At 64.1% G+C, this 57671-nt stretch carries 44 protein-coding genes (2 of these 44 cut by a window edge); 12 read left to right on the top strand and 32 right to left on the bottom strand.

From position 1 onward, the window contains the following. Both D7S89_RS03040 and D7S89_RS03035 read left to right on the top strand, forming a co-directional pair. A protein-coding gene (locus tag D7S89_RS03040; RefSeq protein ID WP_121275452.1) for a hypothetical protein crosses the window boundary here: on the top strand, window positions 1–153 show its 3' portion. The gene continues 120 nt to the left of window position 1, outside the view; 153 of the gene's 273 nt are visible here — the last part of the coding sequence; its start codon lies beyond the left edge, outside the window; it ends in the stop codon at window positions 151–153. Window positions 154–453: 300 nt separating this feature from the next. Further along, window positions 454–1128, top strand: a complete 675-nt coding sequence (locus tag D7S89_RS03035) for a hypothetical protein (RefSeq protein WP_121275450.1) — start codon at window positions 454–456, stop codon at window positions 1126–1128. A 153-nt stretch (window positions 1129–1281) separates the two neighbouring features. Here the strand turns inward: D7S89_RS03035 and D7S89_RS03030 are convergent, their stop codons facing one another. From D7S89_RS03030 to D7S89_RS03015, 4 genes are all read right to left on the bottom strand, one after another. Further along, complete coding sequence (locus D7S89_RS03030; RefSeq protein WP_121276048.1) at window positions 1282–2100, bottom strand: ABC transporter permease subunit; 819 nt, start codon at window positions 2098–2100, stop codon at window positions 1282–1284. After that, complete coding sequence (locus tag D7S89_RS03025) at window positions 2100–3029, bottom strand: ABC transporter permease subunit (protein ID WP_121275448.1); 930 nt, start codon at window positions 3027–3029, stop codon at window positions 2100–2102. Before D7S89_RS03025 ends, D7S89_RS03030 begins: the two co-directional genes overlap by 1 nt. Further along, on the bottom strand, window positions 3026–4189 hold the full coding sequence (locus D7S89_RS03020; RefSeq protein ID WP_121275446.1) for an ABC transporter ATP-binding protein: 1164 nt from the start codon (window positions 4187–4189) through the stop codon (window positions 3026–3028). The genes D7S89_RS03025 and D7S89_RS03020 overlap by 4 nt, the downstream gene beginning before the upstream one ends. Window positions 4190–4290: 101 nt before the next feature. Next, window positions 4291–5391 (bottom strand): polyamine ABC transporter substrate-binding protein, encoded by a 1101-nt coding sequence (locus tag D7S89_RS03015; RefSeq protein ID WP_121275444.1) that lies wholly within the window; start codon window positions 5389–5391, stop codon window positions 4291–4293. A 447-nt stretch (window positions 5392–5838) separates the two neighbouring features. On the opposite strand from D7S89_RS03015, the gene D7S89_RS03010 reads away from it, so the two are divergent. After that, window positions 5839–6042, top strand: a complete 204-nt coding sequence (locus D7S89_RS03010) for a DUF1289 domain-containing protein (RefSeq protein ID WP_121275442.1) — start codon at window positions 5839–5841, stop codon at window positions 6040–6042. A gap of 132 nt (window positions 6043–6174) precedes the next feature. Here the strand turns inward: D7S89_RS03010 and D7S89_RS03005 are convergent, their stop codons facing one another. The 12 genes from D7S89_RS03005 to D7S89_RS02950 all read right to left on the bottom strand — a co-directional run bounded on the left by D7S89_RS03005 (window position 6175) and on the right by D7S89_RS02950 (window position 18609). Continuing rightward, window positions 6175–6852: an OmpW/AlkL family protein gene (locus D7S89_RS03005; RefSeq protein WP_121275440.1), complete on the bottom strand. Its 678-nt coding sequence runs from the start codon at window positions 6850–6852 to the stop codon at window positions 6175–6177. 70 nt (window positions 6853–6922) lie between these two features. Next, window positions 6923–8113 (bottom strand): NAD(P)H-dependent flavin oxidoreductase, encoded by a 1191-nt coding sequence (locus D7S89_RS03000; RefSeq protein ID WP_121275438.1) that lies wholly within the window; start codon window positions 8111–8113, stop codon window positions 6923–6925. 260 nt (window positions 8114–8373) lie between these two features. Continuing rightward, window positions 8374–9810, bottom strand: a complete 1437-nt coding sequence (locus D7S89_RS02995; RefSeq protein ID WP_121275436.1) for an aldehyde dehydrogenase family protein — start codon at window positions 9808–9810, stop codon at window positions 8374–8376. Between the two features lie 69 nt (window positions 9811–9879). Next, complete coding sequence (locus D7S89_RS02990) at window positions 9880–10380, bottom strand: YbaB/EbfC family DNA-binding protein (RefSeq protein WP_245982632.1); 501 nt, start codon at window positions 10378–10380, stop codon at window positions 9880–9882. Window positions 10381–10428: 48 nt separating this feature from the next. Beyond that, entirely contained in the window at window positions 10429–10797 is a 369-nt protein-coding gene (locus tag D7S89_RS02985; RefSeq protein ID WP_245982629.1) for a hypothetical protein, read from the bottom strand. Beyond that, window positions 10797–11303 (bottom strand): YbjN domain-containing protein, encoded by a 507-nt coding sequence (locus D7S89_RS02980; protein ID WP_121275434.1) that lies wholly within the window; start codon window positions 11301–11303, stop codon window positions 10797–10799. The genes D7S89_RS02985 and D7S89_RS02980 overlap by 1 nt, the downstream gene beginning before the upstream one ends. Window positions 11304–11349: 46 nt before the next feature. Continuing rightward, entirely contained in the window at window positions 11350–12042 is a 693-nt protein-coding gene (locus tag D7S89_RS02975) for an HlyD family secretion protein (RefSeq protein WP_121275432.1), read from the bottom strand. Window positions 12043–12054: 12 nt separating this feature from the next. Continuing rightward, on the bottom strand, window positions 12055–13869 hold the full coding sequence (locus D7S89_RS02970; protein ID WP_121276043.1) for a putative porin: 1815 nt from the start codon (window positions 13867–13869) through the stop codon (window positions 12055–12057). 91 nt (window positions 13870–13960) lie between these two features. Continuing rightward, a complete protein-coding gene (locus tag D7S89_RS02965) occupies window positions 13961–14659 on the bottom strand; it encodes an energy transducer TonB family protein (protein ID WP_121275430.1) in 699 nt (232 codons plus the stop codon). Window positions 14660–14668: 9 nt separating this feature from the next. Next, a complete protein-coding gene (locus D7S89_RS02960; RefSeq protein WP_121275428.1) occupies window positions 14669–15079 on the bottom strand; it encodes an ExbD/TolR family protein in 411 nt (136 codons plus the stop codon). Between the two features lie 25 nt (window positions 15080–15104). Next, on the bottom strand, window positions 15105–16901 hold the full coding sequence (locus D7S89_RS02955; protein ID WP_245982626.1) for a DUF2341 domain-containing protein: 1797 nt from the start codon (window positions 16899–16901) through the stop codon (window positions 15105–15107). A 61-nt stretch (window positions 16902–16962) separates the two neighbouring features. Then, the gene (locus D7S89_RS02950) at window positions 16963–18609 is read right to left on the bottom strand and encodes a ShlB/FhaC/HecB family hemolysin secretion/activation protein (protein WP_121275426.1); all 1647 of its coding nucleotides are present in this window, start codon (window positions 18607–18609) and stop codon (window positions 16963–16965) included. Window positions 18610–19127: 518 nt separating this feature from the next. On the opposite strand from D7S89_RS02950, the gene D7S89_RS02945 reads away from it, so the two are divergent. Together D7S89_RS02945 and gspK are read left to right on the top strand one after the other, a co-directional pair. Continuing rightward, a complete protein-coding gene (locus tag D7S89_RS02945) occupies window positions 19128–19697 on the top strand; it encodes a hypothetical protein (protein WP_121275425.1) in 570 nt (189 codons plus the stop codon). A 74-nt stretch (window positions 19698–19771) separates the two neighbouring features. Next, window positions 19772–20740: a type II secretion system minor pseudopilin GspK gene (gene gspK, locus D7S89_RS02940; protein WP_245982624.1), complete on the top strand. Its 969-nt coding sequence runs from the start codon at window positions 19772–19774 to the stop codon at window positions 20738–20740. A 24-nt stretch (window positions 20741–20764) separates the two neighbouring features. Here the strand turns inward: gspK and D7S89_RS02935 are convergent, their stop codons facing one another. Continuing rightward, the gene (locus D7S89_RS02935; RefSeq protein WP_121275421.1) at window positions 20765–22402 is read right to left on the bottom strand and encodes a type II toxin-antitoxin system Phd/YefM family antitoxin; all 1638 of its coding nucleotides are present in this window, start codon (window positions 22400–22402) and stop codon (window positions 20765–20767) included. Window positions 22403–22753: 351 nt separating this feature from the next. On the opposite strand from D7S89_RS02935, the gene D7S89_RS02930 reads away from it, so the two are divergent. After that, on the top strand, window positions 22754–23518 hold the full coding sequence (locus D7S89_RS02930) for a hypothetical protein (protein WP_245982623.1): 765 nt from the start codon (window positions 22754–22756) through the stop codon (window positions 23516–23518). A gap of 51 nt (window positions 23519–23569) precedes the next feature. On the opposite strand, the gene D7S89_RS02925 is transcribed toward D7S89_RS02930, so the two are convergent. The 8 genes from D7S89_RS02925 to gspG all read right to left on the bottom strand — a co-directional run bounded on the left by D7S89_RS02925 (window position 23570) and on the right by gspG (window position 29419). Next, on the bottom strand, window positions 23570–23953 hold the full coding sequence (locus D7S89_RS02925; protein WP_183085080.1) for a FecR/PupR family sigma factor regulator: 384 nt from the start codon (window positions 23951–23953) through the stop codon (window positions 23570–23572). A gap of 223 nt (window positions 23954–24176) precedes the next feature. Then, entirely contained in the window at window positions 24177–25175 is a 999-nt protein-coding gene (locus D7S89_RS02920; RefSeq protein WP_121276039.1) for a FecR family protein, read from the bottom strand. A gap of 11 nt (window positions 25176–25186) precedes the next feature. After that, complete coding sequence (locus tag D7S89_RS02915; RefSeq protein WP_121275416.1) at window positions 25187–25735, bottom strand: RNA polymerase sigma factor; 549 nt, start codon at window positions 25733–25735, stop codon at window positions 25187–25189. Between the two features lie 6 nt (window positions 25736–25741). Further along, on the bottom strand, window positions 25742–26488 hold the full coding sequence (locus D7S89_RS02910) for a TonB C-terminal domain-containing protein (RefSeq protein ID WP_121275414.1): 747 nt from the start codon (window positions 26486–26488) through the stop codon (window positions 25742–25744). Window positions 26489–26679: 191 nt separating this feature from the next. Further along, window positions 26680–27189: a type II secretion system protein GspM gene (gspM, locus tag D7S89_RS02905; RefSeq protein ID WP_121275412.1), complete on the bottom strand. Its 510-nt coding sequence runs from the start codon at window positions 27187–27189 to the stop codon at window positions 26680–26682. Continuing rightward, on the bottom strand, window positions 27153–28457 hold the full coding sequence (gene gspL / locus D7S89_RS02900; protein WP_121275410.1) for a type II secretion system protein GspL: 1305 nt from the start codon (window positions 28455–28457) through the stop codon (window positions 27153–27155). The genes gspM and gspL overlap by 37 nt, the downstream gene beginning before the upstream one ends. A 10-nt stretch (window positions 28458–28467) precedes the next feature. Then, the gene (locus D7S89_RS02895) at window positions 28468–29001 is read right to left on the bottom strand and encodes a GspH/FimT family pseudopilin (RefSeq protein ID WP_121275408.1); all 534 of its coding nucleotides are present in this window, start codon (window positions 28999–29001) and stop codon (window positions 28468–28470) included. Next, the gene (gene gspG, locus D7S89_RS02890; protein ID WP_121276038.1) at window positions 28976–29419 is read right to left on the bottom strand and encodes a type II secretion system major pseudopilin GspG; all 444 of its coding nucleotides are present in this window, start codon (window positions 29417–29419) and stop codon (window positions 28976–28978) included. Before gspG ends, D7S89_RS02895 begins: the two co-directional genes overlap by 26 nt. Before the next feature lie 140 nt (window positions 29420–29559). Between gspG and D7S89_RS02885 the strand changes: the two genes are divergently transcribed. Beyond that, on the top strand, window positions 29560–29994 hold the full coding sequence (locus D7S89_RS02885) for a type II secretion system protein N (protein ID WP_121275406.1): 435 nt from the start codon (window positions 29560–29562) through the stop codon (window positions 29992–29994). A gap of 8 nt (window positions 29995–30002) precedes the next feature. Here D7S89_RS02885 and gspF read toward each other — a convergent pair whose 3' ends face one another. Genes gspF through gspD form a run of 3 tightly spaced genes read right to left on the bottom strand, consistent with a single transcriptional unit; the run spans window position 30003 to window position 34988 of the window. Continuing rightward, on the bottom strand, window positions 30003–31220 hold the full coding sequence (gene gspF, locus D7S89_RS02880) for a type II secretion system inner membrane protein GspF (protein ID WP_121275404.1): 1218 nt from the start codon (window positions 31218–31220) through the stop codon (window positions 30003–30005). Between the two features lies 1 nt (window position 31221). After that, window positions 31222–32766: a type II secretion system ATPase GspE gene (gspE, locus tag D7S89_RS02875; protein WP_121275402.1), complete on the bottom strand. Its 1545-nt coding sequence runs from the start codon at window positions 32764–32766 to the stop codon at window positions 31222–31224. Beyond that, entirely contained in the window at window positions 32763–34988 is a 2226-nt protein-coding gene (gene gspD / locus D7S89_RS02870) for a type II secretion system secretin GspD (RefSeq protein WP_121275400.1), read from the bottom strand. The genes gspE and gspD overlap by 4 nt, the downstream gene beginning before the upstream one ends. On the opposite strand from gspD, the gene D7S89_RS27080 reads away from it, so the two are divergent. The 5 genes from D7S89_RS27080 to D7S89_RS02855 all read left to right on the top strand — a co-directional run bounded on the left by D7S89_RS27080 (window position 34987) and on the right by D7S89_RS02855 (window position 39929). Further along, window positions 34987–35235: a hypothetical protein gene (locus D7S89_RS27080; RefSeq protein ID WP_147426583.1), complete on the top strand. Its 249-nt coding sequence runs from the start codon at window positions 34987–34989 to the stop codon at window positions 35233–35235. The genes gspD and D7S89_RS27080 overlap by 2 nt on opposite strands. 86 nt (window positions 35236–35321) lie before the next feature. After that, window positions 35322–35573 carry a hypothetical protein gene (locus D7S89_RS27075; protein WP_147426582.1) on the top strand — a complete coding sequence of 84 codons (252 nt, stop codon included), beginning with the start codon at window positions 35322–35324 and terminating at the stop codon, window positions 35571–35573. A gap of 87 nt (window positions 35574–35660) precedes the next feature. Further along, on the top strand, window positions 35661–36968 hold the full coding sequence (locus D7S89_RS02865; protein ID WP_121275395.1) for a substrate-binding domain-containing protein: 1308 nt from the start codon (window positions 35661–35663) through the stop codon (window positions 36966–36968). 175 nt (window positions 36969–37143) lie between these two features. After that, complete coding sequence (locus D7S89_RS02860; RefSeq protein ID WP_121275393.1) at window positions 37144–38466, top strand: substrate-binding domain-containing protein; 1323 nt, start codon at window positions 37144–37146, stop codon at window positions 38464–38466. A 98-nt stretch (window positions 38467–38564) separates the two neighbouring features. Continuing rightward, window positions 38565–39929, top strand: coding sequence for a substrate-binding domain-containing protein (locus tag D7S89_RS02855; protein WP_121275392.1), 1365 nt, complete (start codon window positions 38565–38567; stop codon window positions 39927–39929). A 68-nt stretch (window positions 39930–39997) separates the two neighbouring features. Here D7S89_RS02855 and D7S89_RS02850 read toward each other — a convergent pair whose 3' ends face one another. The 4 genes from D7S89_RS02850 to D7S89_RS02835 all read right to left on the bottom strand — a co-directional run. After that, window positions 39998–52621 carry a filamentous haemagglutinin family protein gene (locus D7S89_RS02850; protein WP_245982618.1) on the bottom strand — a complete coding sequence of 4208 codons (12624 nt, stop codon included), beginning with the start codon at window positions 52619–52621 and terminating at the stop codon, window positions 39998–40000. A gap of 304 nt (window positions 52622–52925) precedes the next feature. Then, a complete protein-coding gene (locus D7S89_RS02845) occupies window positions 52926–55142 on the bottom strand; it encodes a tetratricopeptide repeat protein (RefSeq protein WP_121276036.1) in 2217 nt (738 codons plus the stop codon). A 44-nt stretch (window positions 55143–55186) separates the two neighbouring features. Beyond that, a complete protein-coding gene (locus tag D7S89_RS02840) occupies window positions 55187–57442 on the bottom strand; it encodes a tetratricopeptide repeat protein (protein ID WP_121275388.1) in 2256 nt (751 codons plus the stop codon). 44 nt (window positions 57443–57486) lie between these two features. After that, window positions 57487–57671 carry the 3' end of a tetratricopeptide repeat protein gene (locus D7S89_RS02835; protein WP_121275386.1) on the bottom strand. Its footprint extends 2041 nt past the window's final position, so the window shows 185 of its 2226 coding nt (coding positions 2042–2226); the start codon falls outside the window, past its right edge; it ends in the stop codon at window positions 57487–57489.

Below are 57671 nucleotides of genomic sequence, written 5' to 3'. Positions count from 1 at the left end.
AGCTTTCCGGTGTCATCGACACTCGCCTACGCGGGGATGATGACGTTACTTGCTGAGCATGTTCGCGTGCGTGGGACAACGGCGGCGAGCCCGCAACCACTGATGCCACTGGACGAATACGACGCGGTACTCGGCAGGTCCGGCTACGCCTGAGCTCACGTACCAATTTCCTGTGACGAGGGCCCACGCCGTGAGCGAATTCAAAGAATCGTCACTTGACCAATCAGAAATTTCGCTGCGACACGACCATCGTATAGCGACGACAATCTCTTTCGCTCGTGTGAAGCACGATTTCCGTGTTGCCTCAGGTCATGCCAAGCGCGAGCGGTGCTATCGATTGCCTTCACGGCGTTCGAGTGTTTACCGACCGAGAAACCCATGTCCCGCTTCATCCCAGCGGCACCGGGACACTCCACCACAGTTCCCCGTCGCACTGTCACACATTGATCCTGTATGAACATCACAAAGGAAGTCACCCCCGAAGAAAAGCGACTACTTGAGATCGGCGATGCCGTAATCAAACAGGTCAAACAAGACCTACACTTCGGTAGCTCAAACCAACAAGAGTCCTACAACGCGTATGGGCCGGAAGCGAAACTGCGTACGCGGTTTGCGCGACAGCATAATGCCCATCCCCAGAAAGAGGGCAGGCATCCCCGACGTATGGCCCTCGCCGCGGTTGTCGCCGGGGCCGGGAACTGCGGCGAGATGGCGGCCTGTGCGTACGTCCGGTGCCGCGAGAGCATCGGCCCGCAATACCAAGTGCTGTGGGTGAGCGCACGGAACGCCGACCACTCGTTTTGCCTGCTCGGTAAGCTCAGCTGGTTTCAAGGGCATTTCATCGTCGTCGACCCGTGGCCGACTCAGGCTCAGGCCGTGCTGTACGAAGACCATTTCATGTACACCCTCGGTAAGCTACCGGAGGTCCTTAAACGCAACAACGGCAAGGGCGCGAATATCTTCAACAAGTATGCGCAAGAGCAACTCGCTCTCGAACGACAGCTAGAGGAATTTCTTCAGTCTGCCAAGCGTACGCACATCCCGTTCAGAGGCTACAACCAGCAGTACGTAACCCGAGAACCTGGGACAATCACCTACCGTCAATCCGGAGTGCAGAGATGCTACTGATGTTCGCTCTGAGGAAGTGCTTCGGCGGTTGCACGTAGCGAGCCGATGGACTAGGCGCAGACCTTCCCAGCATGGAAAAGCCCGTCCTTCTGTCCTTCCGTCTTTCTGCACGGCAAGGACGGGCGATCTGCTGGCGCTCACACCCGTCGCGTGTTACGCCACACCCGCCATCCGTTTCTTCTCCGCCTTCAGCAAGAAATAGTTGATGCCGATCACGCCCACCGTCACGACACCGATAAACAGCGTCGCCAGCGCATTCATCTCGGGATTCAACCCCAGCCGCACCCGCGAGAACACGACAAGCGGCAATGTCGTCGACCCCGGCCCCGACAAGAACGCCGACAGCACGAGATCATCAATCGACAACGTGAACGACAACAGCCAGCCCGACATCAGCGCTTGCGAGATCAGCGGCAGCGTGATCGCGAAAAAAACCTTGAACGGCGTCGCCCCCAAATCGAGCGCCGCTTCCTCGAGCGACGGATTGAGCTCACGCACGCGCGACTGCACGATGATCGCGACATACGACATGCACAGCATGACGTGGCCGATCCAGATCGTCACGAGCCCCCGCCCGCCCGGCCAGCCGAGCCACTTGCCCATTTCGATGAACAGCAGCAGCAGCGAGATGCCCTGAATCACCTCGGGGATCACGAGCGGCGCGTTGATCATGCCCGTGAACAGCGTGAAGCCGCGAAAGCGACCCATGCGCGCGAGCACGAAGCCGGCCCACGTGCCGATGAAGACCGATGCGAAAGCCGTCAGCAACGCAATACGCAGCGACAGCCAGAACGCCGTGATGAGTTCGTCGTCGTTCGCGAGCGCCGCATACCAGCGCATCGAGAAATGCGTCCACACCGTCACGAGTTGCGACTCGTTGAACGAATAGACGATCAGGCTCAGGATCGGGATGTACAGGAATGCGAAGCCGATGCCGAGGGTCACCAGCTGCAAGGTGCGATTCGGTTTGATCATCGGCGCGTTTCCAGTTGTTTGGCTTGAAAGTACTGGAACAGCGCCATCGGCACGAGCAGCAGCAGCACCATCGCACACGTGACGGCCGAAGCCATCGGCCAGTCCGCGTTGTTGAAGAACTCGTTCCACATGACGCGACCGATCATCAGCGTGTTGGCACCGCCGAGCAGTTCGGGAATCACATACTCGCCCACGGCCGGAATGAACACGAGCAGACACCCGGCGATGATCCCGTTCTTCGACAACGGCAGCGTGATTTGCACGAATGCCTTCCACGGCTTCGCGCCGAGGTCGTAGGCGGCCTCGAGCAGCGTGAGGTCCATCTTCACGAGGTGCGCGTACAGCGGCATCACGAGAAACGGCAGAAACGAGTACACCATGCCGATATAGACGGCCGCATTCGTGCGATACAGCTCGATCGGCGTATGGATCAGGCCGATCGCCATCAGGAAGTTGTTGAGCAGCCCATTGTTCTTGAGGATGCCGACCCACGCGTAGACGCGAATCAGGAACGACGTCCAGAACGGCAGCATGACGGCCATCATCAGCAGATTGCGCGAATTCGGATTCGAGCGCGCGATGTAATACGCCATCGGATAGCCGATCACGAGGCACAGCAACGTCGTGACGGCAGCGACGAGCACCGAATTGACGTAGGTCGCGAAGTACAGGGTGTCGCTGAACAGAAACGCGTAGTGCTGGACGTTCAGCGCGATCTGCACGACGCCGTCCTTGATGGACGTGAGCTCGGTGTACGGCGGAATGCCGAGCTGCAGCTCGGCAAAGCTGATCTTGACGACGAGCAGGAACGGCACGAAGAAGAACAGCAGCAGCCAGAGGAACGGCCCCGCGACGACGGCCGTACTGCCCGTCAGCCTGAGGCGCCGGGCCGGCCACATGGCGATCGAAGTCAACAACGCTTTCATGACGTCAGCACCACCCCTGCGCTCGCGCTCCAGCGTACATAGACCTCGTCACCCCACGTCGGCGTTTCGATCTCGGAGAGTGCGAGGCTCGAGACGCTTGCGACCACCGTCTTGCCCGAGTCGAGCTTGACGTGATACAGCGAATGGCCGCCGAGATACGCGATGTTCGACACCGTGCCGCGGCCCCAGTTGTAGGCGCCTTCGGGCGGCTTGCGCGTGAGCGCGATGCGCTCGGGCCGCACCGAGATCGTCACCGGCATGCCGAGCGGGCCCGTGATGCCGTGGTTCACGTACAGCTGGGACGGCAGATCGGACGTTTCGACGAAAATGTGGTCGGGCTCGTCCTCGATGACATGCCCGTCGAACAGGTTCGTCGAGCCGATGAACTCGGCCGAGAAACGCGAATTCGGGTACTCGTAGACTTCATGCGGCGTGCCGAGCTGCACGATGCTGCCTTCGCTCATGACGGCCAGGCGCGAAGCCATCGTCATCGCCTCTTCCTGGTCATGCGTGACCATGATGCATGTGACGCCGACGCGATCGAGAATGTTCACGAGCTCGATCTGCGTGCGCTGACGGATCTGCTTGTCGAGCGCCGACATCGGCTCGTCGAGCAGCAGCAGCTTGGGGCGCTTCACGAGCGAACGCGCGAGCGCGACGCGCTGCTGCTGGCCGCCCGAGAGCTGATGCGGCTTGCGCTTGGCAAAGCGGCCCATCTGCACGAGCTCCAGCGCGTCGTGCACGCGATCCTTGAGCTCGGCCTTGGGCACGCCCTCCTGCTTGAGCCCGAACGCCACGTTCGCTTCGACCGTCATGTGCGGAAACAGCGCGTACGACTGGAACATCATGTTGACGGGCCGGCGATACGGCGGCAGCGTCGCGAGATCTTCCCCGTCGATGAGGATCTTGCCCGAGGTCACCGCCTCGAAGCCGGCCAGCATGCGCAGCAGCGTCGACTTGCCGCAGCCGGAGCTGCCGAGCAGGGCGAACAGCTCGCCCTTGGCCACCGACAAACTGACGTTCTTGACGGCCACCGTTTCGTCGAACTTCTTGACGACGTCGACGATCTGGACAAAATTCTCCGTCGACGTCCCTTCCGCCGACGCCATACCCATTGGGCGCGCGCCGCTACCGGCCTGCGAGCTCGCTTGATCACTCATGATGTGCTGCTTGACTCCACTCGTTTGACGTACAAAGCCCCCGGCAACGGTCCGGGGGCTTCTTGATGCCACGTTCGATGCCGCCTGGGCGGCACATCTGTTTAGCGGCCCGACTTGAATTCCGTCCACAGCCGCGTTTGCAGACGCTGGATTTCCGGCGGCAGCGGCTTGAGCAGGAACAGCGTCTTCACGACGTCGGCCGGCGGATAGACGGCCGGGTCGTTCGCGATCGTCGGATCGACGTACTTCTTCGCTTCGGCATTCGCGCTCGGGTAGTACACCGCATTGGTGATCGCGGCGTGCACTTGCGGCGTTTCGATGTAGTTGATCCAGTTCAGCGCCGCTTCCTTGTGCCCGGCATCCTTCGGAATCGCCATCACATCGAACCAGACCGGCGCACCGCCCTTCGGAATGTAGTACTCGAGCTTGTACGGCTTCTTGGCCTCGAGCGTACGGTGCTTGGCGATCACGACGTCGCCCGACCAGCCGTACGTGAAGCAGATGTCGCCGCCGACCATGTCGTTGATATAGCCCGACGAGTTGAACTGCGTGATGTACGGACGGATCTTCTTCATCATCGCGAGCGCGGCCTGATAGTCGGCCGGGTTCGTGCTCATCGGATCCTTGCCGATGTAGTGCAGCGCCGCTGCGAACACCTGGTCGGGCGCATCGAGCACCGACACGCCGCACGTCTTCAGCTTCGAAATGTTCTCAGGCTTGAACAGGATGTCCCAGTTGTCGAGCGGCACGTTCTTGCCGAGGATCTGCTGGACCTTCGTGACGTTGTAGCCGAGGCCCGTCGTGCCCCAGGCCCAGGGCACCACATATTTGTTGCCGGGGTCGGCGCCGGCCACGAGCGCCATCAGCGCCGGGTCGAGATACTTCAGGTTCGGCATCTTCGACTTGTCGAGCGGCTGGAAGATGCCCGCTGCGATCTGCTTGCCCGCGTAGTTGCTCGTCGGCACGACGATGTCGTAGCCCGAGTTGCCGGTCAGCAGCTTCGCTTGCAGCGTGTCGTCGCTGTCGTAGTTGTCGTAGCGAACCTTGATGCCCGTCTGCTTCTCGAAGTTCGGAATAGTGTCCTTCGCGATGTAGTCGGACCAGTTATAGACATTCAGCTGCGTGTCCTTGGCGGCCGCGCCTACGGTGGCCGTCGCGCAAAGCGCGAGCATGGCGAAGTGTCTCAACATTTTTGCTTTCATCCGCTTCTCCGTCCGGATCGACGAGCCGGCCGATCCCCTATTCCCAAGCCCTTGCCGCCGCGTCAGGCAGGCGACTCCTAAAAAACTCGAAAACTACCATCAAATGCGCCGCGCAATCGAAAAAAACGCCGACCTGTCGCACAAAGGGTACAGCGCCCCTTCGCACGCCCAGCCGACGTCCGCTACGCATCGTTCGTCTTCTACCACGCACGGCACGCCGCGCGCAAAGCCGCGCAATTTTATCGGGTTATCGGCACGTGTCCACCACGAAAATAATCGATGTCATCTTCTAGTCATGGTCAGGCGCGGTCATTTCCTTCGATTGGCTTTCATCTCGTGCGGACCCGCCATGCCGGAACGAGGTGCCGTGTGCGCTAACATGGAGCCTTCGTCGGCCCCTGCCGACCGCCATTCGTCCCTTCTTTCCCTGTTACGACCTGCTTCGCGATGACCTCCGAACTCCATTCCCGGCCCGACAGCCCCTGCATCGGCGTGTGCTCGACGCTCTTCGACGAGATATGCAAAGGCTGTGGCCGCACGGCCACGGAAGTCTCGAACTGGGTCTTCCTCAGCGAAGACGAAAAGCGTGCCGTCTGGTCCCGCATCGAACGCGAAGGCACGGCCATGCGCTTTAAGTACGACCGAGACTGAGCCCGTCCGCTTACTCTCTACTCTCTATATAGACGACTGAAACGCAAAACGCCGGCTCAGCCGGCGTTTTGCGTTTGTCCCCGTCTGCCGCGGCGATCAAGTCCACGGCAGCTCGGGTTCAGTCCCTCATGCTCAGAACTTCATCCCAACGCCCACGCCGACGACCAGCGGATCGATGTGCAGCGTGCCGAGCGAAGTCCCGTTCAGCGACGTCCCCGTTTTCATCCAGATCTTCTTGATGTCCGCGTTCACGAACAGGTTCTTCGCGACTTGAACGTCGACGCCTGCTTGCAGTGCCGGGCCGAAGCTGTGGTTGTCGGTCGCGATCGGCTGGTTACCGGCGTGCAGGCCGTTGTTGTAGAAGAGCGTGTAGTTGAGCCCGGCACCGACGTAAGGACGAATGCGGCCCGCATGATTGAAGTGGTACTGCAGCAGCAGCGTCGGCGGTAGGACCCCGATGCCGCCCAGCTTGCCGAGGCTTGACGTCACCTGATGGCGCGACGTACCCAGAATCAGCTCGACGCCGACGTTGTCGCGAATCATGTACGTGAAGTCGAGCTCGGGCACGAGCGCATTGTTGACGCCGACGTTCAACGCCGGCAGCGTGTTGTCCGTGCGTGCAAGCGGCTCGATGCTGATCGCGCGCAGCCGCACGAGCCAGTCGCCCGCATGAATGGCGCCGCTCGCGGCATCGGCCGGTGTGACGGCTGCAGTCATACTCGTGCTATCGGCCGCCTGGGCCCCTGACGCCGCGCCAAGCGCGCTCAAAAGACAAACCGCTGCGGTCAGCGTCGTGATGCGTTTGTTCATGTTGTTTGTTCCGGTCGTTGTAAAGCCCCTATATTTTTTAGGGGCTTTACAACCCGGGGCTTGACCGCAGTCAAGTCAGTGCATATGCGGAGCGGCATGCGACAGCAGGTCGCGCCACGCCGGTCAGCAGCAGCTCGAGCAAGTCGCGCACGCTGCGCATCTCGTTGCCGAACGGCAGCGCTTCCTTGCCTCGGAAGAACAGGCCGTTCGCGACGTCGCCGCGCAAGGCCGCGCTGAGCCGCGTGTCGATGCAGAAGTGGCCGAACTGCTCGATGCCATCACGCAGTCCGCACGCATACAGACATTCGAGGGCCGTCGGGCACGCATGCCGGCGGCAGCCGATCTTCGTGCGGATGCGCGATTCGTTGCGCAGGTAGCGCGTGAGCCACGGCGTCTTGACTGCCCGCGCGGGCAGTCCCGTCACGCTGATGAACTCGACAATGTCCTCAGGCCTCGCATCGAGCAACACGCGCTTGAAGTTCGGATGCGCGTCGCCCTCCTCGGTCACCGCGAACGCCGTGCCGACCTGCACACCGTCGGCACCGGCCTTGAGCCACCGGGCCACGGCGTCGTGACCGTCGATACCGCCCGCCACAATGAGCGGTACGGCCGCGCGCGAGATGCCGAGTTGCTCGAACACGAGCTCGAGGTCGGCAAAGATGCGCTCGAACGCAAAGCGCGGATCTTGCATGTCATCGAGATTCGTGACACCCAGGTGCCCGCCGGCGTGTGCGGGATGTTCGATGACGATCGCGTCGGGCAGGCGCCCTTTCCTGGCCCACTTCTTGAGCACGAGCGCGACGCCGCGCGCATCGGAAAGAATCGGGATCAGCGCGATGTCATAGCCTTGAGTCAGGTCAGGCAGATCGAGCGGCAACCCAGCCCCCATCACGATCGCGTCGGCACCTTGCTCGCAGGCGACGCGCACGTAATCGGCATGCGCACTGACGGCCTTCATCACGTTGACCGCGATCATGCCGCGCCCTTGCGACACCTGCCGCGCGGCCTCGATCTCGCGGGCGAGCGCATCGAGATTGGCTTGCTCGAGCGTGGCGCGATCGGGGTTGGCCTCGCAGCACGCGATCAGGTCGGCGTGATGGTGACGCAGATCGATGCTGGCGATCGTGCCCAGCGCACCTTCGCGGGCGACGCTGCCGGCGAGCCGATGCGCGGAAATGCCGACGCCCATGCCGCCTTGCACGATCGGCAACAGCGAGCGACCGCGAATCGTGAGTGGTGCGAACGGATGAGAAGGAAACATGATGCGCGTGCCCCGAGACCAAAGCGGTGATGCTCGCGCATCGGGCAAAGGCATGCATTGCCGAGGATCAACGAAGGCCGTCGCGGGCGCCGCCGATCGGCGGTTCGTTGATCTGGGTCATGGGTGCGCCGCCAAGACAGAAATCGTTCGACGCGCGCTAAAACGCCACGCGGCGCATGCCCGAAAAGGCAAGCGCCGCGCAACGGTGGAGCCAAAGCCAACAGCAGCCGGCGAACACCGGTGCTTCGCTCACGTCAGTCTCATGCCCCCTTCGGCATCTTGAACTGCAGCGACTTGTACTCGAGATACTCTTCGAGACCGTACTTGCCGTTCTCGCGTCCGTAGCCCGATTGCTTGAAGCCGCCGAACGGCGCTTCCATGTTCCAGGTGCCACCGTTGATGTCGATCTGCCCTGTGCGGATGCGTCGCGCGACACGCGTCGCACGCTCATCGTCGCCGCCCCACACCGCTCCGCCCAGGCCGTAGATCGAATCGTTCGCAATGCGAATCGCTTCTTCCTCATCCGTGTAGGTGATGATCGACAGCACCGGGCCGAAGATTTCCTCTTGCGCGATCGTCGACTGCGGCGGCACGCGGCCGAACACGGTCGGCTTGACGAAGAAGCCCTTCGTGAGCCCTTGCGGCATGCCAGGGCCGCCCGTGACGAGTTCGGCCCCTTCGGCGATGCCACGCTCGATGTAGCCGAGCACACGATCGCGTTGCACGGCCGAGGCCAACGGTCCAAGGCGCGTCGCATCGTCGCGCGGGTCGCCGGCCACGTAGGCTTCGGCGGCCTCCTTCGCGAGCGCGCGCGCCTCTTCATAGCGAGACTCGGGCACGAGCATGCGCGTATGCGCCGAACAGGTCTGCCCCGAGTTCAGATAGCAGGCGCCGACCGTCGTTTTGACGGCCGTCGCGAAATCGGCGTCGTCGAGAATGACCGAAGCCGACTTGCCGCCAAGCTCGAGCGCGACGCGCTTGACCGACGCCGCCGCCAGTTCGGCCACGCGCTTGCCCGCGCGCGTCGAGCCCGTGAACGACACCATATCGACGGACGGATGGCTCGCGAGGACTTCACCGACGACGGGCCCATAACCGCTCACGAGATTGAAGACGCCGGCGGGCAGCCCGGCGTCGTGAATCGCTTCGGCGAGGATGAAGGCATTGAGCGGCGCGACTTCGGAGGGCTTGAGCACGATCGTGCAGCCCGCCGCGAGCGCAGCCGCCACTTTCAGCGTGATCTGGTTCAGCGGATAGTTCCACGGCGTAATGGCCGCCACCACGCCGACGGGCTCGCGCACGACGCGCGAATTGCCCAGCTGTTCGTCGAACGGGAATTCGCGGGCCAGCTTCGCGTAAGCATTCCAGTTGTAGACGGGGCTGCCGACTTGAATCGCACGCGAGAGCTTCAGCGGCATGCCGACTTCGCCGCTGATCAGCGGCGCGAGTTCGTCGATGCGCGACTTGAGGTTGACGGCGATCTTTTGCAGGTAGTCGGCGCGCTCCTCCGGTTTCGTCGCGGCCCAGCCCTCGAACGCGAGCTTCGCTGCCTCGACGGCGGCTTGCGCATCGGCTGCGGTGCCTTCGGGAATGCGCCCGATGACCTCCTCGGTGCCTGAATCGATCACGTCGATCGTGCCGGTGCCAGCCGGCTTCAGCCACTTGCCGCCGATATAGTGGTGTTCATATGTTTTCATGGCGATCCCGTCTTTTGGATTGGATGCCCTATTGTACTCAGCGGTGGCGATGGCCGTAGCCGATAGGACTCAACTGCCCTGCGCTTGGGGATTGGGGACCACCCCCACGCGTACGTGCAACGGCTGCAGCATATCGGCCGGCGGCCGCTCCGGGAGCGCGTGTCCGGTCAGCAATTTCCTGAGGCTGGCATCGGCGCTCTCATCGCCGAGCGAGTCGAATTCGACCTTCGTCACCGTCCCATCCGCACCGATCCACGCTCGAATCGCAATCGTGGGCGGCAGCGCATACGCGTCGGCATTCTGGAGCCGCTCGTCGATATACCGATGCAACTGCTTCGTCGAATCGTTATCTTGCTCGAGCCATCCCTGAAATTGCCGTCCCACGAGTTGGGCATACTTGATCCACGGCTGAGGAACGTCCAGCGTCTGCGACGCAGCGGGCACGGACCACGAGAGCACGCCTGCACAAGCGAGCGCCGCGATCGCGCCAAACGGCCCGAACCGATGATTGCGCGCCATGCCTGCCACGCGGCGCAGGCGGGTCGTCCACGTCCGCTCGTTCGATGTCATGTTCACCTTCTCCCTGCGTCGATCAGTGCCAGCGTGGTGCGTGAGCCGTCATCGGGGCGGCACGGCCACGGGCGGTGCCGGACGCTGCGGCGTGACCGACTTGCCCCAGTTGGTGCCGAAGCGGTTATGCTCCGCCGACGCGTTGAATGTGCCGACCCGATTCGACGGCCCCTTCGCCTGCGATTCGGCCGCTGTCTGCGATGCACTCCCCTGCGGCTCCGCCTTCGGCTTGAGCTGCGCACTGAGGCAGTCGTACGACAGGGCGCGCTGCCCATCCACCTCGGCGTCGACACATACCGGTTTGGTCGCCGGGCTCGCTTGCGCGGCGGCACGGCTGGCGGCGACATCGTCCGCCGCGACTACGATAAGCGGCATGCTCAACAGAAGACTTCCTGCCGTCATTGCCAGTCTGTTCATTATTGCTCCTGTGCGGCCATCGCCGGCCGGTTACGCAAGTGCAGCAGCAACTCCTGGATCAACCGGTCCCACAACTCGATCGTCGCGTGAACATGACGCTCGCTGACGCCCCCCGCCACGAGAACATCCCACTCCAGCGCGAGAAACGCGCCATGCGTCGCCAGCCGCGCGAACCGCTTCGTTCGATTCCAGCTGGACACCAGCTCCGCCGGCAATTCGCCCTGCACCTGCAACACGCAGCTGAGCGTGTAGTCCAGGTATCGAACGGACTCGGCCGAAGCCGGTACATCCTGGCCGGCGACCGCAGGCGCGACATTGCCGAAGCGGATGGCGAACCCGACGCCCTGGCTCGCGCTCATGAGCTGCACCATACCGTTTTGTTCGGCCGGCGTCACGCGATAGCCCGCTGCCCGAAAAATCTCCGCAACCTGATCGATGCTCACGGCTTCGATCCCACCGCGCTCGGCTTGTTGCTCGGACAAAGCATTCGTGTCGTTTTCAACCATGTCAGTCTTCCCGGGTTTCGTTGTGCTTCTTAAGTTGCGCCGCCGCTCAATGGAGAGCGGACGGTTCCGACGCTGCCGCCGCTGGCACGCCTGACGCGGCAGCGGCCGCACGAGCGGCGGGGTCGTACTGGTTCGCGTACAGGGCGTCGCCATAACGCTGCGCGATCTGGTCGTACTGCACGCGTGCCGCCCGCGCGAACGGCTGCCGCGAGGCGAAGATCGACCCGAGACCCACGTGCTCGTAGGCATCGAGGATCTCGTGTCCCACGCGGTACAGCTCCGCATTCTTGGCCTCGCACGCTTGCAGTTGAGCGTCGCGCTGCTTGGCTTCCTTCTGCAGTTGCAGACGCTGTGCATCGAGTGTCCGCGAGGTGTTGCTCAACTCGTCGTTCGATGTCTTGTACTTCGCCAGCGCCTGAGCATCACGCGCGCGCGCCGACTTCTCGAGCGCAAGCGCGCGCTGAGCCGCCGCTTGCTCGCTCGACGAGCCCTTGGCGGCCGCAAGCGCTGCCTGCGCATCTTTGAGCTGTGCGAGCGCCTTGTCGCGCTGTTCCTCGGCAGCGGCTTTGTCTGCCTGAAGCTGCGCCTGGTTGTCCTGAGCCTGACGCAGTTGCTGCGCCGTCGCGCGCAGCTGACTGCGCAGCTTGTCTTCGATGCTCTGCGCGTGAGCACCGCCGGCAACGGCCAGCAGCACACCGGCAAGAGCCAGCGAGATTGTCGAGTAGCGAGCGCTCTTCATGGATGGCTCCCGTCAGAACCGCGCGTTGAGCTCGAGCTGGAGCACGTCGATCGAGACCGGCGGCCCATAGATTTCCTTCGCGCTCAGATAGCGGGCGGAGACCCAAGTGTCGCGTGCCACGGCATAGGCCGCACCGAGGACGTAGCCTCGCGCATTGGTGCCGCCGAGGTGGAAATCGGGATCGTTGAACGCATCGAGCGTGGCGTCTGGCTGCAGATACTTGTAGGCGACCGAGAAATTCCATTGCCCCTTGTCGACCGGTTCGGGGTCGCCGACCGTCACCTTCGCAAGGAACCCGTTCGGCCCGCTGCGGTAATCGGATCGCGTAGCGTTGATGTTGCTCGTTTCGTAGTTGTTGACCGGCAGCGACGCTGCGCTGAAGGCCTTGTCCTCGTCGTAGGCAAGGTTGCGCACGTATTCGCCGTCGAGCCGCAGCTTCAAGCGATCCGCGATGACCGTATCCCACTGAGCCTTGATGTCGAGCAACCGGTAGTTGTAAGCGAGCCCGAACAGTTGCGGCTCCGGCGTCAGGCCCGGCCCGGCATTGGGATTCGCGACGATGTTGCGCAGCGCGAGCAGCGTGTTGCCGCCCTGCATGAATGCCGGCGCCTCGTTGTCCGTGCTGCAGCTCGTCGCGCCGAGATAAAGCGCACATGGCGAAGACAGCGTGCCCCGCATGTTCTGGAAGTCGTAGTAGGCCACCGCGCCCTTCAGCCGGTTCTGCCTGTTGATCTTCCAATCGGCCCCGACTTGCGCGCCGAACATCCACTTCGTGTCGCTGCCGGCTTTGCTCGTGCTGTTCGACGGGAAGCTCTCCGCCGTGTATTGGATCGGGAATACGCCCAGCGTGCCGAACAACGTGACATCGGGATGGGCCGGCAGCGCGCGCGCGAAACGAGCGGCCAAACCGTCCATCTCCAGATCGCTCGAGAACAGCAGATCGGAGGTGAAGAACGGATTGTCGAAGCGGCCCGCCAGCACGTTCGCCCAGGTGGTCGGGCGATAGTCGAAGAACGCCTTGTTCAACCAGATGTTCTTTTTCGCGAAGCCCCCGCCCGCGGTCGACGTGGTCGACACCGGCCCGTTGTCGTTGCCGCTGGCGAGCTGCACGCCGGCCTTGAGCTGCTCGGACAGCAGCGCCGTCACGCCGAGGCGCGCACGGTAGCGCTCCAGATTGTTGCGGTTCTCCCGCGTATTGACCGTGGGAAGCTGCGTCGGATTCGTGTTGTTGTTGACGTCGAAGCCGCCGGCCTGGTTGATCGCCGCAAAGTTGGTGACGTTGTTCGTATTGCCGCTTCCATAGAAGTGGTACTCGTCGCGCACGCGCAAATCGCCGTCGAGCGTGATGCGCGACACCCAGTCGGGAAAGGTGTTGGGCTGCGCCCAATTCTCGGCCTTGGCCTGCGCGATCACCTCCTGCTTGACCTGATCGCGGATCTGTTCGCGCACCACCTGCGGCACGTAGGGCACGGCCACGTCACCGGGCTGCGTCGGTGCATTGACGATCGCCGCCGCCGCCGCGGGCCGCGCCGCGTTCGCCGCTTTCGCCTGAGCGGCTTCGGTTCTCGCTTCGTGAATGAGGTCGTCGGCACTCTGCTGCGTGATCACGCCGCGCTTGACGAGCAGATTGATCAGGTTGATCACGGTGCTCTCGCTCGGGCTCGCCGCGCTTGACGCCGCTTGCGCTTCGAGCGACTGCGCGTGCGCTGCCCCCGCCGCGCACACCATCCCCAGCGTCAGCAACGCCGTCATCCCCACACGCGAGCCGCTTACCGACGCCCTCTCCTCGCCGCCTCGACCACCCCGTCGCTGCATCCTTTGAATCATCGACATTCTCCGCATAGCTGCTGTTCTTCTGAGAGCACGGCCCATCCACAGGCGTGCCCCGTCGTCATTACCGGCTTCGTCACGCGCAGCGCTAACCCGGCTTGCGCCCCTGGAGCTTCACGAGCGCCGGGTACGTCGTGGCGGGCGGCGGCGGCTCGTCGACCTTGCCCAGTGCCTGAATCGCCGCCACCACCGCCGCATCGATCTTCGCGTCGCCGGTGGACTGCACGATGGCCACTCTCGTGATGCGGCCCGACGGCTCCATCCACAAATTCAGGCTGCCCGCAAAGCGAGCCCCGCCGACCTGCTGCACACCTGGGTCCTGTTCGATCGCGCGCTGCAAGACGTAGACCATGTACGTCGAATAGGTGGCGTTGCCGAACGTGCCGCCGCCCCCGCTCCCGACCATCCCCGAGCCATCGCCGGCGCCGATGTTGAAGCTGTCCGCACCGGCCTGCGCAGGCGCGTTCATCGTCATCTGTTTCGGCTGGTTGTCCGATGGCTTGGGCGCCTCCGATGGCTTGGGCGCGATCGTCGGCCGGTCCACCGGTGTTTTGGTCTCCTCTTTCACCTTCTCCGGCGGCGGCTTTTGCTTAGGTGGCGGCGGTGGCGGCGGCAACGGGATGACGGTGGTCACCTGCGGCGCCACCGCGCGCCTCACGCCCGTGGTCTCGCCGGCGAAATGCCAGATCAGGGCACCGAGGCCCACGAGCGCGAGCACGATCAAGGCCGGCTTGACGTAACGGCCGCGACCGTTGCGCGAGGGTCCCCCGTTGTAGGTCATCTCCATTGCGCGCCCCTAGCCGCCCTGCTTGGCCTTGCCGGTCACGAGCCCGACCTGCGAGAGGTCCAGACGCCTGAGCAGATCGAGCACGTCCATCACCCGCTGGTACTGCACGGCGGCGTCGCCCTTGAGAACGATCGGAAAGTCCGGGTTGCTGGCCTTTTCCGAGCGCAGACGGCTTTCGAGTTCGTCCATCGTCACCGGATAGGCGTCGAGAAAAATCTGCCCGGAGTCCGACACCGTGATGGCCTTCGTCTTCGGTTTGGCAAGGCTCGTCGACGAGCTGGCTTTGGGCAGGTCCACTTTGATGCCCTGCACCGAAGCCGTCGTCATGATGATGAAGATGATCAACAGCACGTACGCGAGATCGAGCATCGGCGTGATGTTGATGTCGTCGTAGGGCTTGTCGTCGTCCTGAACTTGCATGGCATTCTCCGTGGCGGTCGGTCGTTCAGTCGGCCAGCACAGCGTGCTCAGGACTGCGATGCGCTTCGGCCAGGCGCGTCACGAACTCGTCGACGAATACCTGCATGTTCGCGGTCACGTTCTTGTTGCGAATCAGCAGGTAGTTGTAGCCAAAGAGCGCCGGAATGGCGACGAACAGCCCGGTGACCGTCGCGAGCAGCGCCGCCGCGATACCCGGCGCGATGGCGTTCACGTTGACGTCGCCGGCCGCCGCGATCGCGGCGAACGTGATCATCACCCCCACCACCGTGCCGAGCAGGCCCAGGAACGGGCCGCCTGAAATGGCGATCGTGAGCAGCACCATCGATTTCGAAAGCTGCTGGTTTTCTCTGACCAGCGTCGCATCCATCGACGCACGGATGGCCTCTATCGATTCGGTCGTGATGACCGTGCGTCCGCGTTCGTCGACCCGGCTATGGATTTCGTGAACGCCCGCCTTGTACAGCCGATAGAGCGAGGACTGCCGCAAGCGCCGGCCCTCCTCGCTGGTCTCCTCCACGCGTGCGAGGCCCACCAGATGCTTGCCGGCCACCTCGCGAAAACGCTGCACGAAATAGTTGTTGGCCTTGTCGACCAGGTTCACGTACCGGGCCTTGGTCCACATCACGAACCACGAGACCGCCGCCATCGCCAACAGGATCCCGATCACCACCCAAGCGTCGACCGTCACCGAGTGCACGATCACGCCGAAGTAGCCAAAGCCGAAACCGGACTGTTTCTCGTCCGCCCCGTAGGCCACGAGCTTCGATTCCGAGCCTTGAGACAACGTATCGAGCGCGATCAGGGCCGGCGAGCGCGCCACCTTCGACAACCGCAGTTCGTCCAGCGAGCCGGCAAATGCCGCGAAACCGGCCGGCGCACCCTCGACGTCACCGGCCACGGCCAACGCCCCGGTCAGCGCCGGCAGCGTGGCGGCCACCTGCGACACCTCTTTGCCATTGACGTACACGGTCAGGGTCTTGCCGTCCGCCGTCACCGCCACATGGCTCCATTTGTCGACCGCCAGTGGCGTCGACGCAGGCGTACGAACCGGCGCTGCCGCACCGTCGATCTCGGCGAACGGCACCCCGTTGTCGAGCCCGATCAGCAACGCGTTGGCGCCGTCACGATGGCTGAAGAGCAACGTGTTCGGCGCGAGCGAGGCGGGCTTGACCCATGCGCTGAACGTGAAGCTGCCCCCTGCGCTCACGTTCAACGACGGGTTCGCCGGCAGGCTCAACGCAGCGTTGCCGTCGAACCGCGCGGCCTTGCCGATGATGCCGTCCTCGACCGTTTTGAACGGCGCATTGCGGGCGGTATTCGCGTTGGCGGTCGCATCCTTGGGCGGCGTGCCCGACGCGCCGTTGAAGTGGTACACGAGCGTGTAGTCGGGATCGAACGTCTCGGCCGGCTTGCTGCCGTCCTGCGCCTTCGTGTTGCCGTAGTACATCCAGATCGACTGCGACGCGCCAGCCGGCATCTTCGGAACGTCGACCCAGATCAGCGCCACGCCGAGCACCGCATCGTATTGCTCGATCTCGTAGTTGAGCGGGGTCTTGTCGTCGGCCGCCACGAACCGGATGTCCGCGCCATTCTCGGCAAGGCCATCGAACTGGAAGTTGCCCGAGTGCAGCCGGATCAGCAGCGGCACCCGCCCCGCCGAGTCCGCGATATTCGCGCCCTTGGGGCTCGTGTCGATCGTGATCGCCTTGCGGTACGACCAGTCGTTTTGCCACCACGCGTTCGCCACACCGGGCAATACGCCCAGCAACATCACCAGCAGAAGGAACAAGGCTCGCTTCACAATGCACTCCCCGAATGAATCTCACGCGCGCGCACCGGGCGCCACGCGATCCGAAAGGTCCTCAAAATCCCAATCGCACGTAGAAATCGAAGCGCGGGCTGTACTGCTTCGTATAGGGACCGGCCTTCAAAGGCCAGCCCGCTTCGAAATCCGCGCTTGCGTACTTGAGCAGCTGCAGACGCGTTCCCACCCCGGCGCTGAGCAGGTTGAAGCTCGAGGTCTGCTCCGGAAGCGGGCTCAGCAGCCATAGGTGGGCGGCGTCGACGAACGCGTGAAAGCGCCATTCGTTGATGCGGCTGCCCACTTGTCCGCCGAGCCACTTCGCCACCGAAGGACTTCTGACCTCGAGCGAACCGATCACGCCGCTGTCGGCGGTGTCCTCGGCCTGCATGTAGCCGCGCACGCTGTTCATGCCGCCGGCTGCAAACTGTTCGCTCGAGACGAGCGGCGAGTTGGAGAGCTGCGCGCTCACATGCGCGTTGGCCTGCATGTCGTTGGCAAAGCGCTGCGTGTGATTGATGTCGAACTTGCCGTACAAGAAATCCGGTGTCGCGTTGTAGCGCTTGTTGTCCCACGCGCCCCAATCGCTGCCGATGCCGCGGATGTTCGTCGTCAGCGACGCGGCAAAAGTCGTCAGCGAGTTCTTCAGGTTCAACTGGCCGTTGTACGACAACGTCACCGGCACGTAGGTCAACGGCGCCATCGACGTCTGCCCCGCCAGCATCACGTTTTCCTCGTAATGCTTGCGATCGATCTCCACGCTGGCCGACTGTGTATACGTGTCGGTGCCCGGCAGCCCATAGATGGCCGTCAAGCCATACGTCGTTCCTTTGCCGAGCACGTTGGTGCCGCCGACCGACGCCACGTTGCTGTCCGAATGCAGGGCGGTGGCGAGCAAGCTCCAATGCGAACCCGCCAGCGGTGCAAGGTACGAGAACGAGTACACGCGCGCGTCGTTCGGATGCTGCGGCGCGAGCAGGTACGTGCCCGAAATGACGTGACCGAGCTGCCACAGATTCGAGTAGCTGAGCGTCGCGCTCGTGCGCAACGACGACGTCCCCGGGCTGCTGTCATTGTTCAGGTCCACGCTTGCGTGCAGCGGACTGTGGTCGTCCACCTTCAAGTCGACGTCGACGGTCTGCGGCAACGCGCCCGGTTTCAGTACCGGCATCACCTGGCGATCGGCGGACTGGTTGAGGTCGGTCAACTGCTGCTGCGCCGTGTTGAAGTTCGGCACTGTCCCTTCGGCAAGCGCCGGCACTGCGTCGCGGATGTTCTGCGGCGAGTAATATTTCGCACCGTCGACACGCAACCGCCCCACCTTTGCTTCGACCACTTGCAGCACGATCACCCCATTCTTGACCTGCTGTGCCGGCAGTTCGACGACCACCGACTGGTATCCCTTGTCCTGATAGGCCTTCTGCAGCGCGTCGCGGGCCGCGTTGACGTCGGCGAACGTCTTCCCCGGTCCTTCGAACGGATACACCGCTTTCTCGATATCGACGGTCGGCAGCGTCGTGTTCCCGCGCACGATGAACTCGTTGACATCGAATGCCTGCGGTACGCCCGGCGTTGGCGGCGTGCCGGGCGCGGTCTGCCCGCGCGCGGCAAGCGCGATGCCCAGCCCACCGATCAACGCCAGTCCCGCCCAAATCCGATGCAGTCCGCGCCCGTGTTCATGAGATTCCCCGCTTTCTCTTGGCGGCATGCGCCATTCCCCTTTCCGATTCAAACCGTCGCTGCAGCGGCAAGCCAGACGGCGGCTGCCGATATCACAGATTTATTTCAAATCCATGACTTCTAATTAGTTTTCCTAATCAAACATCAAGCCAACCACCAAGCGTCATGCGTACGGACGATGCGACCGCATCTGCAAGGACGACGCCGACGTCTGCAACCCGCAACGTTTGTGCAACTTGTCGTCGTGGCGATCGATAGCGTTGGTTCACGTCATGCCGTGTCTCGTGAATCGTCAGGACCGCAGCGCGCTTCTCCTCTACCTAGACGGAACAACCCATGCGATACCGCAAACTTTTTTTCAGGCTGCACGTAGCGCGTCGCGCGAGCCGACAATCGTCGTCTTTCAACTCGCAACTTTTTATGACATTCATTAGACGATTCACTTGATGAGGGAGAGCCCGGGTCGCCGTCCAACGTAGACATGCGGCATAGCGCCCGTCCGAACGTCTTATCGAATACAAGGCTGAGCACTACGGGGAAAACGCCATGTCGATCGATACGATGTTCTTGAAGCGGCTCGCGCGCCGGCTAGGCATGGCCACCGACGCGCAGGGCGACGCTCGCGCGAGTGCTTGGGAATGGGAAGCGCCCGCGCCTTTGCGCTGGCGCGCGCCGTGGCTGAAGTGGCAATCGCTGTCCTGGATGACGGTGACGCTGCTCGCGCCGCCCTTCTGGACGATCGGCGCGCTATTGATGATCGACCCGCGCAGCGATCAGCCACTGTTCTGGCCCGCGGCGATGGCCGTCGTTGCGCTCGCGAACGCCGCTGCGATCGTCGCGACCAATCAACGTCATCACCGCAAGCCGTTCGCGAGTCGCCGCGCCGTGGCGGGCCATTATTTCGCCGTCGGCATGGGGGTCGCGTGCGCGCTGCTCATGCTGCTGCTCGACGGCACGGGCGCCATCGGCGGGCTAGTCGGCCCACTCGTCGCCAAGACGCAATGCCCTCACTCGCCGGCTATCGTGCTCTGGGTGGCCGGCATCGTCGCCGGTTTCGGCATATCGTCATCGATGCATGCCAGCATCCTGCATGCGTGGTTCGCGTTCGAGGCTTGATGCCATTTCGCTTACCGTTTCGCCTACTTCACATTCGCAAGGTCGAGCACATGCATGAGGATCGACGCCGAAGCATGACCGTGGCACCGCGCGAGCGCGGCATCGCGCTCGTGACCGTATTGCTGGTGGTCGCGCTCGCTGCCGTGCTGGCCGCGGGCGTGCTATGGCGCCAGCAGGTCGCCATGCGCGAGGTGCAGAACCAGCGCCTCGCCGCCGAGACCCTGTGGGCCGAGCGCGCCGCCGTCGAGTGGGCGCGTGCCGTCTTGCGCGTCCAAAGCGCATCGTCGAACGTGACCTATTTCGGCCAGGCGTGGTCGGCCGCGGTGAACGACATGCAATTGGCCGATTTCCTGCCGCCTGACGCCGCCGCCGTCAACGGCGAGCTTGCCCGTGCCTGGATTTCCGGTCAGGTCGAAGACGCGCAAGCGAGATTCAACCTGACGAACCTCGTGTCCCGTCAGGCACCGGGCCAGCCGTGGCAGATCAACGAGGACGGGGTGCTCGCCTATCGGCGCCTGCTCGACGAGCTGTCGCTCAGTCCCACGCTGGCGCAGCAAACGGCTGCGTATATGGTGCAATCGCTGCGCGAGACGAACAGCGCAGGCGGCTGGCCGCTGCAACTCGTGTCGGTGGCCGATCTGTCACGCGTCCCCGGATACGATACGCGCGCGATCAAGACCCTTGCCCCCTTCGTCACCCTCCTGCCCGACTTGACCACGGTCAACGCCAATACGGCCTCGGCGCCCGTTCTCGTGGCGGCGATCCCGACGCTGTCTCGCGCAGAGGCTCAGCGTCTCATCGAGCGACGCAACGCGGCTTACTTCGTCAGCACCGGCGACATCTCCGAAGTGCTCGCGACGGGCCAAGGCAGCGCCGTGTTGCCCGAGGGGGCCAGCGTCGGCGTCAATAGCGGCTACTTCATCGTTCACTGCCGCATCCACTCGGCCCGTATCGACACACGCATCGATACGCTGCTCGCCCGATACGGGATCGGCAACTTCAGCTGGACGTCGGTCATCTGGGTACATCGCCTGATCGACTAGGGCCTTCACGAACACCATTCGAGCCTAGTTCAGCGAGCACTCGCCGGCAACCGGGCCATCCTGAATCTGCTCGAACGCGGCATAGTCGAGCGAGAGGCGATCGAGGCTCGTCTCCCGCACCTCTCCCAGCAACCGATTCCAATCGTCGATCGACACGAGCAGCGCGATCGGCCGATTGTATTTGGTGACCATGACCAGCGCTTCACTCGCATGGCGCAACGCCTTGGACGGATTGCTGCTGAAGTCGCGCGTCGCCATGGCGATCGTGTGCGGCTTGAACGGTGCCGCGGAATACAGTGCCGCTTCGTCGGGTAGCAGGCTAGCCAGCGTTGCCGCGCGCAGCCGGGCCTGCGAGCGGGCCGAGGCTCGATCGTCGCGTCGCTTTCTTCGCTCGCTGCGTGGATCGAGATGAACGGCCAGATGACGCAAGATCCGGCACAGGCTGGACTCGGGAAGCCTGTCGTAGCGCCGCCAGTTTTCCGCGGGCAGCGCGATCATCATGCCGCCATAAGCCGCCTCGACGCCCGCCGCCATGTCCACGGGCAAATGCTCCATATCGCGTGCGGCGAGCGCCAGCGTGCTTCCGACGACGGTCATCATGGTACTGAGCACGTTATAGGCCAGCGCGACGATGCTGCTGGCGAGCAGCGCAGCGCGTGGCGGCGCCGCAGCGAGTACGCCCTCGTCCGACACGGCATCCATCGGCAGCGGCAACGCTTCGCTCCAGCGTCGATGGTACAGGCGCACGACCTCGAGTGCGTCGAGCTGCGACGCGGGCACGTTCGTCAGAATGCTCACGATCGCGTCACTGCCCTCACCTGAACCGGCGGCGCTTCGATGCCATTCGATACGCCTGAACACGAGCGACGCCCCCCATTCGTCGGCGACCCCGACCGCCTGCTCGTACACGGCCTCATCACCGAGCCGTCCTTGCTCGCGTGGCTCGGCGAGCTCACGATAGACCGGTGTGCAGCCGTGCTCGGCGACGATGAACGTGCCGCCATTACGCGGCCAGCCGGAAACGATCGCATTCGCGTCGAAGCGACCATCGACGAGCCACAGCTCGCCGGGCCGGACCGATTCCATAAGCACACGCAAGAACGCACGCTCGCGCGCGTAACCGCCCTCATACGGCAAGAGATCGACGATCATCGCGAGCTCGGGGTCGTAGACGGGCAGCACGCCGCTCGTCTGCGCGGGATAGGCACCCATCTCGGCGACCGGCGCCGCCTGGGCGCAGCCGTCTCCCCCGGCGCATTGCATGCCACGCAGCATCGGGCCGCCATCGAGCACCCTGAGCCGAAATCCTGCCGCCGTGGATACGCGCTCGTCGGCGCGCGGCCGCACGGCAGGCAGCAACAGCTCGACGCTGTCGCGCACCAGCGTGCGGCCCCATGCGGCGCGAAGCCGGCTCGCGCTGTCATGCAAAGCGGCGACGAGTACGCCGAATTCCGCCGGCATGGTCGTGTTCGCTTGAGACGGCCGCCGCAAGCGCGCCTCAATCGACGCCATCGCGCCGACCGTCATCGAGAACAGCTGCTCGCGCGTCTGTTCGTGCTCGTCGTGTTCGAGCGCATCGCCGACCGGCTCCGCGTGTATTGCCCATTGCATGACGAGCCGCGCCATCACTGCCATCGGGCTGTGCTCGACAAAGCGTTCCATGACCGTGCGTATCACCTGGTTACCTCATCACTGTCATCAATGTTTTGGCAAGGCGCTCATCGGCATCCTTGGGCCGCGTGCCTGAGGCAAGCGCGGCGCCGACTTTCGGATGCTTGCGCATCGATCACGCGCGCGCCTGTGCATGCTATCCTCGCGTCCGACAGGGCGGCGGCCAACCAAGCCCGGGCGCAAGCCGGCCCGCTTTCGGTCGCGATCGTTGCCCTCCACCCGGCAACCCTCGTGCATACGCCGAGGCCATCCGCCCGCAATGGACCCGTGAGGACCGGCATGTTTGTAGATCCACGCGTGGCACATGGCCGCGCAAGGTTCGACCTGAGCCGATCGCCTCGCTTGCTCGCCGAAGAGCGTCGCTGGGAGATCAGCGACGTCATCACGCAGTGCCTCGACCACTTCACCGGCGTGCGCAACCGGCGCAATCTCATGCGCTTGCTCGAACGCCAGGTCGCACCGAAGCTGACCCGGCTGGGCCTCGATCCTTACGTGGGTGCGCTCGGCCAGGTCGAAGGCCTGTTCATCAATTTCTCGACCATGAGCGCCGAGCACGGCTTGCGCGAATTCCAGTTGCAGCTCACCGTTCCCGAGCTCGTGCTGCGCAGCTTCGCCTCGAGCACGATCAAGCCGCATGCCGTCGCGCGGTGCATGCAACGCAATGGCGTCGTGTCGCTCGCTGAAATCGAGCACGAGACGAGCGCCGCATTCGTGTTGGCGCGCGTGCTGCGCATGCTCGCGGTCGTCGAGAAATGGAAGCAGGTCGGCGTACCCACCGCGAAAGGCCTGTTCGTCGGCACGATGACCGACGGCGACGACATCTGCCTGAACACCTACATCCGGCCCGCGATCGGCGGCCGCCCTTCTCGCTGGGACGGCTTCGCCGCGCTGTTCGATGCGATGCCGGCTTGGAGCGCGCATCAGATCCGGCAGGGAAGCGACTTGCTGCAATGGATGGTCAACCATATCGTGGCCTTGCGAGAATCTGCATCGTTGTGCCAGCGCTTTCCGTTTCTGCTCCAGCCTTATCGCAGTACGGACGACCCGCAGGACGCGACGTGGCATGCCGCACGCGCAAGCGAGCGGGCGGATGCCCAGTCACCGTGACCGGCACGGCGACGTCCACGGCCTACGTAAACTAGGTCGAAACGAGCAGACTCAACCCGCATTTTTTTTCTTCGGCCCTCGCCCGCGCACGCGACGCCGATATCGCACGCCATTGCGCACGCATGACAGCCCCATGCGCGTCCGCATGCGCCGATGACGTGACATGACACCATCGAATGCGATGCGTGCGCGGCCATCCATGCCATCGTCGCTACGCAGCAAGCCGAGGATCTGCCAAAGCCGCGCGACGTCATAAGCCGCTTGTGCATGCTCGACGCTCTGTGCGCGCCAGCGCCTGAATTCATCTGCATCGGTACGGCAAGCGCTGCCCGAACGCAGCCAGATCAGCCACTGGATCGCCGTATCGATTACCTCCCCCGAGCCTTCTCTCGTTCGGCGCGGGAACCCACCCTGCTGCGATGCTTTTTTTTTCATTGCGGCACCGTCCATAGCAGCGGACACGGGAACGCTCAAGCGCGGGCTCCGGGCTCGCGATCGAGCGACGGGCCGGCTGCGCATCATGCTCGACGCCTCACGCGATGTCCTACCCTACGGGCATGCGCAAGTTCGTCGGCTCTCATCCATCAGGTCGGAACGAGCAGGCGTAACCCGCAAACGGAAGGCGTAGCGCGCTCGCCTGAATAGGCGGATCAGGCGATCAGCTGAGTAGGACGATGTCGCCGGGCAGCCTCGTCACGTGAGCACCATAGAGCCGACCGAGCATGTCGATGACGTCGTCGAGCTTCGTGATCGGAAATTGCGCCTGCATGCGATTCCTGCCGAGCGCCGCGTTACGCAGGACGAGTCTGCCGCGCCGGTAGCGATTGATCTCGTCGACGACCTCTGAGAGCGGAACACCATCGAAGACGAGCACCCCGCGGCGCCAGGCGACCACGGCAGCCGGATCGACCCGGGACAAGGGCTGTACGTTGCGGTCGTCATAGGTCACCTGCTCGCCGGCCTGCAACGCGAGCCGCCGGCGCGGATGCTCGAAGGCGACCGTGCCCGAGATGCACGTCACGCACGTCTCGTTGCCGGTGCGTCTGACGTTGAACCGTGCGACTTGCGCGTGCATGCGTCCTCGCCCCGCGACTACGGTAACAGGCTCGACCAGGCCCACGCGGCGCAACGAAGGCGCTTGCGCATCGATCTCCGCTTCGCCGGCGAGCAGCTCGACCCCTCTCGCGGCCACCTTGGCGGGCAACACGTCGACGCTCGTTTGCGTATTCAACTCGACCGACACACGCGCCGACAGCGCCACTTGCCGCTGCTCTCCGGTGCCTGTGCGATAGTCGGCCGCCATGTCGGTCACCGATGGCCAGAGCTGCAACGGTGGCCGCAGCGCAAGCCAGGATGCGCCCGCGGCAGCCGCGAACCCGATGAATGCTCGGCGACTCGTGCGCAGCGTGTTGCGGCGCTTCGCTTGCGCCGTCCCTATGCCGGCAACCGACTGCTCCTCTTGGGCGAGCTCCTCGGCGGCCACGCGCAGCATGCTCCAGGTGTCGCGCAAGCGGTGCGCCGCCTGCGGATGATCGGCACACCACTGCCGGAAAGCCTCGGCGTCGGCCTCGCTCGCGTTGCCGGCACGCAAGCGCAACAGCCACTGGCGTGCCTGCTCCTGCGTCTGCTCGGCGGAATCGGCGTCAGCTCTCGTCATCGTCACGATGCTCAAAATTTGCGTGGTCCGCTTCTTGAACCCGGGTAGGCATCGCCTATGTCCTCCATGCGCTGAAGGCAATATTTCATCGCCGCGCTCAGCTCGCTCTCCACGAGGCGCAAGGAAATGCCGAAATGCTCGGCAATCTCGCGGTTCAATAAACCATCCACCCGGGCCGCCAGCAAAATAGCCCGTCGACGCGGCGTCAAGCCGCGCAGGACGTCCTTGAGCGCCTCCACCTTGTGCCGAGCCGCCACGATGCGCTCGGGATTGGCCAGCTCGTCGGGCAACTCGAGCAACGCTTCCACGTCGTCTTCATGGAGATGGCGCCGCTCCCGTCGATGCTGGTCGATGGCCACGTTGTTGGCCATGCCCAGAATATACGCGTCGGCGTTGGCGACCTGGGTCGACACGTTCGCATTTTCGAGGCGCAGCCATGTCTCGTGCAATGCGTCGGCTGCGCCATCCTTCGATCCCGTCACGCGCTCGAGCCGCTTGACCAGATACGTGTAGCGCGAGGCCAGGAGCTTTCTGAGCTGAACGCGGGTGCTGTCGGACATGGGCGCCTAATTCCGTTCGCCGGATTGCGAACATCGGATGTGCACGCCATTGCCCGCCGGGCGCAGCAATATCGTGACCGGCTCAGGCAAGCCAGGCGGCGGCGCCCATTCGAGTTTCAACGCACGCATCGTTTGAACGATCGCCGCGTCGCGAGAGGCAAGACCGCTCGATGTCACGATGTTGACCGCCACCACTGTCCCCTTGTCGTCGATACGTAGCTGCGCAACCAGCCGATAACCGCCCGGAACCGCCGCGCTCTGCGCACACAGCGCTTCTGTCAAACGTGCCTGCAGCATCGCCGCGTAGGCGCGCTGCTGATTGTTCTCGCCGATCCCGTCGATCGGCGATACGGCACTCGCCGCGGCATCCGTTTCGTTGGACGGAGCCGCCGGCACACCTGGCTGCGCCGCAATGATCGCCTCGTCCTGCGCCATGAACTCGGCATGCAGCCCGGTCCCCACCAACATGCGTTCCAAGGCCGCGCGCGCCGAGTAATCCCCCTCGACCGGCGCACTCATGCGTCCCTCGAGCAGCGGCGCGGGAGCCAGCACGACCAGATCCGCCATGTGCCCGAAAGCTCGCAACGCCTGCGCAAGAGGCTGGGCAGGCAAAGCGAAATGTGCCGCACTGTCGACCTGGCGGCTGTCGCGCACAGCAGCATCCTGAGCCTGCGCATCGCGCGCGATCGAGGCAAGCAGCAGCCAGCCTGCGATCAACGCCAGGACGCCGGCCGACGCCCGTGAACGTGTCATCAGTCAGTGGCCGGAAACGAGGTTACGCCCGCCGGGAGCGAAAACTCCCATTACCTGCAACTTTTCAGGCGAACGTCGCATCGTAGGGAATAACTGTGACAGTCAGGTGAATGGTCAGATTAATGCGACCGAGCAAACCTTCGCCCGGTAGCCGCCGTGTCGTGGCTCCCCCTTGTCTGTGGTCGTCCCGTTCATGGAGCGGCCGGTTGCAGTGCGGCGGATACCGTGGCGAGGCCTGGCCGGGCTTCGCCACTCGCATGGGCATCGATCACGCGCACGCGTTGCGCGCGGCGAACCGCATCGAGCCAGTTCATCCAAGCGGCGAACGGCACCGCTTTGGCCTCGACCTCGACGCCTGCCCCCACCAGCGCGACGTGCGCATCGGCGATACCGGCCTGCGACAACGACGCGGCAAGGGCGTCACGCAGCGCGACACCACGCGCAACAGGCGCCGCGACCGCCACTCTGAGGCGGCGTGCCTCGGCAAGCCCCACACGAGCCTGCGCGAGTTGCGTCGCGAGCGCCGGCAAGCTCGCGACGACCTGCGCCCGGCCGCTGTATGCGGGCTCCCAGAGCACGCTGTACAAGAGCGCGACCAGCGCGACCGCGCTGCCGACCACAAGCAGCGCCCGCTCACGCGGCGCGCGGCCTTCGAGCCATGCGCTCACCGAGGCGCGGATTGCGCGCAGCTGAGTACCCATTTGTCGCCATCCTTGCGAATTGACACACCCTGCGGTTGTAGACGATGGCGAATCATGTCGCCGTCGATGGTCGTTCCCGGCTTGAACGTCACCGTGAGCGAATCGTCGCTGTAGTCGAGGACCGCGATCGACCTCGACAGAATCGGACCCAAAGCGCGAGACAGCGCTGACGCAAGCACGAGATAGTCGCTCGGCCGAAGCTCAGCGGCTGCGCTGCGCAGCTTGGCCAGCCCGACCTGCATCTGCGTGTTCGGGTCGAGCACCGTCGGCGTGCCCGGAAAGGCCGCTTTCACGACCTCCGTGATCTGGGCGTCGAGCCTGTCACGCCGATGAAGCGCCTGCCACCACTGAACGTTGACGGCGACGACGGAGACCATCAGCGCGGCGGCGAGGAGCCCCAACGCCGGGCGCCAGGGCCTGAGACCACCGCGCTTGCGCGCGCGCGACGCATGCGCGAACTCGAACTGGCAGAGGTCGAACGGGCAACCGAGCGCGTTGCGCGCGAGCTGCTCCCAAGCGAGAGGCTCCCCATTCACCGTCGTCGTGCCCTGTGCGTCGACTGAGAGTGCATAGACACGCGCCGCGTGACGTTTCGACAACTCGGCGAGCGTCACGTCGAGCAGCGGCGCATGGACTTCCAGCCCGAATCCCGACGTGCCGTGCTTCACGGCAACCTCGAAGGACTGCGCGGATTCGCAGACGAGGACGCCCCACGTCTCGCCTGCATCCAGCGAGCCTGGGTCGCTTTCGCGCTCGAGCTTCTCCTGGGGTTCGCTGCCCGCGTCATCGAGCCTATCCGGCTGCGTAGCGGTGTCCTCGTGCGGCGCCGTCTCCGACGGCATACAGTGAATCAGCGGCACCGCTCGCAGACGCCGATGTCCCGCCGACACGAACCAGTCGATCACTGCTGCGAAACGCACACGATCGATGACTGCCAGGGAGCGCCGGCCGGTGCTTTTCGAGGCTTCTCCCACCGCGATGTGGTGTTGCTGCACATCTTCGATGAGGAATTCCTCGACGACGTTGGGCAGGATGCGGCGCAGCCGCTGCCCAGTCACGGGCGGCAAGTCGACATCGAGCAGCAAGGTGTCGCGCGCCGATATGACGAGCACGGTCGAGGCCGCTTTGGGCAATGCGTCAAGGCATGCCCGTCCGGCGCGCACGAGCACGCCCCGGCGATCATGCAGCGCGTAGGGCATCGGCACCGCTTGCCACAGCGGCGCATCGAACGCCCGTATCGAAGGTAGCAGTACGATCAGACTCTGCATGTGTTAAGGCTCATGGCTGCTGCACAACGAAATTGCCGATGCCTGTCCCGGCTACGACGAACCGTGACGTCCCGGACGAAAGCGTGATCGTCACCGGCACCGTAAAACTTTCCTCGCCCTGCACGACGCGTGCGATCGATTCGCGGCTGCCGGTGTAGCGGATCGAAACGTTCGTCCCGTCGGCAGCCCAGTGGTGAGGCCGGAACAGCCCCTCGGCCATCGGCGCCCATGCACCGGTCTGCGTGCGTTCGAAGAACTGGTATCCACCTTCAACGGGTTGCCACGCGATGACCGTCGAGCGCACCTGCGCCTCGTCGCCGGCCGATTCGAGCAGGCTGGCCAGTCGCTGGGCCTCTTCTGCGAGTTCCGCTCTCCGGTTGCGCGATGGAGCGAGCGTCACGAGCGCCACCAGCAAGCCGGCGATCACCAGCACGATGAGCATCTCGAGCAACGTGAAGCCGGTGGACGAACGCGTCCCGCGCCGTCGCAATCGCAGCGTTCGCGCGAATCGCTCGCGCTCACTGCCAGGAGCCGATGTCCGCATTGGTGCCCTCTCCGCCTTCTTTGCCGTCGGCGCCGTAGCTGAAGACGTCGACCTCGCCATGTGCGCCGGGGCTCTCATACTGATACGCATGCCCCCACGGGTCGTTGGGAAGACGCCCCAGATAGCCGCCGTCTTTCCAATTGGCCGGCACCGGGTCCGTCGCCGGCTTCTGCACGAGCGCACGCAACCCCTGCTCGGTACTCGGATAGCGGCCGTTGTCGAGCTTGTACAGATCGAGGGCTTGCATGATCGCGCCGATGTCCTGCTTGGCCGCGACGCGCCGCGCCTCGTCAGGACGACTCATGATCTTCGGCACGATCAGCGCCGCGAGGATGCCGAGGATGGCGATCACCACCATGATCTCGATCAGCGTGAAACCGCCATGCACGCGCCGCCTTGCCCCCCGAAACGGCACCATCGCACGCGTCGCTTCGAATTCATTTCGTTGCGTCATCATGCCTTCACCCTCACGTCAAAAAATGTCGCCACTTCGATCGAAATGTGATGGCGCTTGCGTCCATCCCCATTCACTGTTTTATAGCCCTGGAGTTCGACACCATGATCCGTTCCCTCGCGAATCCGCTTGCCGCCGTGCCCACCGTCGCAGCCCTTGCCGCAGGCGCGATATTCGTGACGGTCGGGCTGTACTGGGTCCGCGTCTTCAACACGTCGCCCGAGCCCGTTGCGGTACAGGTCGCACAACCGACGCCTCTGGACGTGTCGGCCGGCACGCGACTCTTCGGCCCAGGCCCCGGCCGCCCGGTGCGCGATGCCATTCAGCTGCGCGGCATTCTCGCCTTCGATGCCGACCACGCAGCGGCGGTCGTCAGCCACAACGGCGAAGCGGTGCGTATCGTGCGGCTTGGCAGCACGGTCGGCGACTCGGTCAAGGTCGTCGAGATTCGCGCACGCTCCATCGTCATCGACAGCAACGGCGCACGGCAGGAGATCGCCATGCCCCCCACGCAGCAACCGACCGCATTCATCCGCTGAAACACGCATCACTGCACCATGTTGTTGAGCTCGATGATCGGCATCATCACGGCCAGGACGATCACGAGCACCACGCCGCCCATCGCGAGGATCAGCAACGGCTCGAGCAGGCTCGTGAGCAACATCGTGCGCCGCTCGAGCTCGCTGGCCTCGCCTTCCGATGCCCGATCGAGCATCGTCGTCACGTCGCCGGTCGCTTCGCCCGAGCGGATCAAGTGAACGAGCACGGGCGGAAACGTCTTCGTATTGCCGAGGGCACGAGAAAGAGACAAGCCCTCGCGCACGCGCACGATCGCATCGTCCACATTGGCGAGCATCGCGCGGTTGCTCAGCGTCTCGCCGGCCGCCTGCAACGCGCGCAGGATCGGTACGCCCGCTGCCGTCAGGATGCCGAGCGTGCTCGCGAAGCGCACGGTGTTGTAGCCGCGCACGAGCCTGCCGGCGAGCGGCGCAGTCAGTAGCCAGCGGTCGAACGCGAGCCTCGGCAACGGCCGGGCAAGTACCTGACGCACGAGCCAGATCGCCATCGCCCATGCCACGAGCGTCGCCCACCACCAGTGTCGGACGTAGTCGGACAGCGCGAGCATCGCGACGGTCAAGAGCGGCAGTTGCTGCTTCGTACTCATGAAGACGTTCGCGACCTGTGGCACGACGTAGCTGAGCAGAAACGTGACGATGCCGAGCGCGATGACGGTGACCACGGCCGGATACGTGAACGCAAGCACGATCTTCTGCCTGAGCGCATTGCTTTGCTCGATGTAGTCCGCGAGACGCGATAGGACCAGGCCCAGCTTGCCCGTATGCTCACCCGCCGCGACCAGGGCCCGGTAGATATCGGGAAAGTCTCGCGGATGCTGCGCCAGCGCATTCGCGAACGTATGCCCGCCCACGACCTCGCCGCGAATCGAAGCCATCAGCTCGCGCACGTAGTCGCGCTCGGCCTGTTCGCTGAGCACGGAAAGCGCCTCGTTGAGCGGCAGACCCGCGATCAGCAAGCTCGCAAGCTGACGCGTGAGAATCGCCTGCTCGCGTTGCGACAGCTTCCGGCCCAGCGCGAGGCGCTGGTTGCGTTCGCCGTTGAGCTTGGCGGCAGCGAGTTCGACAACGAGCGGCGCCAGCCCCTGCGCGCGCAGCATGGCGCGCCCGGCGCGTACGCTGTCGGCCTCCAACACGCCACGAGCCGTCTTGCCCGACTGATCGATTGCCTCGTAGCGAAATGCCGGCATCTCATGCGCTCCCGGTCACGCGCAGCACTTCCTCCGGCGAAGTCGCGCCGGCTGCCAGCCAGCGCTCGGCATCGCCGCGCAATGTGCGCATCCCGGCGGCTCGGCCGGCCGCGAGGATGTCGGCGTCGGCCGCGTTGTGGTGGATCAGCGAGCGGATCGCATCGTCGATGACGAGCAGCTCGTACACGCCGCGACGACCCGAGTACCCCGAATGGCCACACTTGTCGCACCCGACCGGATGCCACACGACATGGCCGGCCTCGTGCCGCGCAGTCTTGCAGACGGGACACAGTTGCCGCACGAGCCGCTGCGCGAGCACGCCGAGCAGCGACGAGGCGAGCAGATACGGCTCGACGCCCATGTCGGTCAAGCGCGTGACGGCCGAGGCCGCATCGTTCGTATGCAGCGTCGCGAGCACGAGGTGGCCCGTCAACGATGCCTGCACGGCGATCTGCGCCGTTTCGAGGTCGCGGATTTCGCCGATCATGATGACGTCCGGGTCCTGCCGCAGAATCGAGCGCAGCGCGCGGGCGAACGTCATGCCGATGCGCTCGTTGACCTGCGTCTGGCCGATGCCGGCGAGGTCGTATTCGATCGGATCCTCGACCGTCATGATGTTCGTCGTCGCCGCCTCGATCCGCGACAGCGACGCGTACAGCGTCGTCGTCTTGCCCGAACCGGTCGGCCCTGTCACGAGCACGATGCCATGCGGGCGCGCGATCAGCGTGTCGAACTGCGCGAGCGTGTCGCGCCCCATGCCGAGTGTTTCCAGATTGAGGCGCTGCGCGTCTTTCTCGAGCAAACGCAGCACCGCGCGCTCGCCGTGCCCCGTGGGCAGCGTCGAGACCCGCACGTCGACGGCCCGACCGCCGACACGCAACGTGATGCGCCCATCCTGCGGCAACCGTTTCTCGGCGATGTCGAGCTGCGCCATGATCTTGATCCGCGAGATCAGTGCACCGTGCAACGCCTTCTTGGGCTGTACCACATCGCGCAGCGTACCGTCGACGCGAAAACGCACGACCGAGGCATTCTCGAACGGCTCGATATGAATGTCCGATGCATGCTCGCGCGCCGCTTGAGTGAGCAGCGCGTTGATCATGCGGATGATTGGCGCATCGTCTTCGGACTCGAGCAGATCCTCGACTTCGGGGATGTCCTGCATGAGTCGCGACAAATCGACTTCGCCCTCGACCTCGCCCACGACCTGCGCCGCACTGCCATCGTTGCGCGCATAGGCTTGATTGATAGCCTGTGCGAGTTCGTCGGCCGGCATGCACACGAGCGCCAATCTGCCGACGTGCCGGGCAACCTCGGCAATCGCGGACATCGGCGTGCGCTCACTGATCCAAACCTCGACGCTGCCCGCATCCGGCTGTGTCTGCGCTCGCTCGCCGGCAAGGAGGATTTGCCCGTTGCGCGCAAACGCGTAGGGTAGCCGTGGCGTATCCGGTTGCGAAGCCGCGACCGATTGCACCGGCTGCACCGACTGCGCCGCTTTCTCAGGCGGTTCGACGACCGGCGCGAGGAGCGCTTCGTCGCTCATTTCCGGGCCTCGGCCGCATCGCTCTGGGCACGGCGGCGCGTCATGTCGCCGAGATTGAATATCCCGCTGGCCGGCGACGAGTCCTGCCCTGACGACGGTGCACGCGCAGGCAGTGTGGGGACATCGTGATCACGCTCGATGCGATTGTCCGAACGGCTTTCGTTCATCTGTTGGTACAGCGAATCGTAGCGCGTGCCCGAGATGCTCGCAGTGGTGTCGGCGTCGCGCAGCACGACGGGGCGCAAGAACACCATCACGTTGGTCTTGGTCCGGTTCTTGTTCTCGGCACGGAACAGCGAACCGATCAGCGGAATGTCGCCGAGCCAAGGCACCTTGTTGTTGCCGTCCGAATAGTTGTCCTGGATCAGGCCGCCCAGGACGACGATCTCGCCGTCGTCCGCGAGCACGCTCGACTGCACCGAACGCTTGATGATCGTCACCCCGCCTGGGTTGTTGGTCGAGCCCGGGTCGACCGACGAATCTTCCGAATAGATTTTCAGCTTGATCGCGCCGCCTTTGGCGATCTGCGGCTGCACGTGCAGCACGATGCCGACGTCCTGCCGGTCGAACGTGTTGAACGCGTTGACACCGTTGCTCGAAACGGCCGTGGCCGTCGAGTACGAGCCGGTCTGCACGGGCACGTTGGCCCCGACGACGATGCGTGCCTCCTCGTTGTCGAGCGTGATGAGGTTGGGCGAAGACAAAATCGTTGCGTTGTTGACGGTGGCCAGCGCCTGAACGAGCGCGCCGAGCCCGAAGAACTTGCCGAACTTGTGCAGCAGCCCGATGTTGATGCCGTTGTTGAGCAGCGTGGCCGTCGCGGCCTCCGAGAGCGTCTGCGAAAGGTGCTGGCCTTGCGCGGTCAGGTCGACGATGCTCTGGCTCGTGGACGTGCCGAAGTTCGTGCTGCCGTACAGCGCATTGTTGCCCGTGCCCGATTGCAATGCACCCTGCCATTGCACGCCGAGGTCCGCAGCCGACGTAGCGCTCATCTCGACGATCATCGCCTCGAGATAGACCTGTGCACGCCGCACGTCCAACTGATCGATCACATTGCGGATGTTGCGGTAAATGGGCTCGGGCGCAGTGACGACGAGCGAGTTCGTGGCAGGGTCCGCCTGGATCATCCCGCTCGCACCACTCGTGCTCTCGCCCGCGCTCGCGATCAATCCACCTCGACTGGCGGCGTCGCTACCCGAGTTCGACGCACTGTCGTTCCCCCCCGGCAACGGGGGGACTCCCGCCGTGCCAGTGGACGCACTCATGCCCTTACCGCTCTTGGCCGACGTCCCGCCGTTGCCTTCGTTGAAGCTATTCGCGCTCGCCTTCTCCGACTCACCGCCCGCGTCGGCCGACAGCCCCAACATGCCGCGCAGCACCTTCGCGAGCTCGACTGCGTTGGCGTTCTCCAAGCGCACGACGTGCATGTTGCCGGGCACCCGCGTGGGCGCGTCGAGCTCGGCGATCAATGCCTTCGCATCGCCGATGCGATCGGAATTGGTCGCGCGCAGCAGCAATGCATTGAGCCGCGGATCGGCGTTGACGGACACCTTGAGTGTCCCGTCTGCGTTGCCGATCGAACCCGGATCGAGCATCTTCTGCACGATCGGCGCGAGATCGACCGCGCTTTCGTGATTGAGCGGCACGACCGCGAAGTTGCGCGACGCGTGGGAGTCCACGCCGGAGATGATCTGTGCGATGCGGCGCACGTTGTCGGCATAGTCGGTGACGACGAGCGTATTGTCGTTCGCGTAGGCGGCGATCTGATTGTTGGGGCTGACCAGCGGCTTCAGGACGGGCAAGAGATTCGTTGCGGACCCGTCCTTGAGCCGGAAGACCTGCGTGATGACGTGGTCGCCTTGATCCTGCGGCGTATTGCCGACGTACGTCGGTACGCCTTGAAGCTTCGCATCGGCCTCTGGCACGACCTTCAGGATGCCGTTGTCGTGCACGAGCGCGAAACCTTGCATGCGCAGTGCCGCCTCGAGCGACTTGAGCGCCCGCTCCTTGCTCACCGGGTTGTCGGAGACGAGATTGAGCTGCCCTTTCACACGTGGATCGACGATGATCGTCGTATCCGTAGCGGTACCGATCGTCCTCGCGACCTGGCTGATATCGACGTTGGAAAAGGCTAGATTGACCTGTGCGTGCACCATCTGGGCATTGAAAAGGCCCATGGCCAGTAGTGCGAAAGCGCTGAAGCGCGAACGTAAGCGTGTCATGAACCTGATTTCTATGCCGGGACGTCAGGCAGCTGTGACTGATATGCCTGCCGCGCGCCCCGATGCTCCGAAGCGCACCCCGCAAGGCCGCGTGTGTTTTTCGTCTGCCGGGCACGGCTGGCTTCCGTCCGGCGGATTCGTCGGCGAAGACTACGTGCGCAACCGGATCAGATTTATGACGAATGTTGGGCTACCTTTCATCAATTCGGCGAATCTAATCGACCCAACTTCGATTGATTTCTTATAAGAATTTCTTTATATCAAAGCCCAAAGCAAGCTCGACAATCAATTCGACTGCATTGATAAATATGCATGCCCGCCCATTCCATATAGATGCAATTCGAGGCTTCCTTTCGAGGAGAGGAATGGTACGTAAGACTTGTCATCAAAACGACCAAAAAGAACGCTAACCGCCATCCTGTGGCGCTGTTCCGCAGCGATCCTCACGTCCCATTCTTTCGAATATCGGTGCATCGCCGCCAATTCTCCATTCGCCGCCCAATTGATCTCAACAACGCAATCAAACGCGGGCTTGCGCGGATGTTCCGTACCTTTCGTTATGAAAAATTCACACGTGAAATGTGAATTTCCCCCTACAGTGCTTGCGCGGCTGAACTTCCAATTAAGGCCGCAGTAGCAGGTTCTCCGTTTATCTTCCGTTCAAGGGAAATTATGAAATCCAGCAAGCGCAAGATTTGTCAGATCCTGACCCTCGTCGTCGCAGGCATGGGTGCTTCGGTGGCGATGGCTGCCGGCCCGGTCGTGCAAGGTGGTGGTTCGTCGCTCGTCGCTCCGACGATCGGCAACGCTGCTCTTCTGAACAGCGAAATCGGCCAGTTCGGCACCAATGAAGCCTCGTTCACGTACTGGTCCGTCGGTTCGGGCGCCGGTCAAGCCGCGTTCCTGAACAACGACCCGACGAAGTTCACGTCGGTCTCGGGCAGCACGACCATCACGGCCTCGGGCACGGTCAACTTCGCCAACAGCGACGCCGCGCTCAGCCCCGCGCAAATCACGGCTTATCAGAACGGTCTCGCCTCTGTCGACGGCCCGCTGATTCAGATTCCCTATATCGTGACGCCGATCACGATCCCCGTCGTCAACGGTCCGGCCGTGACGAGCACGACGACGCCGCAAACGACGCCGAACCAAGCAAACAGCATCTCGCTGAACGACAACGACCTGTGCGGTATCTTCTCGGGCAAGCTGACGGACTGGAACCAAGTCACCAATCCTGAAACGGGTTCGGTGTACTCGACGACGAGCATGCCGATTACGGTCGTCTATCGTCAAGACGGCAGCGGCACGAGCGAACTGCTTACGCGTCACCTGGCCGCCGTTTGTTCGGCTACCAACACGAACACGGGCGTGACGTTCGTCGACTCGCTGACGTTCGCGAACACGACGGCCTTCCCGCATGGCGTGCCGTCGAACTTCGTCGCCGCAACCGGTAGCGGTGGTGTGCGCAAGGCGTTGCTGAACTCGAGCACGGCTGCTGTCGCGTACCTGAGCCCGGACTATACGAACACGTTCCTGGCACCGTCGAGCTCGTCGGCTTCGCCCGCGCTGGCCGTGGCTAGCCTGGTCAATGCCCAGAATGGCACGTACTACGCTCCGACGTCCGCCAACGCGACCGCGGCGCTGGGTACGGTCAGCACGCCGGCCAACCCGGCTGATCCGACGCAATGGGTGCCGAACGCTGGCAATCCGACGGCTGGCTACCCGGTTTCGGGCACGAGCCAGATCATCCTGAGCCAGTGCTACGCGAACGCGGGCGTGACGCAGGCTGTTCAGGATTTCCTGAACGCCCACTACAACAACGCCAACTACGCCTCGATCGTGCATGGCAACGGCTTCGACACCGTGCCGTCGAACTTCCAGACGGCGATCGTCGCGAACTTCCTCAGCAACACGAGCCAAAACTTCCTCGACATCGGCGACTCGTCCGTCTGCGGCGCGAGCGGCTTCGCCGGTCGCTAATCCGTCCGCTAACGGATAAGCGCAGCGTGTTTTGCCGCGACCTGCACCCGCGGGTCGCGGTTTTTTTGGGTGGTTCTTTGGTGGTTTTTTGGTGGTTTCTTTTTGGCTGCTTTTCCGATTCGCGCACTTTCGTGTGGCAGCAATCCGTTGCCCACTTTTACGGAAAGGAGTTGCAATGAAATCCAGCAAACGCAAGATCTGTCAGATCCTGGCTCTCGTCGTCTCAGGCATGGGCGCTCAAGTGGCGATGGCCACCGGTCCCCTCGTGCAAGGCGGTGGTTCATCGCTCGTCGCACCGACGATCGGCAACCCGGGGCTAGCCAAGACCGAAATCGGTCTGTTCGGCACCAACGAAGCAACGCTCACCTACTGGTCCGTCGGTTCGGGCGCCGGTCAAGCCGCGTTCCTGAACAACGACCCGACGAAGTTCACGTCGGTCTCGGGCAGCACGACCATTACGGCCTCGGGCACGGTCGACTTCGCCAACAGCGACGCCGCGCTCAGCAGCGCGCAAATCACGGCTTATCAGAACGGCCTCGCAGCTGTGGACGGCCCGCTGATTCAGATTCCCTATATCGTGACGCCGATCACGATCCCCGTCGTCAACGGCCCGGCCGTGACGAGCACGACGACGCCTCAAACGACGCCGAACCAAGCGCACAGCATCGCACTGAACGATAACGACCTGTGCGGGGTCTTCTCGGGCAAGATCACGGACTGGAACGAGGTCGTCAACCCTGAGACGCATTCGGTCTACTCGACCACGAGCAAGCCGATCAACGTCGTCTATCGCCAAGACGGCAGCGGCACGAGCGAACTGCTCACGCGTCACCTGGCCGCCGTCTGTTCGGCTGCCAACACGAACCCGGGCGTGACGTTTGTCGACTCGCTGACGTTCGCCAACACGACGGCCTTCCCGCACGGCGTGCCCTCGAACTTCGTCGCGGCTACCGGTAGCGGTGGCGTACGCAAGGCGCTGCTGAACTTCCAAAGCTCGTCGGGCACCCCGGCTGCTGTCGCATACCTGAGCCCGGACTACACGAATACGTTCCTCGCACCGTCGAGCTCGTCGGCCTCGCCCGCGTTGGCTGTGGCAAGCCTCGTCAATGCCCAGAACGGGACGTATTACGCCCCGACGGCCGCGAACGCGAGCAAGGCGCTCGGCACGGTCGGCACACCAACCGATCCGTCGAATCCTACGCAATGGGTGCCCGACGCCAACAACCCGACGGCGGGCTACCCGGTTTCGGGCACGAGCCAGATCATCGTGAGCCAGTGCTATGCCAGCTCGGCCGTGACAAAGGCTGTTCATGACTTCCTGAATGATCACTACACGAACGCCGGGTTCGCCTCGATCGTACATGGCAACGGCTTCAACACCGTACCGTCGAACTTCCAGACGGCGATCATCGCGAACTTCCTCAGCAATACGAGTGGCAATTTCCTAGACATCGGCGATTCGGCTATCTGTGGCGTGAGTGGCTTCGCCGGCCGCTGATCCGCCCACGAACAGATAAGCGCAGCGTGTTTTGACGCGCCCCGCCTGTGCGGGGCGCTTTTTTTTTGTGCTGTCCCACTTAACAGAAAGGAGTAGCAATGAAATCAAGCAAACGCAGGATCTGTCAGATCCTGGCTCTCGTTGTCTCGGGTATGGGCGCTTCGGCGGCCACAACCGCTGGGCCTCTCGTGCAAGTCGGCGGCTCATCGCTGGTCGCACCGATGTTCGCACCGGTGATCGGCTCAATCGGCCTGCCCTACACCGAGATCGGTCTGTTTGGCACCAACGAAGCGACTTTCACGTACTGGTCCGTTGGTTCGGGCGCCGGCCAAAGGGCCTTTCTGAACAATGATCCGACGCAGTTCAGATCCGTCATGCCAAACGGCACGATCGCAACAGCCACGGGCACGGTCGACTTCGTCTATAGCGGGGCCGCGCTCCCCCCCGCCCCCATCACGGCCTATCAGAACGGCCGCGAGCAAACGGACGGCCCGCTCATTCAGATCCCCTACGTCGTGACGCCGATCACGATTCCTATCGTCAACGGACCAACCGTGACCAGCGCGGTGACGCCGCAAACCACCCCGAACCAAGTTCACAGCATCGCACTGAACGACGACGATCTATGCGGCATTTTCTCGGGCAAGCTAACGGACTGGAACCAGGTCGTCAACCCTGAAACGGGCCGCGCGTATGCGACGACGAGCAATCCGATCACTGTCGTCTACCGTCAGGACGACAGCGGCGAAACCGAACTGCTCACACGTCACTTGGCCGCCGTTTGCACGCCCCGTAACACGGGCGGTTGGCCCCAGCAAGTGACGTTCATCGACTCGATGACGTTCGCTAATACCACCGCCTTCCCGAAGGGCGTGCCCCCGAATTTCGTTTCTGCCACCGGTGATAGCGGCGTGCGCAAAGCCCTGCTGCAATATCAAACCACATCGAGCGCGCCGGCTGCCGTCGCGTATCTCGCTCCAAACTGGACTAATACGTTGCTCGCGCCGTCGAGTTCAGCCCTCATGTCGACGGGTATGCCAGCACTACAACTGGCCGTGGCAAGCCTCGTCAATGCCCAGAATGCGATGTACTACGCTCCGACGGCCGCCAATGCGACCGCGGCGCTGGGTACGGTCAGCACGCCGGCCAATCCGGCTGATCCGACGCAATGGGTGCCTAACGCTGGCAGCCCGACGACTGGCTACCCGGTTTCCGGCACGAGCCAGATCATCCTGAGCCAGTGTTACGCCAGCTCGGCCGTGACGACGGCCGTTCATGATTTCCTGAACGCCCACTACACAAACGCCAGCTTCGCCTCGATCGTGCATGGCAACGGCTTCGACACCGTGCCGTCGAACTTCCAGCAAGCCATCGTCGCGAACTTCCTCAGCAACACGAGCGGCAACTATCTCGACATCGGTAACACGGATATCTGCGGCGCAGGCGCCTTCCCCGGTCGCTAGTTCATCTAAGAGCGGATAAGCGCAGCCTGTTTTGCCGCGACCTGCAAAAGCAGGTCGCGGTCTTTCGATCAGCTATTGCCGAGCTTCGCCAATTCGTCCTTGGTCAATGCCCTCTGCCGTGCTTGGCCAACCGATCCAAAGCCCACCACTGAAACGGCACTCGACGGATCGTAGCTGACCTGCTCCCGCTTCGATTTCCTCTTGTCATCTGCCGATCCCGTGTCGCCGAAGCCTTCGACCTGCACGGTAATCGTCCAGCGGCGCTCGCCAGCCCCCGAAGCCCCGTTCTTGACCATGTCCTGCGCCATTTGGTTCGCTGCCGATGCGGCCGAACTCGCCGCCGTCAGTGCCCCCGTATTGGCGGCCTGTACCACCGGAATCCCCGTCTGCGTGCCCTGCGTCTGAATGTTGTCAGCGTTTGCCACGTGCAGCGCCGCAACGTTCAGGTTCCCCGACACGCGAATGCCGGCGTCGCCGGCGTCGACCGTCCCGCGCGGTGCAACGAGGTTCGCGTCGCCCGAGGGAGCGCCCGGCACAGTCTGCAACGTCGCAATACCGGCCCCCACCACCTCGCCACGTGTGTCAACAGTGCAATAGTGGTTCGCGTCGCAAACGTACTGCGGCGCCGGCGTATCGGCCACCGACTTCGAGCCCTTGCCGGCGTTGATGTCGCCGTTCGAGCTCCAGATCGTCATGTTGCCGCCCTGCTCGGTGAAGATCCGGCTCTGGGCGAGCAGTACGCTCTGGTCGGTGAAGATGTTGATGTCGCCCTTCTCGAGCGTCAGGATCCCCATCGAGCCAGGGCCGGCTACGCTCTTTCCGCTGCTGTCGACGATCTGCGGCGGCGCCGACGTGCTGCCCACGAGCGCTTGGCCGCCCGGCCCAAGGATCGTGATGTTGCCGCCTTGCTGCGTCTGAATCGTCGTGCTGCGGATATCGAGGTCGCCGGTGTGGACCAATTGGTTCGCGCCGTTGCTTCCGCCGCCCAAATTGTTCGCCGTGTAGCCTAGCGAGGACGGGAACAGCGTGTTGATCGCCTGATAGCCTCGTGCATACTGGCCCTGGTACAGGCTCGACGGATTGTTGTAATCGCGCGCGACTTGGGCCAACACACCGAACAGCACCTGCTCGGCGAACAGTTGCTGAACGTATTGCGGCAGCGTCTTGAACTGCGTCCATGCCTGCGTGGCCGTGAGCGGCACGATGGCCGGCTGGCTGTTGGCAAGACCCGTATCGACCGTTTTCCCCGCGTTGTACTGCTCCATGAAGGAAATGAGCGACGAAGTCGCGCCGGCGGTCGAACTGGCCGGATCGACATAGGTCGATAGGAAGCCGGGTACGTCGACACCGGGGCCAACGCCGAATAGTACGTTGACGTTGGCGCTCTCATGCGGCAGGTTCGCGTTGTTTGCGTTGCCAACCGCATTGATGCCGGTCGGCACGCCAGTTACCAGCAAGACAGCATTCACCTGCGCCGGGTTCGTCAGGGGGCCGATGTTGCGCCCCGCCTCCACATCGAACGTACCGGGGCCACCGATGAGCAACGAGGGAACAGCAGCATCGTTGTTGTTGCCCCCCAACGGAGTGTCGTAGATATCGCGCCCCGCCACGACACGCGTGATATCCGACTTGCGCAGATTCTGGCCTTGGAATGCCAGGTTCATGATGTCCTGCCCAGCCTCGATCAGAGCCGGCTTGTCGAGCGAAAGCGTGACCAGGTGATCATATTTTCCCGCATCGAGTGAGCCATCGACGATGCTGCCGTTCAAGCTGTAAATGTGTGCGGGCGAAGTGTCATCACCATGCAGCGCGCTAGCGGCATGCGCACCCGAATTCAGATTGACAAAAGGCGGCGTCGGCACACTCGTCGGCAACGGCGGCTGCGTCGGTGACGGCATCTGGGACGGATCGGCGTCTGAGATACTGAACACGTTCGACAAACTAGTGCCAGTCATGTCGTCAGCGATGTGGGAGAAGTTCACCGACTGATCGGCAATCAAGTTGAGCTGGCCGCCGGCAGACGGATATAGCGTTCCGCCTGAAGCCAGCGTGATACCGCCGTCGAAGGCGGTCAGGTTGACGCTTGCGGGCAAGATGCCGCTCGTGCCGGTGAGCAAGCCGTCCAATGTGCCGAACCGGACGTCGCCGGTCGTTGACAGAAGGTTGACAGCGGACGTTGCCGAGTAGCTTTGTCCATCCGCATACTGGCCGTAATTGAACAAGTGGAAATAGCTCGTACCGCCGCCTCGCTGAAAGACGTTCGAATACGAAGGGTCGAGCACGCTTCCGATGTCGATGCCCTGCCGCGCCGTTACGTCGAACTTGCCGTCCTGCACCGCGAGCACCGTCGAGACGGGCACCGGGGTCGGGGTGGCCGACGATGACCCGGCGCTGATATCCGCCCCGATACTCCCCCCCGCCCTGATCGTCCCCGTTCCCTTGGCGACGAAGTAGTCGCCGCTCAGGATATCGCCGCCTGCGCGTACCGTAAGGTTGCCGCCGCCTACCGTGACCGGCTTGCCGCCGTTGCCCAGATACCAGGTCGTCGGCAACGATACGCCGAGGTCGGAGACGTTGCGTCCAGCGTCGATCGCTACATTGCCGCCCACACTCATGATGCCTTGGTCGAAGGCACCGAAATCGATCGACGTTCCCGCAAGCGGCGTGAAGGAAGTGATGACGCCGCTGCTCTGAACGATCGTCGGGCTCGCCGTGATCTCCATCCACGGCCACCAGTACTGGCTCGTGCTGCTGCCGGTGGTGCCCGTTAGTGCGCCCGTTGTATCGGTCGTGTACTCGAGCCCCGTGACATCTCGCTGCGCATGGATCGTAACGTCACCGGCAGAATCAGGATTCACGCTCGGCGTGACGAGGATGTCTTGATAGCCGCTGCCCGCGCTCATCACCGCACTCGCCAAGCCTTGCGCCGGCGAACCTTGGGCGGGCGCGCCTGCCGTATAGATCACGCCCGGCACGACGGCGTGAGTAGCATCCGCCGTCGTGTTCTTGTCGAACAGCGAGATGTTGTCGGCTGCCGCGATATTGATGTCGCCGGTACCGGTACGGATCGTCACCGGCTCGACGAGCCCGCGTCCGTTGGTATCGATATAGGACGTGTGGCCGCTCAGCGTCACGCTGCCGCCAGTCGCATTGCCGAATGTCGAAACAGGTGCCAGCGCAACAGGATCGGCGCTCGAAAAATCGGCGCCCGAGACGATCCGATACGACGAACTCTGACCGCCCAGCAGCGCGGCGTACGCGATCGGCAACGGGTTGCCCGCTGTCGGCACATTCGCCGCAGCGTTGCCCGGCAGCGCGCCGATGTTGACGACACCCGTATCCGGAACGGCGCCTGGCGCGGCGGGTGCGAAGAAGAGGTTGTACGCGTTTTTGGGGACTTTAAAGGGAAGGCTTTTCGTACCGTAGAGTAGATTCTCGTAATCGCCGTATACGAGCATGTAGTTGCCGTAGTCGGTCAGATAGCTCGACTCCTGCGACAGCGTCGGGTTCGAGAGCAATGCAGTCGGGGGCGTGGGGGCCGCCGGCGTGCCGAACGTCGTCACAGTTGGGATGTTGTATTTGCCCAGATAGCTCCCCCCCACGCGTGGGCTGCTCAGATTCGCTCCCCAGTACGCGGTCGTGTAATTGGTGTAAGAGCCGGTTAGGGTCGGGGGCGTTGCCACAGCCAACGACGGCTTGAACGGAATGATATGGCCGACATAGGTGGCGGACGCCAACGTCTCCGTATAGCTTTGCCAAGCACTCGCATACGACAAATAGGCCGAGTAGTAGCCTGGGGTCTGCCCGGTCAGCGGCGCACTGAGCGCCGCGTACACATTGTTCGTGGCGTTCGCGATCGTCGAGGTCGAACCATCCGTATAGACGAGCGTGATCTTAGTCGGATCGTCGAGAGCGACCAGCTGCGAGAACCTCTGTTGGGCTTGGGTATAGGTACCCGTCCCCGACGACGAACCCGACGCGCCGAGGATCTTGGCTACCTGACTCTGATAAAACCCATCGGTAATGCTCGCGTGGGCATCGAAGTCATTAACCGCACGGAACGTCAGCACCGGCGCAATCAACGACTGGTAGCGGAAATCCGGTGTGATCGACCCGCTGTTATTCGGCGAACCCGCACCGAGGTTCCAGTTGGAGAGGACAGTGATATTTCCCGAGTTGACCGCGCTGCTCGGATTGTCGAGTTCGATTCCGGGCACGACATTGAAGTTCGGCAGCGCCACACCCACGAAATTGCCGGCAACGGTATCGAGCCCGTGTTGCACGAATGCCATCAGCGTGCCGGGCTGGTTAGCCGGCGTGCCCTGATAGCCATAGAACGCGGTGTGGTTGCCGTTAGCCGTCGTCGGCACGAAGTAGCTGCCGCCCATCATCCCCGCGAAGCCGATCGCCGTAACGCCGTTCAACAACTGGTCTTGCGTCACGGCCGTTGAAACGTGCGTGGCATTATTGGTCAATGTGCCCACGACGCCACCAGTCGCACTACCGGGCGCATAGCTGAAGGTCGTCGGCGTGCTGCCCGGCACCGTGAAGGTTCCTGCCAACAAGTTGCCATTGCCGTCGTACCAACCGGCCGGATCGATCAGGCCGTCGAAGTGCTGGGCGCCTGTAGTCGCGTCGAGCGTGCTCCACGTCGCGTACGCTTCGGCGGTCGTCTTGCGCGAACCCTTGATGCCTGCTTGCGCCGTGGCCGGCGCATTCAGCGCGACGTTGACTCCCCCATCGTTCAGCAACGGCGCACGGAAATTCACCGTTCCGCCGAGCCCGGGAGCCGATGTCCCGCCCGTCACGTCGATCAGCGCATTGCCGCCCAGCGTGATCCGTCCGGAATTGGCCCGGGCGATATTCTCGTACCCATACGTCGCGTTGTAGGCGAGCGACGGATCAAATACCGCGCTCGTGCCGATATCGATCTTGCCGCCGCGCTGACTCGAATCGGTCGCCTTCGCGAGCAGCGTGCCTTCGATGTCCACACTGCTCTTGCCGTAAAGGGCGATCTGCCCGCCCGCATACCCCGATGCGTCGATCGTGCCGCCGATCAGCACATTGCCGTTGCTGACGTCCGACGCCTTGCCTGCGCCGCCATCGGCCATCAGCGACACGGACTGAGCAGTCAGCGTATTGCCTTGCGACAACGTCAGGTTGCCCGATCGCGTGTGAATCGCGACCGCGTCGTTCACGCCTCCTGCGGTAAGCGTCGACGCGAGACTGTCGAGATTCGCGGCGCCGCCGGTATTAAGCGAGAAAGATCCGCCCGCGTAGCCGCTCGCCGCGCCGCCTTTGAGCGTGCCGTTCAGGTTCACCACCTGCTGCGGCGCCGACAACGACAAGCTGCCTGCCGCGCCCCCTCCTTGCGCCCCGGAGAAATCCAATGTCGAACCGGTCTGCACGTCCACCGTGCCAGCGTCGGCCGTCAGCGTGATCGCACCGGCCGGTGCATATTGCGTGACATCGAAGAACTGCTTCGCCACGCCCGCCGAGCGGATCGTCGCGCCACTGCCGATCGTCACGTTGCCGCTCGTCGCTTCGAGGCTCACGTTGCCAGCCGGTGCCGTGATCGTCGCACCGTTGTCGCCAATCGAACCGCCGATGAACTGCCATGCGCCGCCCACCGTCTGGCGCGTCAAAGCGCTGCCATGAGCGCCGGTGAGCGTCAGCACACCTTGCGTCTTCACGGTGGACCCCGATCCCGTATCGGCCAGCATGGCGGGAGCCGCAAGCGTCACAGGCAGCGTACCGAAATCGAACGTGCCGGTACCCTGCCCGACGATGCCCCCCGTCGCATTCATCGAGATCGAGCCGAAACCGCTGACGGTCTTGTTGCCCGTGCCGAAGTCGATTTCATTGGCGTTGACCGTGAGGTTGCCATGGCCCGTGACAGTTGTGGCGGGCGTCGCGCCGGTTTCGTTCGTGAACGCGATCGTCGGCGCGTTCAACGTGACCGCACCGCCGTCGCTGACGAACGTCCCTGCACTCAAATCCACGTTGTTGCCGAACGTGGCGGCGACGTTGCCGACAAAATTCATGGCCCCCGCGCTGCGCAGAATCACCTGCTGCGCGTTGGCAAGCTGGGCGAGCGTGGCGGGCCCCACGACGAACCCGGGCAGATTCGCTGCGGCGGGACCGGTCTGGTTCGTGAACGTGATCGCCGAGCCGTCAACCGTGATCGACTTGGCCGACAGCGTCGCTGTCGGGTCCACCTTCAGATTGCCGGACGAGTCGAGCGTCAGTGCCGCACCGCCGGCGAGCGTTGCGCCCGCGCCGACGCTCAAGAGCCCGGTGCCCGTCGCGCCCGTACGCGTGACGAGCGTCGCCGCACCGTTGGAGACACTGAGCAGCGCGCCGTCGCCCGCGATCGCGACCGGCCCGTCCTTGGCTCCCGGATAGCTGCCCGTCGCCTTGATCACGCTGCCGGCGTCGACGCGCAGACCGTTCGCCGCGTTCGAGTCCGAGCCTGTCGTGTCCGTCTTCGTCACGAGCATGACCTCGGGCCCGCTCAACGTGTGGCCTGCGTCGGTCGACACGACGACGCTGTTCGCGATCGGGGTGATCGTCATCCCATTCGGCGTTGCCGTGCGTGTACCGCCGATCAACAGACTGCCCGCATCGAGCGAATCAAGCGCATCGGCGCCGATTTGCAGGTAACCCGGCAGTGCCGCGCCGCCGTTGCCCGTGATCTGGATGTCCTGCGAGGCGATGTCGACCTCCGCAGGCGCGCCGCCCATGCCCGCGGCCGTGTTCAACGTGGCGCCCAGCGTCAGCGCCTTGTTCGCGGCGAGCACCAGGTGCCCGCCGTCGAGCGGTAGCGGCGGCGTTACGTTACCGTTCTTCGCGGCAAGCGCCGGGAAATAATCGTTGGCGCTCGTCAGCGTGTACTGCGAGTACTGCTGCCACACCGGGCCCGCCTGCACATTGAACAAGGTCGGCGTGGCGCTACGGCTGCCCGTCAGCGCATCGGCAAAATAGCCCGCTGTGACCACCGTGCCGTCCGGCAACACCGAAGTCGCGCCCTGCGCGACGTTGCCGGCGCTGTTCGCGACCGTCACCCGGAACGCCCCTGGCAGCGTCGCGTACTTGGCCGGCAGCAGCGTGTAATAGCCGGGCGCCAATCCCGGTACGCCCGACAGATACACCGATTGCCCGACCGGACTGGTGAGCCCCACCTGCCCGACGCCAAGGCTCGAGGTCACCGTGCCCGTCGTACCGTTACCAAGGATCTTGGGTTGCAGCGTTTGCGCGAAAATCGGATCGTAGGCCGCGATGGGCGACTGCGTACCCGGAACGATCGCGTAGACGTTGGCTGCACCGACGTTCACCGGCACAGCCGCCCCTTGCGCGTTCGTCGCATAGCTGACGTTGTATTGCGACAGCACGTCACGGCTACCGCCGGTGCCCGGCACCCACTCGACCGCCTGAAGGTTGCCCCCGCCCGACAAGTCGATCGTGGCGCCTTGCGCAAGCGAAACGCTTGCGCCATTCACACCGACGTACTTCGCAGGCGGCGCCGTCACATCCGGTGACGTGGGATTGAACCGCCACTCGACCCCATCCACGGTCGTGCCATAGGGGATGATCGCGCCGCGATTCGATACCGATGTGACACTGCCGCTCGCGAGCGTGACCGAATTGGTAGCGACGAGCGGCAGCGTGCCGAATTGATTCTTCGTGGCGGTGCTGGTCGGGTCGCCTACGCCGAACACGAGCGCGCCCGACGGTGCGCTGACCGTGCCGGCTTGCACGATGTTCGTCGCGTCCACGAGCAATGACCCGCCCGCCGAAAGCGGTACTGCGGACACGCCGTTCGATTCGAACGCGATCGTGGTCGGCGTCGTCTTGCTGGTGGCCGGACTCGTGGCGCCAACCGCATCGAGGATGAACGTACTGCCGGTGGACGGATAAACGTCCGCCGCCTTGAACGTGAGGTTTCCGGGCGTGTAGAGGGCGCCGATCTGCGTGCCGTTCAGCACACTCGTCGAACTCATCCGGATGTCGCCACCGCTTGTGAAGTTCGCCTGCCCGAAGTTGTTCAGGCGAAACTGATTTTCCAAGTCGATGAACGAGGCGTTGACGTTCAGCGTTGCATCGGATGCGACGGCGGCGGTCGTGAGCGGCGCGCTCGGCAGGTTCGGCCCGACGAGTGCCACGTAGGGTGCATCGAGCGTAACAGTCGAGCCGATCGTCGTGGGGGCTGGCGAGGCCGGCTCACTGTCGAGCAACGAACTGGCCGTTACGATCGAGTAATTGCCCGCGCCGTCGTTGACGCCGCCCGTCAACTGACCGAGCTGATTCGCATTCAGCGCTGCAATGCGATCCGTATAGATTTGCACGGACCTCGGCACCGCCACGTCGACATTGCCGGCAAATGCGACCGGCACCGGTGCGACCGTGCCCGAGCTCGAGCTATCTCCGAGCACGAGCGACGAGATGCCGGAGCCGGTCAGCCGATCCACGGAGAACGTCAGCACGCCGGTCGGCTTCTTGACTAGCGAGCCGCGACTACCGCTGAGCGCGCCGACGGCCGCAACGATGTTCTGCCCCGGCGCGAGCCCTGCCGGCACGGCTTGCCCGTCTTGCTGCAAGACGAGCGCAGTCGCGCCCGGCAACGTAATCTTCGTGCCGTCGGGCAGAAGTCCACCGATGACGCTCGACTCCGGAAGCAGCGTGAGCGTGCCGCCCTGGGCCAGGCTCGCACCAGGATGCGCAGCAAGCGTCCCATCGAACAACAGGCCGCTCGACGCGGCGAGTGTGATCGACCCGGCGTCGCTCCATACCGGCTGAGACGCATACGTTCCGTTCCCTTGGGGCTCATCGAACTGGGCCGAGGCACCCGACACGTCAATCCGCGAACCCGTCTGCGCGACGACATAGCCAGCGCTGTCCGAGATCGTCACCGTGCCGCCTCGCAACACTTTGCCGGTGTTGGGAGCGAACGTCGTCATACCGCTCTTGACTGGCGCCGCAAGCGGATTGACTAGCGCCGTCCCCGCCACGTCGAGCACCGCGTCGGGGCCGAGCCATACCGACTTGCTCGGAGTAGTGAGGCTACCGCTCGTCGTTGAGCTCCCCGTGTCGGCGCTCAGCGCAATCGAGCCGCCCGGCGCAATCAGCGCACCCAGTACGGTGACCTGCGCGGGTGAGCCTAGCCCGATGCTCGCCCCCGCATCGGCAACGATCGACGCCCCCTGCCCGATGGTAACCGCCCCCCTGACATCCGGGGGCAGCGTGATGGGCAAGCCCCCCGAGCGCTGGAGCGCAGCATCGGTGACCGCGCTGCCAGCCGTCAGCACGAGACTCGTCGGCTGGCGGTGATACGCATCGAGCGTCCCCACGGTAGTGAGTCCACCCGAGCTCAGGTCCGTGCCGCTGGCCGCTTGCTGCAGGGCGACCGGATCTGGAATCAGATTCTGCTGCGTGAGCCGGACGTTCGAGCCGGGTGCGACGATCGTATCGTAGGCAGCGTTGAGCACATAGTTGCCGAACCCCTGCCGCTCGAAGAAATCCGTGGGCAGGACCTGCGCCCATGCGGGAGCCGTTGCCGGATCGCCGCCGATCTGGAATCCGCCCGCCCCTTGGCTCGAACTGAGTGTCAGCGTCCCGCCGCCCGCGAAGCCAAAGCTGCGGATCGTGCCATCGAGCTGAGGCGCGCTGCCGGTCAGTACCGACAAACTACCGCCCGTGCCGGCCGCGATGCCATTGTTCATCAGCAGCTTGCCGTTGGCCTGCATCTCGCCGCCGCTCGATACGTCGATGAAGCTGCCCGGCTGCAAATCGACGCTGGTTCCCGTCGACAGCGTGATGCTGCCACCATTGATAAATTCACTGTTACCAGGTAGCGTGCCGCCGGCGGCCAGCGTGTCGTTGTTGACCCACTGCCCCGCCACGCTCAAATGTCCCCCGGCGCCCACGGTAAGCTGGCTGCCGCCGGTAAACGAAATCTTGCCCGACGGGACCGTCAGCGAGCCCAGCACAGTACTGGTATTGAGCACGTTGAACGTGGCCGCGCCACCGGCTTGCAGGTTCAGCTGCGTCCCCCGCGCCACGATCAGCCCAAGACCGGTCTTTCCGTCGATGTCCTCGCCGACGTACAGGTTCGAGAAGCCGCCCGCATTGAGCGTGTCGACCGGCACCACGGTGGTGGCCAACACGTTGTTCGGATCGGTGCTCGACAGCGATTTGAGCGCGGTGGTGTTGAGCGGCGTATCGATCGAAAAGCCGGGAGCCAGATCGCTCAGTTGCGGTGCGCTGCCTTGCAGGATCACCGTGCCCGACTCACCATTGGTGTTCTGATCAGTGGGCTTGGTCAACAGGACAAGGGCGTCCGCCGCACGCAGATTAGGATCAGAGCCGAGATTGAACGTACCGCCGGTCGGCAGGTTGTTGGTCTGCATCTGCTTCGAGCCGCCGAACGCTTGCGCGCTGATCGCGCCGTCGAGCACCAACGCGTTCGTCGCAAAGACATCGAGCGTGCCTGCATTGCCGCCGACGATATAGTCGGGCTCGTACACGCCGGCCGATTGCAGCGGGTTGTACCATAACTTCGTCACACCCCAGCGCGGGTGCGTCTCGGTGAACTCGCCTGCAATGCCGACGTAAGTGTCGTACGGGCTCGCCTGTCCAATCGGTACGATCGCCCCGTTCGCATCGACCAGCCGCGTCGTATTCACCATCCCGCCGTCGTAATGCACGTAGCCGCCGTTCAGGTTCATCGACGAGCCCGTCGCGGTCATCACCTCGTTACCCGACAGCGTGACGGTGCCGCCGTTGGTGAGCAGCTGATCGACGGAGCGCGGAATCAGGCTGGCATACCCCGACAAATTCAGGATCGGGCTGCCGACCCAGGCAAGACCATCGCTGCGGGTGCCGGACAGCGTGCTGTCGGCCACCACGCCCTTCACGCCGTAGAGGAACCCGTTGCGCAACAGCGGCGAGTCGGCCAGCTCGTTCTGGCCGATGCGAGGGACGGTGATTAGCGTATCGGCAATCGAGCGCTCCACGTTCGCGAGACCGGAAACGTCGATCGTCGCGCCGTTATCGACATAGATGCGTCCCGGCACCGCGTTTTGCCATGCGGGCATGGAAGTGATCCCGGCCAGTGGCGTCAAGGCGGCGACCGACACGTTCGAGCCCGGCGCTTCGATCAACGAGCCGCCCTGGAACCACACCGAGCCCGCGGTCATGTTGATGCTGCCCGGCGTGAAAACCGTACCCGGCGTCGAGGTCGCCGTCTCGCCGTCGCCATCCGGCATCACCGTCGTGACAGAACCCGATCCGAAGCTCAGCAGACCGGTACGCTTCGTCTGGTCTTCATTGCCGGAGCCGGTTCCGCCCGTCACTAGCGAGTTGCCTGGATACGCCTTGCCCGCCGGATTGTTGGCAACGTTCTCATCGACCGTCGAGATCGTGATATTGCCCGGGGTGTTGACGCTCGTCGTCACGCCGACCACCCCGTTCTGCGCCACGCGGCTGCCCAGCAGGTTCACGTTGCCGCGTGCGGCCTGCACGATGCCCGTGTTGGTCAGCGTACCGGCCGGCGTGATGTCGATTTGCGAACCACTGCCGTCCAGCTTGTCGACCTCACCGCTCAGTTCGGGCAGCAGGATCTGCGGGTTGGCCGGTGTCACGCTGTTGGGTCTGAGGCTGACCCCCACGCCCGCAGCGAGCACAACCTGGCCCGAGGTGGCCGTGATGCTGCCGCCATTGGTCACGTTCGGGGCCGCAATCATCACGAACCCGCCGTCGCTGACCGTCCCGTTGGTGTGGGTAGTGATCGACGCACCGGGCGCGATCGTAATGTCGCCGGGCGCGACGTACTGACCGATGGCCAGCGTCTGATTGCCGAGCCCAAGCACTTCGTTCGGCCCGTTCGGGCCTGCCACGCCGGCCGAGCTACCCGACTCCGGGTAAGCCAGCCCGCCGGTCGTGCCTGCCGGCAGACTCAGGAACTGCTGGTTGCTCAGGACGATGCCGTCTGACGTCGGCATGGCCTGGTTCTTCATGTCCAGCAGATTCAACGACGACGCCACCAGCGAATGCACGTTGACCTGCGAGCCCGCGCCGAACAGCACACCGTTGCGATTGATGACGTACACCGAGCCCTGCGCGGTGATGTTGCCCAGGATCTGGCTCGGCTGCCCGCTCGGGTCGTTGATGCGGTTCAGCACCGCCCAGTTGTTGGCGCCGTTCGTCTGGTTACCACCCGACTGATCGAAATTAAGCGTCGTCTGCCGGCCGACGTTCATCGTCTGCCAGGTCAACACCGAGTTCTGCCCGGTTTGCTTGATATCGACGGTCACATGACCGTTGCCGTCGACGCTCTGTATAGGCGCGTTCGCGTTGTACCAGAGCACCGGATTGTTCGGGTCGCTGCTGGCGCCGGGCGCGACCTGGAGCCCGCCAGGCGCAAGGCCGTTTGGAACCGTAGACGGAGCCCCGGCTCCCGCGGCGGCAGCGCTCTGCTGTGCGGCGATCTGCGCCGCGATGGTCCGTGCGGCTTGACCCAGATTGCGAATCGACGGCTGGCTGGCCTGCAGCGCCTGCTGCGGCGACACGCCCAGGTTCGCCATGCCCGCACCGCCATACCCGCCCGCGCCGGCCGTCGCATTGCGCACGGTCGCTTGACCGAGATTCGTGATGCCCCCCGCATGCGCGTGCACCGAGATCCCCGCGACCAGCATCAGCGCGATCGCCCTGCACAGCGGCCGCAAATCGGACCCTGGTTCGAACCGCGAACCATGCAGGTCTTGTTGTCGTGCTATGCATGCGCGCGCTGCCATTCTCCACCCCGAGCTTCAATAATTGACGGCCGCGCCCGGGCTCCCGATCTTGGGCGCCTGGACACGGCCATGAATGTTGCGGGCCTGTAGCAGGCCACTCTCAAACTGAAAGAAGGTACGCAGTGCGCGTGGCAACAATAGGACGACTGTTGTGCATCATTTCTTCCGCCCTGAAAGGTCCGTACCATTTCTCCCGCGAATGGCGTCAGGCCGGATACCCGCGTGTCGCCGCCTGTTCGACGAGCGCCTGCTTCACACGCTCGATCACCGGCGACCAGTCGCCGGGCCGGGTTTGTCGCCAGAGCCTCGCCGTCGGATACCACGGGCTGTCCTCGCGCTCGAGCAGCCATCGCCAGTCGGGCGCTCGGGGCAAAAGAATCCATACCGGCCGGCCGACGGCGCCAGCCAGATGAGCCACCGACGTGTCGACCGAGATGACCACGTCGAGCGCTTCGATCAGCGCGGCGGTGTCGGCGAAGTCCGCGAGCGCCTCGCCGAAACCCACGACGCCGCTCGCGGCAAGCGCGTCGGCATCGCGCTGCCGGACCTGCGGCTGCAGGCTCACGAACGTCGCGTCGAGTGCGAGAAGCGGTGCAAGCGCGGTAAACGGCAGCGAACGGTTTTCGTCGTTGTTGTGCCGCGGATTGCCGGACCACGCGAGGCCCACTTTGAGCCGTCCCGGTCGCGCGACGGCATCCATGCGACTCGCCCATCCTTCGCGTCGCGCCAGGTCGGCCTGCAGATACGGGGTGTCTGCGGGGATCGTGTCGAGCGTCGTGCAAAAGGCGAGCGGCAGACTCAACAGCGGGCATTGCAGATCGAACGCAGGCGTCGGGTCGGTTTCGGTGACGATCCGGTTCACGCCGCGTAGCGACCCAAGCAGGTTCGCGAGCACGGCTGGCGCCTCGACGATGACGGTCGCGCCCTTGGCCTGAATGAGCTGTGCATAGCGGCAGAACTGCAACGTGTCGCCATATCCCTGCTCCGCATGCAAGAGCACCGTCTTGCCCGCGACGGGCTCGATACCCAGCCACAAGGGCCGATCGGCATGACGGCGGCGTAGCGTCACGTCGGTCGCCTGCCAACGATGCTCGTGCTGCTTCCAGCCGCTGTCGAAGTCGCCCAGCAGCAGCCGGCAGTACGCTTCGGACCGCCGCGCGGCCCCATGATGCGGATTGCGCTCGCACGCAAGCGAGTAGCGTGCAAGCGCCGCCTCGTGCTCGCCCAGCTGCTGCAACGCCACCGCCTGCGTGTACAGGCCCTGTGCTGTTTCCGTGTACGCCTGCGCCGTTGCGGCGTGACTTGCCAGCGCCTCGTCGAAGCGTCCCAACTGCTGTAGCGCTACCGCCCGGTTGTACGACAGCGCGGCGTCAGAGCCCATGATCGCCAACGCACGATCGTAGTCTTCCAGCGCATCCTGAAGATGGCCGAGCGTGCGCAACGCCGCCGCGCGATTACGCAGCGCATCGACATGGTTCGGTGCGCGCTGCAGCGCCTCACCATACGACTGCGCGGCCTCATGATGTCGATCCAGCCCCAGCAACGCATTGCCACGCCCGACCCATGCGGCCTCGTGGTCGCGGTTCGCTGCCAGCAGCCGGTCGCAACGGCGCAGTAGTTCGTCGTGATCATGGAGCAGGTCCAACGCGACGCAACTGGCATACAGCAGCTGTGCGTCGTCGGGCGACAGCATCAGTCCCTCGTCGAGCACCGCGAGCGCTTGCGCGGCTTGCCCTAGCTCGCTCAACACGACACCACACGCGAACAGCAGCGCCGGCGTCTTGCCGGACACGACCATCGCGAGCCGATAGCTCTGCAACGCTTCGTCGAGCCGCCTCAGTTCGCGCAATGCGTGTCCGCGCTCCGTAAGCGTCGTCGGATCGTTCGGATCGATCTGCAGTGCGCGCTCGAGACTGATCAACGCGTCAGCCGGCCGGCTCAAAGCCCGCAGTGCAGCGCCACGCCGGCTCCAAGTTGCCGCGTGCCCAGGCGCATGAGCGAGCGAGCGATCGTACGCGGCCAGCGCTTCGTCGAACCGCTCGAGTGCCAGCAGCGCATCGCCCCGCCCCGCGTGGACCGCCGCATCCGTCGGATCGATCCTCAAAGCCTCGTCGATCGCCATCAGCGCCTCGCGATGACGCCCCACCCCAACCAGCGCCGCCGCATGGTTCGCGAAATTCCATGACTGCCGCAGCCCCAGCTTCATCGACCTGGCGATCAACGGCTCCGCACGTGCCGCATCGCCGAGGCGCAGGTAGACGAGACCCAGCAAATGCAGCGCCTCGACGTTGTCCGGCGCCATCGCCAACACGCCTTCGTACAGGCGCCGGGCGCCGGCCAAATCGGCTTTTTCCAGCAGTGCGCGGGCCTGTCTGAGCGCATCTTCGATCGCTGCACGCAGCGTCGTGTCGCCCATGCCCATCGTCAGCCCCTGCTGCGCATGGCGTGCCCGATCCTGGCGGAGGGTCATGCGTGCACTCCTTGCACGATCGACGGTAACACCGCCTTGACCTGCTCGACGACGCTCCCCCATTCGCCGGCCTCCGTCTGGCGGCACAGCGCCGCGCTCGGATACCAGGGGCTGTCCTCTCGCTCGAGCAGCCAGCGAAAGTCGGGGGTGTGCGGCAGCATCACCAACAGCGGCCGACCGAGCGCACCCGCAAGATGCGCGACCGACGTGTCGACGCTGACCACGCAGTCCATGAGTTCCGCGAGGGCCGCCGTGTCGGCAAAATCCTCGAGCTGGTCTCCTACATGCCGCACGGGGCTCGACGCCAGCGCCGGCCGGTCTTCGTCTCGGATCACCTTCTGCAAACTGACCCACTCGAATGCGTCATCGAACAGCGCTGAAAGATCGGCGAGCGCCATGGAGCGATTCCGGTCGTTCAGGTGCATGGGGTTGCCTGACCATACGAGGCCGATGCGCGGACGCTGGCTTGGCCCCAGGCGCTCACGCCAGCGCTCGACGCGCTGAGGATCGGCCCGCAGATAGGCGCGCTCCGACGGAATCGTCGACAGATCGGTGCCGAACTCGAGCGGCAGACTCAGCAGCGGACAATGCACGTCGAATGGCGGCAACGGCGCCCCGCGCGCGACCAGCGTATCGACGCCGGCCAGGCTCGCGAGCAACGGCCTCAGATCCTCGGGCACTTCGAGCACGACGTTCGCGCCCAGCCCCTTCACGAGCGACACGTAGCGGCAGAACTGCAACGTGTCGCCGAGCCCCTGCTCCGCATAAAGCAGAATGGTGCGGCCCGCGAGCGGCATATCGCGCGTCCAGCGCGGTTGCGCGAACTCGCGCTGGCTCCCCGCCATCTGCGCATCGCGCCAACGCCACTCGTACTCGCGCCAACCGGCATCGAAGTCGCCGATCGACAGACACAGAAACCCGCGCATGCAGTGCGCGAGCACATAGTCGGGATCGATCTCGATGGCGCGCGCGTAAGCGTCTTTCGCCTCCTCGTGGCGCCGTAGCGAGCGCAGCGCGTTGCCCTGGTGGAAATGCGCGAGCTTGTCACCGGGCGCGACGGTCAGTACGCGAGCGAAGTCTTCGAGCGCCTCATCGTACTTGTGCGTCTCCAGATGCACACGACCGCGCGTCGACCATGCGGGCACGTAGTCTTGATCGAGTGTCAACGCACGCTCGCACGCCTGCCCGGCTTCGTCATGGCGGTTGATGCGTATCAAGGCGCTGGCGTAATTGCACAGCACGCCGGGGCTGTCGGGCTGCAACTCGAGCGAGCGCTCGTAGTTTTCCGCTGCCTCACGATTGCGCCCGATATGGCGGCATGCATTGCCCCGATTCGCCAACGCTTCAGCATGATTGGGCGCGAGTGTGAGCACGCGGTCGCATCGTGCGATCGCCTCCTCGTGACGATCGAGCCGCTCGAGCGCGACAGCGCTGTTGTAGAGCGCATCGACGAAGCTGGGACTCGCCGCGATCGCTGCGTTGTAATCCGCCAGCGCGGCTTGCGGCTCGCCTCGATCGAGAAAGGACACGCCGCGCAGAAACAGCGCCTGCGCACTGCCCGGTGCAATCGACAGCGCATGGCCATAGCTGTCGGCTGCCTCCTGATGGCGGCCGAGCTCACGCAGTACACGTCCGCGCTCGATCAATCCCTCGAGCGACCTGTCCGCCAGCGCGAGCGCTCGGTCGCAACAAGCCAGCGCGTCCTCGAAGCGCGCCAACGCGCGTAGCGTCTCGCTTCGCCTCACGAGGCCTTCGACAAAATTCGGATTGGTCGCCAACACGCGATCGTAGTCGGCCAGCGCGTCCTCGTGACGCCCCAGCTGCGCGAAGAGGCCCGCGCGTTGAAACAACGCACGCTGGTGAGCCGGATTGATCGCCAACGCTTCGTCCAGACAAGCCAGAGCCTCCTGCTCTCTACCCAGCCCGGTGAGCACCGCCGCCAGGTTGGCAACCGGCAGCGCGGCGGGGTGGCGTTCGATCGAACGCCGCATCAACCCCTCGGCCTCGACGAGCCGCCCCTGCTGAAAACGTACAGCGCCGAGCAGATGCAAGGCTTGCGCATGGTCGGGATCCAGCACCAACAGTTCCGAGTAGGCAAGCTCTGCCCGTTCGAGCGCGCCCTCGTTATGCGCGTTGCGCGCCCGCAGCAACAATCGTTCGAGCTGTGCGGCGTCGGGCTGGCTGACGCTGTTCGGCCCCGGTGGCGTCGCGTCCGCTGCGAGCGTCGTCGCCCCTTCCCCATTCGATGTCATTGTTCAACCCCTGTTGCGGCGCTCACGCGCGGCGATTCTGCGTTTTATACGGTCAACTCTGCGACAGCCACGCGTACTGCTTCGACGACACTCGCCCAGTCTCCTGGAACGGGCTGACGAAACAGGCTGGCGTCCGGATACCACGGACTGTCCTTTCGATCCCTCATCCAGCGCCATTCGGAAGGGCTCGCGAGCAACAACCAAACGGGCCTGCCCAACGCGCCAGCCA

Source organism: Trinickia fusca, from assembly GCF_003628145.1.
GTDB lineage: Bacteria > Pseudomonadota > Gammaproteobacteria > Burkholderiales > Burkholderiaceae > Trinickia > Trinickia fusca.
Note: the sequence above shows the minus strand (reverse complement) of the source record. Positions and strands in the feature narration are given on the sequence as shown.

Excerpts from the sequence above, each read along its gene's own strand:
- D7S89_RS03025 (WP_121275448.1), bottom strand. The coding sequence starts at position 3,029 with ATGAAAGCGTTGTTGACTTCGATCGCCATGTGGCCGGCCCGGCGCCTC.
- D7S89_RS02895 (WP_121275408.1), bottom strand. The coding sequence starts at position 29,001 with ATGCGGACATCGGCTCCTGGCAGTGAGCGCGAGCGATTCGCGCGAACG.
- D7S89_RS02975 (WP_121275432.1), bottom strand. The coding sequence starts at position 12,042 with ATGAAGAGCGCTCGCTACTCGACAATCTCGCTGGCTCTTGCCGGTGTG.
- D7S89_RS03015 (WP_121275444.1), bottom strand. The coding sequence starts at position 5,391 with ATGAAAGCAAAAATGTTGAGACACTTCGCCATGCTCGCGCTTTGCGCG.
- D7S89_RS02965 (WP_121275430.1), bottom strand. The coding sequence starts at position 14,659 with ATGGAGATGACCTACAACGGGGGACCCTCGCGCAACGGTCGCGGCCGT.
- D7S89_RS02935 (WP_121275421.1), bottom strand. The coding sequence starts at position 22,402 with ATGGAACGCTTTGTCGAGCACAGCCCGATGGCAGTGATGGCGCGGCTC.
- D7S89_RS02885 (WP_121275406.1), top strand. The coding sequence starts at position 29,560 with ATGATCCGTTCCCTCGCGAATCCGCTTGCCGCCGTGCCCACCGTCGCA.
- D7S89_RS02970 (WP_121276043.1), bottom strand. The coding sequence starts at position 13,869 with ATGATTCAAAGGATGCAGCGACGGGGTGGTCGAGGCGGCGAGGAGAGG.
- D7S89_RS03020 (WP_121275446.1), bottom strand. The coding sequence starts at position 4,189 with ATGAGTGATCAAGCGAGCTCGCAGGCCGGTAGCGGCGCGCGCCCAATG.
- D7S89_RS02960 (WP_121275428.1), bottom strand. The coding sequence starts at position 15,079 with ATGCAAGTTCAGGACGACGACAAGCCCTACGACGACATCAACATCACG.
- D7S89_RS02980 (WP_121275434.1), bottom strand. The coding sequence starts at position 11,303 with ATGGTTGAAAACGACACGAATGCTTTGTCCGAGCAACAAGCCGAGCGC.
- D7S89_RS03035 (WP_121275450.1), top strand. The coding sequence starts at position 454 with ATGAACATCACAAAGGAAGTCACCCCCGAAGAAAAGCGACTACTTGAG.
- D7S89_RS02995 (WP_121275436.1), bottom strand. The coding sequence starts at position 9,810 with ATGAAAACATATGAACACCACTATATCGGCGGCAAGTGGCTGAAGCCG.
- D7S89_RS02840 (WP_121275388.1), bottom strand. The coding sequence starts at position 57,442 with ATGACATCGAATGGGGAAGGGGCGACGACGCTCGCAGCGGACGCGACG.
- gspM (WP_121275412.1), bottom strand. The coding sequence starts at position 27,189 with ATGGGTACTCAGCTGCGCGCAATCCGCGCCTCGGTGAGCGCATGGCTC.
- D7S89_RS03005 (WP_121275440.1), bottom strand. The coding sequence starts at position 6,852 with ATGAACAAACGCATCACGACGCTGACCGCAGCGGTTTGTCTTTTGAGC.
- D7S89_RS02990 (WP_245982632.1), bottom strand. The coding sequence starts at position 10,380 with ATGACATCGAACGAGCGGACGTGGACGACCCGCCTGCGCCGCGTGGCA.
- gspE (WP_121275402.1), bottom strand. The coding sequence starts at position 32,766 with ATGAGCGACGAAGCGCTCCTCGCGCCGGTCGTCGAACCGCCTGAGAAA.
- gspK (WP_245982624.1), top strand. The coding sequence starts at position 19,772 with ATGACCGTGGCACCGCGCGAGCGCGGCATCGCGCTCGTGACCGTATTG.
- D7S89_RS02920 (WP_121276039.1), bottom strand. The coding sequence starts at position 25,175 with ATGACGAGAGCTGACGCCGATTCCGCCGAGCAGACGCAGGAGCAGGCA.
- gspL (WP_121275410.1), bottom strand. The coding sequence starts at position 28,457 with ATGCAGAGTCTGATCGTACTGCTACCTTCGATACGGGCGTTCGATGCG.
- D7S89_RS02950 (WP_121275426.1), bottom strand. The coding sequence starts at position 18,609 with ATGCCGCCAAGAGAAAGCGGGGAATCTCATGAACACGGGCGCGGACTG.
- D7S89_RS03010 (WP_121275442.1), top strand. The coding sequence starts at position 5,839 with ATGACCTCCGAACTCCATTCCCGGCCCGACAGCCCCTGCATCGGCGTG.
- D7S89_RS02850 (WP_245982618.1), bottom strand. The coding sequence starts at position 52,621 with ATGCTGGTCGCGGGGATCTCGGTGCACGCGCATGCGGGGGGCATCACG.
- D7S89_RS02925 (WP_183085080.1), bottom strand. The coding sequence starts at position 23,953 with ATGAAAAAAAAAGCATCGCAGCAGGGTGGGTTCCCGCGCCGAACGAGA.
- D7S89_RS27080 (WP_147426583.1), top strand. The coding sequence starts at position 34,987 with ATGAACCTGATTTCTATGCCGGGACGTCAGGCAGCTGTGACTGATATG.
- D7S89_RS02860 (WP_121275393.1), top strand. The coding sequence starts at position 37,144 with ATGAAATCCAGCAAACGCAAGATCTGTCAGATCCTGGCTCTCGTCGTC.
- gspD (WP_121275400.1), bottom strand. The coding sequence starts at position 34,988 with ATGACACGCTTACGTTCGCGCTTCAGCGCTTTCGCACTACTGGCCATG.
- gspF (WP_121275404.1), bottom strand. The coding sequence starts at position 31,220 with ATGCCGGCATTTCGCTACGAGGCAATCGATCAGTCGGGCAAGACGGCT.
- D7S89_RS02915 (WP_121275416.1), bottom strand. The coding sequence starts at position 25,735 with ATGTCCGACAGCACCCGCGTTCAGCTCAGAAAGCTCCTGGCCTCGCGC.
- D7S89_RS03000 (WP_121275438.1), bottom strand. The coding sequence starts at position 8,113 with ATGTTTCCTTCTCATCCGTTCGCACCACTCACGATTCGCGGTCGCTCG.
- D7S89_RS02845 (WP_121276036.1), bottom strand. The coding sequence starts at position 55,142 with ATGGGCATGGGCGACACGACGCTGCGTGCAGCGATCGAAGATGCGCTC.
- gspG (WP_121276038.1), bottom strand. The coding sequence starts at position 29,419 with ATGGTGCCGTTTCGGGGGGCAAGGCGGCGCGTGCATGGCGGTTTCACG.
- D7S89_RS02865 (WP_121275395.1), top strand. The coding sequence starts at position 35,661 with ATGAAATCCAGCAAGCGCAAGATTTGTCAGATCCTGACCCTCGTCGTC.
- D7S89_RS27075 (WP_147426582.1), top strand. The coding sequence starts at position 35,322 with ATGCAATTCGAGGCTTCCTTTCGAGGAGAGGAATGGTACGTAAGACTT.
- D7S89_RS02855 (WP_121275392.1), top strand. The coding sequence starts at position 38,565 with ATGAAATCAAGCAAACGCAGGATCTGTCAGATCCTGGCTCTCGTTGTC.
- D7S89_RS02945 (WP_121275425.1), top strand. The coding sequence starts at position 19,128 with ATGTCGATCGATACGATGTTCTTGAAGCGGCTCGCGCGCCGGCTAGGC.
- D7S89_RS02910 (WP_121275414.1), bottom strand. The coding sequence starts at position 26,488 with ATGACACGTTCACGGGCGTCGGCCGGCGTCCTGGCGTTGATCGCAGGC.
- D7S89_RS02985 (WP_245982629.1), bottom strand. The coding sequence starts at position 10,797 with ATGAACAGACTGGCAATGACGGCAGGAAGTCTTCTGTTGAGCATGCCG.